Source organism: Kitasatospora sp. NPDC058218 (genome assembly GCF_042882445.1).
Lineage (GTDB): Bacteria > Actinomycetota > Actinomycetes > Streptomycetales > Streptomycetaceae > Kitasatospora.
The window spans coordinates 57,368-101,324 of the sequence record NZ_JBHVWC010000033.1 but is presented as its reverse complement, the minus strand read 5'-3'; the positions used below and the strand labels follow the sequence as shown (position 1 = coordinate 101,324).

Below are 43,957 nucleotides of genomic sequence, written 5' to 3'. Positions count from 1 at the left end.
CTCCAGTCGCTCCCCGTACCAGAACGCCAACTCCCGCTCCTCGGCCTCCTCCCGCTCCGGCGGCAGCTCCTTCTACGGCGACCGGCCCTCCGGCGGCCGGAGCCTCCGTCAGGGCTCGTCCGCTCAGGGCGAGTTCGCGATGCCGGTGAGCACCACCCCGGCACTGCCGGCCGTCGAGGCGTTCGACGAGCTGGACATGCCGAAGGCGTTGCTGTCGGTGCTGACCCGGCAGGGCGTCACCACGCCGTTCCCGATCCAGGCCGCCACGCTGCCGAACTCGCTGGCCGGCCGTGACGTCCTCGGACGTGGCCGTACCGGCTCCGGCAAGACCATCGCGTTCGGTCTGGCCGTGCTGGCCCGCACCGCCGGACAGAAGGCCGAGCCGCGCCGGCCGCTGGCCCTGGTGCTGGTTCCCACCCGTGAGCTCGCCCAGCAGGTCACCGATGCCCTCACCCCGTTCGCCCACGCGGTTCGGCTGCGGATGGCGACGGTGGTGGGCGGAATGTCGATCGGCCGCCAGGCGCAGACGCTGAACCGGGGTGCGGAGGTCGTGGTGGCCACCCCCGGCCGGCTCAAGGACCTGATCCAGCGCGGCGACTGCCAGCTGGACGGGGTCGGCATCACGGTGCTCGACGAGGCCGACCAGATGGCCGACATGGGCTTCCTGCCGCAGGTCACCGAACTCCTCGCCCAGGTCGCCGAGGGCTGCCAGACGATGCTGTTCTCCGCGACCCTGGACCGCAACGTCGACCGCCTGGTGCGGCGCTTCTTGAAGGATCCGGTCACGCACTCGGTTGACCCGTCGGCGGGTGCGGTCAGCACCATGGAGCACCACGTGCTGCACGTGCAGAACTTCGACAAGAACGCCACGATCGCGCACATCGCCTCGCGCGACGGTGGGGTGATCATGTTCATCGACACCAAGCACGGCGCCGACCGCCTCGTGGAGGACCTCCTCGCGAACGGGGTGAAGGCCGCGGCCCTGCACGGCGGCAAGTCCCAGCCCCAGCGCACCCGCACCCTGGAGCAGTTCCGCACCGGCCAGGTCACGGCGCTGATCGCGACCAACGTCGCCGCCCGCGGCATCCACGTCGACGGGCTCGACCTGGTCGTCAACCTCGACCCGCCGGCCGACCACAAGGACTACCTGCACCGCGGCGGGCGCACCGCCCGGGCGGGCGAGTCCGGCACCGTCGTCACGCTGGTGCTGCCCAACCAGCGCCGCGAGATGGCCCGCATGATGACCACGGCCGCCATCACCCCCGTCACCACCCGCGTCAGCGCCGGCGACGAGGAACTGGCCCGCATCACCGGGGCCCGGGTGCCCACCGGCATCCCCACCGTGATCGCGGCCCCCGTCGTCGAACGTCCGCGTCGCAGCGCGTCCACGAGCCGCGGCCGCCGCAGCCGCCCCACCGGCGACACCCGGGTGGCCGCCGGTCGCGACAACCAGGGCTCCTCCGGCCGCCGCCGGGCACCGAGGCGCGTCGCCCTGGCCGCCTAGCGCGTACGTGGGGGCCCGGAATGCCGCCGCAGTCCGGGCCCCACCACCCACCAAGCGCAGAGCAGTCTCGGCCCGCTCCGGCGCACCCGCCGGCCGTCCCACCGCCAGTGCCCTGACTACCGCCGGTCCCGGCGGTGGATACGCGAAGGAGTCTGCCCATGACCATCACCCTCGAACGCCCCGCGACCACCGCCACGGTCGGCGACCTCATGAAATGTCCGGAGCTGCAGGTCAGCGACGATGTCATGGTCGACATGGCGATGGACATCCTGCAGAGTTCCGGCGCCGACCACCTCCTGGTCCGCGACGACGACGGCCGCTGCGCGGGGCTGCTGACCCGCCTGCACCTGGCGCCGTTCCAGGCCCGGTCCTGGTCCACCGAGCGCACCCCAGTGCGCGACATCGTCCTCGACCGGGCCCCGTTCGCCACCGCCGACATGCCCGCCGCCGCGGCGGCCGCCGCCATGCGTTCCCGCGGCCTGGCCGTGTGGCCGGTGGTGGACCACGACGGCCACGCCATCGGCCTGGTCAGCTTCTAGGCCCGGCGCGTCGGCGCCGACGCGCCGGCCATCGCGGCATCCGCCCGCAGCGCGCTTCGCCCCTACCAGCGGATGCGCCGGGCCGGTGCGGCCTCACACGAACCCGAAATCCCCTGCGCGGAAGCGGTCTGCGTGGTCCGCGCCGGTGACGCAGGAACTCGGGCGGCCGGGTCGGTGGAGAACGGTCGGCCGGCGAACCGGAACCGAGGGGCTCGTGTCCCGGGCGGCCTGCGGTGAGCACCTGCTGCTCACCGCGGGCCGGTTTCGTCGGCCTGGATGGCTGGGTCAGGTGTCGGCGGAGGGTTCCTGGCCGTGTTGGGAGCGGCGGAGCTGCTCGTTGATGCGCAGGGCTTCCTCGAGTTGGTCTTCGAGGATGATGATGCGGCAGGCGGCGTCGATGGCGGTGCCCTGGTCGACGAGGTCGCGGGCGCGCATCGCGATCCGAAGCTGGTAACGGGAGTAGCGGCGGTGACCGCCGTCGGAGCGCAGGGGGGTGATGAGGCCCTGCTCGCCGAGGGCGCGCAGGAAGCCGGGGGTGGTGCCGGTCATCTCGGCGGCGCGGCCCATGGTGTAGGCGGGGTAGTCGTCATCGTCGAACGAGCTGACGGCGTCGGGGGTGTGGGGTCGGATGATTGCCGTGGTCACTGCACCTCTTCTTGTTGTTGTGTCCGGGGACGCGCTGAGGGGCCCCGGGGCCGTTGCGGCTCCCGGGGCCCCGAAGGGTTTTACACCATCTGTCGGCCTGTGGCCGACTTCCTCATGTCCGCCTCGCCCCGGGGGAGGGGGCGTGCGGGGATCGCGTATGCGTGACCGGAAACCACCGTCCTTGCCTTGGGGTCTTCGGAATCCGCCCGGGTGATGCCTCACGGGCCGGGCGATCCTGATGGCGCGCTGTCCCCTCCGTTCATCCTCTGTACTGACCGACTACTGCGAACCGCGGGTACTTCCACTACCGGGTACTGCGACCTGCTCGGAACTGCGGTGCTGCTGGTACTGCGAACTGCGTGGTAGTGCCGACTACCCGGTGCTGCTGTGGCGGTCCTGGTGGTCCGCCGGTTCCGGCAGCCAGCCCCGTCGCCCGTCCTGCTCAACCGCTCGGCTTGGAACCCCACTGCCGGACTCCCAGCACGCGCGCCCGCAGTCTTGGGCGCCTTCACTGGGATACCGCGTACTGCGACTGCCGGTACTGCGCAACTCAACTTCACCTGCTGGTAATGCACTTACCGAACTGCGGTACCGCTCGGTGGTGGCCCCTGATACCTGCGGGCCGCCCGGCCCGGTCGCCAGTCCCGTCGCCGTCCTGCACCTGCTGTGGCTCCGGAACTCCGCTACCGCGCCGTCTTTTGCGTCACCTTCTTCACGCCCACCTGCCCGGCGCGTCTTTTGAACTGCGGTACTGCTGGGCGGCGGCCCCTGATACCTGCGGGCCACCCGGCCCGGCCACCGGTCCTGTCGCCTTACTGCACCATCCCTGGCTTCAGGGCCCTGCAACCGTGCCGACCTGCGAACTTCTTTCCTGCTGCCCGCCAGTTCGTGTCTGGCGGGTACCGCTTGACCTCGTCTACGAGAGAAACACTAACCACGGTGTGCGGCAATGTCTACTCCGACGGGCATAGATTTTGCGGTGTCGGTCGGGGAGGTAGTCTTCGCCCCGCGCAGGGCGGGGCAGCCGGTCGCCGCAGCCGCGCCAGGACGGAGGACGCCGCGTCCGGCGGCCACGACGACGAACGAACGGGAGGCGAGCGGTGGAAGGGCAGCAGGCCGCGCGGCAGGTGCGCACCCCCGACCCCGATACCCAGGTGTCGCTGGCGGCGGCCATCGCCGAGGCCGTCCGCGACCGCGACGAGCGGGTCCTGCGCCGGCTTCTGGCCCGCTTCGCCGAGCAGGCCGCCCTCACCGACCTGCCCGCCCTGCGCGACGCCATCGACACCACCGGGCAGCACGGCGACCGCCCGCCGGGAACCCGTTACTGTAGGTGGTCAAGAGCAGTCGCGTCCACGGCGACACACCACAGCGCTCGTCCTTGACGCCGTGACCCGACCGGCGACGTCCGAATCACCATCACGACGCGAGGAGCAGCACGCCCGTCACAGGACGGGTGGATGAGCCTGCGCACGGCCCGCGCCGACGGTCTCGCCGGCGCGGGTGCTCGACCCCGCACGACGCCGTGGGGCGTCAACACGGTCACCCTGGTGCGGGAGTGAGTCCGTTCTTCGGGATGGTCGGGCACCACGTTTTCGGTCGGATCGAGCACCAGTCCAGGCAACCCAGGAGTCCGTCCTCCCGGCGTCGAAGTGACCCGCCCCGACCATCGCAGGCTGCCGCCGGGCCGGCCGGGCTACTTGCGGTCCGAGGTCGACCTCGGCGGTGGGAGTCGATTACGTTTGAGTGAACACCGACGCCCTGGTTCGGGGCACCGAGGAGCCGTCGATGCGCCACTCCGACTCTCAGCACGCCGTGCGGCTGGCCGCCTACGGGACCGTCGCTACCCGCCTGTCCCTGCTGAGCGACCGGCGACTCGGCGAGGTCGTGGCGTCCGCTCCTCCGGTCGGATCCGGCATCGGCGGCAGGTCGGCGGAGCTGGACATCGACGGGACGCGGGTCTTCGTCAAGAGGGTGCCGTTGACGGACGTCGAGACCCGGCCGGAGAACCTCCGGTCCACGGCGAACCTCTTCGGGCTGCCGATGTTCTACCAGTACGGAGTGGGCTCGGCCGGGTTCGGTGCCTGGCGGGAGCTGGCCGTCCACATCATGACCACCAACTGGGTCCTGGGGAGGGAGTACGAGGGCTTTCCCCTGATGTACCACTGGCGCATCCTGCCCGACTCCCCTCCCGAGGGCTTCGTGGACGAGTTCGGGGGCATCGACGGAGCGGTCGCCCACTGGGAGGGCTCTCAGGCCGTACGCGAGCGGCTGGAGGCCATCGGCCGGTCCTCCTGCAGCCTGGTTCTCTTCCTTGAGCACGTGCCGCAGACACTCGGTGGGTGGCTGCACGAGCATCGGGAGCACGCGGCGCCGACTGGCGCCGGCTCTCCCTACGTGTGGGTGGAGGATTCCTTGACGCGGGGTGCGGCGTTCATCAGCTCTCGCGGACTCGTGCACTTTGATGCCCACTTCCGCAACATCCTGACCGACGGCCGGCTGATCTACTTCGCGGACTTCGGACTGGCCTTGAGCTCGGGTTTCGAGCTCTCGACGGCCGAGGAGCAGTTCCTGGCTGACCATCTCGTGTACGACCGCCACTACACCGCGAGCCATCTGATCCACCACCACCTCGTCGACCGCGTTCGGGACGACAGGGAGACGGATGTTTTCCTCCAGGAGTGGATCGCAGGTCGAAGGCCCGACGGTGTTCTGCCGGAGATCGCTGCGATCATCGAGCGGCATGCCCGGGCCGCCGTCGTTCTGGACGGGTTCCACCGCCGGCTGCTTTCAGAGAGCAAGCGGACACCGTTTCCGGGCCCCGAACTCAACCGTGCCACGTGCACAGCCGAGGCGTCGCGCCGCTGACAACCTGTGCCTGTGCCCGAAGGGGCGGGCCCCGGCCACGACTTGTCAGGGAGGCAGCCTGCGCGCCCGCCGCCACGAGCCAGCGACATCCCTGGTGTCTCCAGCATCCCGGACACTCCACCCCGGTCGTGAAGGTCGCTCGATCAGTGGCTCCCGATCTCGCCGGAGAACACGAAGCGCGGTCGAGTGCATCCGCGTCACGAACGGCCTAACCCTGGTGCCGACTTTCATCGACTGGTCCTGCTGTTCAAGGCCGAGCACGCCCGCCGAAAGGACCGGGCGGACTTCGAGACGACCGTCCCGCACATGACCTCGACTCAGCGCCGGCCCCTGGCCGAGCTCCTGGCCCGCGTGCACCCGGGGCACCCCTGGATCGCGGACCTGTAGCCGGTCCTCCACCGGTCGGAGGTCCAAGCCCGGCGAAGAACCTGTTGGACGGGATGCCCGGGGCGCTGCCACAGTCTGCCTGTGACCCCGGCCAGAGGACGTTCCGCAGCAGTTTCGTTGGCCGACGGCCTCGCCCTGCGACAGGCGAGGCCCGCAGATCTTGATCAGATTGGCGCGCTCCTGTCGGAGCGTGGTGAGCCGGACGACGCCATCGATCACCGGCTGGTTGTCAGCGACCCCGACGCGGGCCTGTCCGCCTGCGCCGTGGTCGTCGACGGCGACCGGGTCGTGTCCACCGCTACGCTCCTCGACGAGGAGCTGCGCATCGGAGGCGTCCGGCTGCCCGCCGGCCAGGTGGAACTGGTCGCGACCGCGAGCGAATACGAGGGACGCGGGCTCGTGAGGGCGCTCATGCACTGGGCTCACGAGCGTTCTGCCGCCCGTGGCCACCTCGTCCAGGCGATGATCGGAATCCCGTACTTCTACCGGCTGTTCGGCTACGAGTACGCCATCGACATACCGCAGGCGCTGAACGTGAACGCCTTGCCGCCCGGTGGGGGAACGGCCACGCTCCGAGCCGCCCGGCCCTCCGACGTCCCCGCCATGGCTGCCCTGCAAGCCTCGGCCCAGAGCGGGTTCGATGTGACGATGCCGCACTCGGCGGCGTGCTGGCGATGGCTCCTGGACCACGAGGCGAGCAACCTCTGGGTTCTCGAACATGCCGACACGGTCATCGCCACCGCGCGCACCACGCCTCCCGGTGCGGAGCTGCTCCTGGCCGAGGCCACGGCGCGCGACGAGGCGGCGGCACGGGACCTCCTGAGCGGCGTTGCCGCGTTGGCCCCCGGCGGCCGGATACGGATCGTCCATCGGGCAGGCACCGTGACAGGTGACGCGTGGCAGGAGTTCATCGACCACGAACCGCACCGGAGGGCGGAGCAGTACTACGTCCGCGTCCCGGATGTCGCAGCGCTGCTCGACAGGCTGCGTCCGCTGTTCTGGCAGCGCCTCACCACGGCCGGGACCGACCGCACCGGCCGGGACATCGTCATCTCCACCTTCGGTGCCCACTACCGGATTCCGGTTCTCGCCGACGGGCTCGGTGAGGTCGTCACCGGCGGCGCGATGCAGGCGCCGGGAGCCGTGGGAGGCGTCGGGCTGGCGCCCGACCATCTGGCCGCCCTGCTGTTCGGCCCGTACGGCATCGAGGGGCTGACCCGGATCCGCCCCGACGTCTACGCCGCGGACGAGGAGTTGTTCCGGGTGCTCTTCCCCCCACTCACCGCCGACGTACTCAGCTACTACCTGCCGTACTAGATGATTGATTCCAAGGGGGTCAGTGATCGTAGGCGGTCAGTGACCGCATGACGTGTTGGCCGGTGCGCTGGTTGTGCCAGATTGCGGCGGTCAGGGCAAGGATCCGCTGGAGCACTCGGACGATCACGCCGTCGGGGGTGCGGCCGTGGTGGCGTTCGAGATCGAGTTGCCCCTTGAAGGTCTCGTTGATCGACTCGATGACCTGCCGCAGCGGTTTGAACAGCTGTGCTCCGGCCCGCTCGGCCTCGCCCTTGCGGGCCGGACGCAGCAGTTGGATGCCCAGCTCGGCCAGCTGTGTCTCGAACTCGCGGCCGAAGTAGTTCTTGTCCCCGATCAGCGTTTGCCCGGGGCGGTCGACGGTGAGGGCGGGCTCGGTGGCGAAGATGTCGATCAGGGTCTCACGCTCGTCGGCCTTCGCCCCGGTCAGCGCGAAGGCGATCGGCAGGCCGCTCAAGGTGCATACCAGGTGCAGCCGCAGTCCCCAGAAGAAGCGTGAGTGGCTGGCGCAGTAGCCGTACTGGGCCCATCCCGCCAGGTCGGAACGCTTGACGGTCTCCCGGGAGCGCCCGCACTCGACCGGTGTGGAGTCCACGACCCACACGTCGTCGGTCCACATCGTGGTGTCGGTGGCCAGCTCGCGGCTGGCGTGCCGGATGAGTTCGGCCGCCTTGCGCAGGCGCTTGTTGTAGCCGGGCTGCTTCGGCAAGTACGGGAACAGGTGACGCAGGTGGGTGTGCGCGTGCCGCAGCCACCTCGCCTCGGAAGTGAAACCAAGGAGGGCCTGCATCACCGCGAGAGCCACCAGCTCCGCGTCGGTCAGTCTGGGAGCCAGTCCCACCTTCGGGCGCCACGGTGCCAGTTGCGGCGAAATCTTCAGCAGATCGTCGAGCTGCACGTAGAGTGCAGTCGCGAGGGAGTCCAAGTCAGTCTTCACACACCGACATTGGACTCCCTTGTCCTGCTCTACCGCACAACGGACGCAGTTGGTACCGGTTCGTGTTCAGGTGCTGCGCGCGCGGATGGCGAGGAATGGTGGCAGCTCGGCCCGCTGCGGCTGCGCGGCCGCCACTTGGGCACTTGGGACCGGCTCGGCAGCGGCTTCCAAGACGAAACCGTGCCGGACCAGTGCGGTCAGGTACGTGGACAACGTCCGGTGCTGGTTGCCGGCCCGGCGGGCACCGTCGGGGTTGTCGGAGCGCCAGAAGCCTTCGGTGAGGTAGCTGCCGACGACCCGGCGGGCGGCCCCGTCGGCCGCCTGCGTCCAGGTTGCGTGCGGCGCTTCGAAGCAGGGATGGGGGATGGTGAAGACGAGTGAGCCTTGCGTTACCAGCACTCGCTTCACGGCCGTGAGCGCCGCATCGAGGTTGGGCACGTTGTTCAGGGACAGCCCGGCGGTCACCCAATCGACAGAGTCTGCGACGACTGTGCTCAGTACACATCCGTCGTCGACTGAGTAGATCACTGTGCCGGACTGGCTTGTCTCGGCGGCCCGCGCGTGTTCGATCATGCGTGGTGATGGGTCGATGCCCACGACGGAGGCTCCGCGGGCGGCCACCGCTCGGGCGACGATCCCCTCGCCGCACCCGAGGTCGAGGACGTGATGCCCGTTGAGCTCTTCCGGAAGGTGGTGGAGCAGGACGTCACGGTTGAAATCGTGCATAGCGGAACCGGCCTGCAGCAGTCCCGCATACCAATCGGCGATGGTGTCCCAGGAGTCAGTCATCAAAACCCGGACGGTACTCGCTCCGTTCTTGGCGCCGCCACTGGCTTTCAACTCGCCTCACCCCTTGGAATAGATCATCTAGCCTCCGCCGTTCAGCCGGGCTCGGCTGAACCCGGGTCGACGGCGCTCGTCGGCCGGCTGGGGGTGTGGGGCATACCGAGGGTCCGACGCCGCCCTAGCTGACCGTGTCGCAAATGGATCTCTGGACACAATTGGTTTGTCATGCAAACCTTGTTCCCATGACGACTCACCCTGTCCCGTCCCCGGGCGACCCCCGCCATCTCCTGGCAATGAAGCGGGCCCTGGTCCGGCACGTCCGTCGTGAGCAGCGCGGTGCCTGGTTCGCCCTCCTCGTCTTCGCCGCCGTGCGGATCGGCGCGGCGCCGGTGGTCCGCTACGGCCAGGGCGACCACAGTCCCGGCAGCCTGCCGCCGGCGATGTGGTACTGGCCGGTGGCGCTGGTGCTCGCCTACGGCGCGATCAGCTGGTTCTACCTGCGTCGTGCCGACCGGCTCGGCCTGGGCACCCGGGTCGGACCGTACCTGGCCCTGGGGATCGCCCTGGTCGTGCTCATCACCGTCTACTCGGTCTGGACGGTCATGCACCCCGAGTTCCTCGCCGATCTCCGCGGACCGTCGCCCTTCGCCCCGATCTTCGACAGCACGGTGCTCAGCCCGGCCGGCACGATCGGCCTGGCGCTGCTGCTGCTCGCCCGGATCGAGCGCAGCTGGCCGCTCCTCGCCATCGCCTGCGCCTACCTGGGCGCCATGCTCAGTGCCGGAGACCTTCCCGGCCCGTCGCCGTGGGGGGGCCTCCCGCACATCCTGTTCGAGGGAGGGGTGCTGCTGCTCGGCGGCGTCGGCCTCGCCCTGCTGCAGCGGGTCCAGGGGCGGTCGGCCGCATGACGGAACACCCCACCAGCAGCCTCGACGACGTGGTGCACCAGCGCGTTCGGCTGGGCATCCTCGCGGTGGCCAAGGAGGCCCGGCGGGTGGAGTTCACCTTCCTCCGCAGCACGCTCGGTCTCACCGCCGGCAATCTCTCCCAGCACCTCGCGGTCCTGGAGAAGGCGGGTCTGGTCACGATCGACAAGGGCTACGAGGGCAAACGCGCCCGCACCTGGATCCAGCTCACCAAAGCGGGCAAGAAGGCCCTGCAGGACGAGATCGCGACGCTCAAGACCCTGATCCACCAGCTCGAAGGACCCGGCCCGCACGAAGCGCGCGACGGAGAGGACGACCCCGGTTCCGAAGCCGCTCCCGCTCCGGGCTGAGCTTCTCGTTCGACCTCGTAGGACACTCGACCTGCTGATGCCGGGTCGATTCGATTCAAGCTGTCGACCGCCTGTGCCGGGTCGACGAGGTCCCCGATGTCGTCGGGCCCACTGCATATATGACGATTCGCCCTTGTAGGTACAGTTTCTGTACTTACCAGTCGTTCTGTCGCCAGTTCGTGCTGTCATAGCTCTGCCAGATCCCCCGGCACGCATCGCACTTTCGCGGGAAGGCAGGAAGATGGGCAGATCCACGTTCGCGGCCACGGTGACGGCCGTCGCACTGACGGCTTCGGGGTTGCTCGCCGCCGCAGGGAGCCCGGCCCACGCCGAGGCGGGGCAGGACAACATCGGCATGTACAAGCAGGAGAAGACCCAGTGGTGCTGGGTCGCCTCCGGACTGACGATCGCCAAGTTCCAGGGCTACGGCAGCACGCAGACGGACTTCTGCGACCGCGCCCAGCCCTACTACGGCTGCAACAACCAGCCCGCCACGCTCGACGACATGGCCAAGGGCTGGACCAGTCTCGGCATGACGCACTCCGGCTCGGGCCTGAGCAGTGCGGCCACGTTCAACCAGGTCTACACCGACGTCAAGGCAGCCCGGCCGGTCGCCGCCCGCATCGGGTGGACGTCCGGCGGTGGCCACATGAACGTCGTCTACGGCTTCGACACGTCGAACAACACCATCGGCGTCGCCGACCCGTGGCCGGACACCGCCACCTACACGTGGTGGAACTACGCCGACTACGTCAGCAACAGCTCGTTCAAGTGGACTCACTCCCGGATCGGCATCTCCCGTTAAGGCAGGCGGCATGCACGGAACACGAACGTCCAGCAAGCGGGCGGCCTCCCGCCGCGCCCGCCTGACCACCGTCCTGGTACTGAGCGCATCCGCACTCCTGTCCGTCGCCGGCCCCGCCCGTGCGACCGCGCCCATGGACCCGCTCCCGGCGGACATCCCGGACTACCAGGCCGCCCTCGACCTGGTGAAGTCGGCCGACGTCCGCAACACCGTCTGCCGCTTCCTCGGCGTTCCGGTGCCCCAGGGCGACGAGGCCGGGACGCCGCAGCCGATCCCCGACAAGGCCGACCCGTGCGAGGGCATGCCGGCCTTCACCGTCAACGACCCGCTGGCCCTGAACGAGGTCACCGCCGGCTTCGTCGCGGGGACGTCGCTGCCGATCCCCACCGAGGCGGTCAAGCTGAGTTACCTGGTCTCCGCGCTGAACGCCCCGGTCAACGGGCGGAACGCGACCGTCATGCTCGCCCCCACGCAGGGCGGCGGCTGGCACCTGGCGGCCGTGCGCGAGGGCGACAGCGATGCCACGTACGCGGGGAAGGCCACGGTGGGGACGTTGGTGTTCACCGAGCCGCAGATCTGCGGCTGGTACCAGCTGAAGCTCACCACGGTCGAACCGCTCAACGACCAGGCGCGGCAGGGCCTGGACGGCCGGTCGTCGGTCTCGCTGAGTGACTACCAGAAGCTGCTCAAGGCCCGTTACGCCGACAAGCTGCCCGGCTCGGAGTACGACACCGCGGGCATGTCCAGCGGCTACGGTGCTGCGACGAAGACGGAAGAGGGCTCCTCCTCGACACCCGTGCTCGTCGGCGGTTCGAGCGCGGCCCTGGTGCTCGCGGGCGGTGCCTTCGCCCTCCGCCGCCGGCGTGACACCAGCGGCTGATCCCGGCTCCTTCGCCCCGCCCCTGGCCGTCGGCCGGAGGCGGGGCGAAGCCGTCCCGGCCCGTGCCCGTACCGCTTTTCCGCCTCGACGGAACCGACGGGCCATCACGAACCGGGCTCGGGCGACTGCGTCGAAGCCCCTGATTCGGGGTCGGTAAACCGTTTGCCGACCCGGCGGGCGTGTGCCACTGTTCGGCCTGGATCGGCCGTCGGTCGATGGTGGCATGTCGCTCGCCTCTCAGGGAATTCGCTGAAGAGGCGCAGGAATCACGAGGATCGGTGCCATGGGGAATCAGGACGAAGACGAGTGTCGCCGGTCGTTGGCCGCGGAGCAGGCGAAGAGCCTTGCCGAGACCAATGACTGGGAGCACGTGGACCGGGGGCAGGTCCACCGGGACTGGGACGTGCTGTACAGGGAGATCGCGGCCCGCCTGGACGGCTCCCAGCCCGGGGACGGACAGATCCAGGAGCTCGTTCGCCGGCACTTCGACATAGTGTGCCGATTTTACGTCCCCAGCAGGAAGGCTTACGCCGGCATGGCGCTCTTCTATGCGGAAGACGACGCCATGAGGGGATTTCATGATTCCTACCATCCCAGGATGGTGGAATTCCTGGGCGCTGCCATGAATGTCTTTGCCGAACGGGGGGTCGGATTCGCCCCCGGGGCGGGATCAGAGGCTTCGGCGTAGTCTCCCGAGCCCGGTTCAGGGCGGCCTGTCGGCTCACTGCGATCAGTGCGCCGCGCCCTCCCAGCCCTCCCCGCAGGGGCCTCCACCGAGGGCTTCGGCCACGTTGACCTCACTGCCGTCCGGGGCGACCAGCGGCAGGTACGGGCGGGCGATCTCGATGCTCGCCTGAGGGACGTAGTGGAAGATGAGCGAACGGCGGAAGCGGTCCACGGTGGTGTTGGGCAGCGACCCGTGGACGGTGCTGCCGTGGAAGAACAGGACGTCGCCCGCCCGCATCTCGGTCTGGACGGCGGACAGGCCCTCCGGCGGGCGGACGAGTCCACGGGTGAAGGATTCCGTCAGGTCGGCCTCCTCGGGGCAGGCCACCTCCAGGGTGTGGCTGCCGGGAACCACGCCGAGTCCTCCGTTCGCCGCGTCGCAGTCGTCGATCGCCATCCACGCCGCGACGCAGGTCTCGGGATGCGCGCGGAGGAAGTAGTTGTCCTGGTGCATCGCCTGGCCACGCGCGCCGGGGGGCTTGAAGTAGAACATCGACTGAGCTCCGTACACGGGGCCGACCAGGGCCGTGACCACGTCGAGGATGCGCGGGTCGGTCATGAGCGTGCGGGCGACGCGGCCGATCTCCAGGTCCGGACGGCGATGCGGGTTCATGAAGCGCGGGTACCGGGCGAGGACGTCGTCGGCCGGCACCTCGTCCACGGCACCGACCGCTCGGTGGTCCGTCTCGACCTGGAACATGAACGCTGCCCGGACCGTCTCGACCTCGGCGTCGGACAACAGGCCGTCGACCTGGATCACACCGTCACGCTGGTAGCGTGCGTGCAGGGCGTCGGCGTCGTCGGGTGCGAGCGAGAGTGCGCTGGTAGTCATGGGTCAATCGTCGGGTTCACGAGCGGGTAAGGGCATGGCAGAACCGGTCGACGGCATGGACGATCCTGTCGCAGCCTCACCCCGAGCAGCAGTGACCATCGCGTCCGCGCATGACCGCGTCGTGTGCGGGGAGCTGGACGAGGGCAGCACGTACCGCACGGTGCGATCAGGTGGTACGACCGACTGGGTCCTGTTCGTCACCCTGGCGGGGCGCGGCAGGTTCCGACTGCCCGGGCACCCCGACCTCCTCGCCGGACCTGATCGGATCACGGCTGTCGAACCAGGGACTCCCCACGACTACGGCACCGACCACGAAGCCAGCGGGTGGTCCCTCCGGTGGGCACACCTGAACCCGCGCCCCGACTGGCTCTCCCTGCTCGACTGGCCCACCGCCGCGCCCGGCATCCGGCAGGTGGAGGTGGACGACACCGTGCGGGCCCGCGTCGTTCAGGCCCTCGATCGCGCGATCTCCGCCCGGCGCGCAGGTCTTCGCCGCAGCACGCTCTTCGCCATGAACGCCGTCGAAGAGGCGCTGCTGTGGTGCGACACGCGCAACCCGGGCGGGACGGTCCTCGATCCGCGGCTCCTGACCGTCCTGGAACACATCGGCGACACCATCGAGGAGCCGCACTCGGTCGACTCGCTGGCCCGGATCGGTGGGCTGTCGCCGTCCCGCCTCGCCCACCTCGCCTCGGCGCAGCTCGGCACCGGCCTCATGTCCTACGTGGACCGCCAGCGGATGGACCTGGCCCGTCAACTGCTCATGGTGACCGACCTGCCCGTGGCCACGATCGCCGCCCGAATCGGCTTCACCGACCCGCTGTACTTCTCCCGAAGGTTCCGCGTCGCGACCTCCTTGTCCCCCACCGCCTTCCGACTGCGTGAGCGAGGGAGGACGGAGGAGCGACAGGCCGAGGGGAGGTCTCCGTGCACCGGATCGTGAACCGCGGGACGTACGGGTGTCCGACTCGCCCGGGCCCGGCGGTCCGGCTCCCCGTTCCGGTGGTCGGGATGCGGCCCGGGCGGGCGGGGGGCAGGGTCGAGGTATGAGCGGAGTGGTCGTGCTGGTCGAGCTGGAGTCGTCCACGGAGGTGCTGGACGAGGGGGAGGTCGACGTGGGCGCCCGGATTCGCTGGGTGCACGCGGCGCCGGCCGACCCGGACGTGCCGGAGGACCCGGGGCCGGTCACGTTCTGCGGGATCGACACCGGAGACCTCGAACGGGAGGGCTACCAGCCGTCCGGGCCGGGTGAACCCTGGTACCCGCCGTCCCAGCGCACGCGACGGTGCCGGGAGTGCGAGGCCGTGCTCAGGGCGCTCTGAGCGCGGCGCGCGCCCTGGGCGCGACTGTCCCTCGGGCCTCGGGATGACCGTCCGCTCGTGGGCGGGCCTCCCCGGGCCCGCTGCACCTGGCGGGTCGGACCGGAAGGCCACGGCTCGGTGCCCCGCAGGGCCACGGCGGGTGCCCCGAAGGGCGGCCCCCCGGGGCCGAAGGGGTGGATCGGCGGGCCGACGCCCGAGGGGAAGGAATCCGCCGGGGGTTCAGGGCGTGGGGTCGACGATGTGGCCGTCGCGGAGTTCGATGACGCGATCGGCGAGTTCCATGAGGGTGGGGTCGTGGGTGGCGACGAGGGCCGTGACGCCTTCACTGCGGACGACGGCGCGCAGCAGTTCCATGATGGAGCGGCCGGTTTCGGAGTCGAGTTGGCCGGTGGGTTCGTCGGCGATGATGAGGTCGGGGCGGTTGGCGAGGGCGCGGGCGATGGCGACGCGTTGCTGCTGCCCGCCGGAGAGCTCGGCGGGGCGCTGGTTGGCGTGGTCGGTGAGGCCGACGAGGGCGAGGAGGGTGCGGGCGCGTTCTTCGCGTTCGGCGGCGGGCGTGTTGCGCAGGCGCATCGGGATGCCGACGTTCTCGGTGGCGGTGAGGACGGGGATGAGGCCGAAGGACTGGAAGACGAAGCCGATGCGGTCGCGGCGCAGGGCGAGCCGGCCGTTCTCGTCGAGGTGGTCGAGGTCGGTGCCGTCGAGGGTGATGGTGCCGCCGGTGGGGGTGTCGAGGCCGCCGACGAGGTTGAGGAGGGTGGTCTTGCCGGAGCCGGAGCGGCCCTTGAGGGCGGTGAGTTCGCCGCGGCGGGCGCTGAAGGAGACGCCGCGCAGTGCGTGCACGGTGCGGTCGCCGGTGCCGAAGCTGTGGGTGAGGTCGGTGACGGTGACCATGTCGGTGGTGACGGTGGCGGTCGATTGCTGCGTCATAAGGCGTCCCCCTGGGTGTTCCTCGACTGAAGTGAAGTACTCATGACGGGCGATGAGATTGAAGTGTTCATGGCATATTGGGCGGCCATTGAACCGACCGGCGCCGCCGAGGCGTTGATGATGCATCGGCGGTGCGGATCCGATGAGCTGCTAACGCGGAGAATTTGCTCACTAGTTACATGATTCGCGCAAGTCCCTTCCGTTTGAAGAGTGGATCTGACAGCATCGTCCGCTATCCGGTGATCAAGCGCCGGTGGTCACCGTAGCGGTGCGTGACAGGCGTCCATCCCGTGGCAGGAGTGCACGGACGGAGAAGCCGGACGCGACCGGAATGTACCGGGGGAGGAAAAGGATGCTCGGCTTTGTCGTGCGCCGTCTGCGCGGGCGACTGCCGTTGGCCACCGCCGTCCTGCTCACGGTGTTGATCACCACGGCGGTGCTCACCGCACTGGTGGCGTTCAACCGCACCGTGGGGGAGGCGGGGCTTCGGCAGTCGCTCCAGGGGCCGGGTCAAGCCCGGACCACCGTCCTGGTCAAGGCCGAACACGGCCTGGACAAGCGGGCCGCGGACGACACGGCCGTCGCCGCCTATGCCGACCGGCTCTTCGGAGACCTGCCCGCGCACAGCGAGAGCCTGGCCCGCAGCCGCTCCTACGGCCTCCCGGCCGACGCCGCCGGTGCTCTCGCCCCTGGCGCGGGAGCCCCCGCTGCCGGAGCCGCCGCCCCCGCCGCCGGAGCCGCCTCCACCCAGGCGGCCGGGAGGCCGACCGACCTCACCGTGCTCGCGGCGCTCGACCACAACCGTGTCACCCTGCTGGCCGGGTCGTGGCCCGCCGCTGCCGCCCCGGCCCCGGCCTCGGCCGGAACGGGGCCGGTGCAGGTCGCCGTTCCGCAGACCGCGCTGGTCCGGCTGGGGCTGAGTGCCGGGGCGTTGCCCGCCGAGGTTCGGTTGGACGACCGGCTGAGCGGTGCGCCGCTCACCGTCCGGGTCACGGGTGTCTACCGTGCCGCCGATCTCGCGGACCCGTACTGGCGGCTGGATTCGCTGGGTGGCCACGAGATCCAGGTCGGTGGCTTCACCACCTACGGCCCGCTGCTGGTCGACGACACGGCCTTCACCACGGCGGGCATCCCACAGAACGGCCGGAGCTGGTTGCTCCGGGCGGACTTCGCCGCGGTCCGTGCCACCGAGGCCACCGCCCTCCGGGAGCGGGCCGCCGGCCTCGCCGAGGAGCTGCGAAGGACCGCGGGCCTCCAGGTCTCGACCGAACTGCCGGTGCTCCTGCAGGAGCTGGAGTCCAGCGCCCTGGTCGCCCGGTCGACGCTGCTGATCGGAGCCCTGCAACTGGTGGTGCTCGCTGCCGCCGTGCTGCTGTTGGTGGTCCATCTGATGGCCGCCCGGCAGGTGGGCGAGAACGCCCTGTTGGCCGCGCGTGGCGCGTCCGGCGCGCGGCTGGGGGTGTTCACGGCTGCCGAGTCCTTGCTGCTGGCTCTTCCGGCGGCGGTGCTCGCGCCGCTGTTCGCGCCGCTTCTGCTGCGGGCGCTCGCGGGGTTCGGGCCGTTGTCCCGGGTGCCGTTGGACACCGGGCTGAGCTGGACGCTCTGGCCGGTCGCGGCGGCCTGTGCGCTCGCCTGTGTCGTGTTGACCACCGCGCCCGCCCTGCTGCGTGGTGCCGGTGGTGCGGTGTTGCGCCGGGCGGGGCGGCGTCAGGCGCTCGTGGCGGGGGCGGTGCGTTCGGGCGCGGATCTCGCGGTGGTCGCTCTGGCAGCTCTCGCCTACTACCAACTGTCGCAGTACAGCGGCGGGTTGTCGGCGGACTCGGCCGGGCGGCTGGGTCTGGACCCGGTGTTGATCGCCGCTCCCACCCTGGCGTTGTGTGCGGGGACGCTGTTGGTGCTGCGGCTGTTGCCGTTCGCGGCCCGGTTGGGCGGCAGGTTGGCCGCGCGAAGGCGGGGTCTGGTACCGGCGCTGGTGGGTTGGCAGTTGGCCCGTCGGCCGGGGCGGGCGACGGGGCCGGTGCTGCTGCTGGTGCTGGCGGTGTCGACGGGGGTGTTGGCGCTGGGCCAGCACTCCAGCTGGTCGGCTTCGCAGCGTGACCAGGCGGACTTCGTGACGGCGGGTGGTCTGCGGATCGTCGGTTCGACCACGGCGTCGATGGGGCAGGGCGGCCGGTACGGGGCGCTGCCGGGCGGTGATCGGCTGATACCGGTCGTCCGGCAGGAGAACTCACTGCCGAACGGCGCTGCCGGGCAGTTGCTGGCGCTGGACGCCGCGGGGTTCGCCGACCGGGTGCCGGTGCGGGCGGATCTGCTCGACGGGCAGCGCCCCCGGGAGGTGTTCGCGCCGCTGGCCGAGCCCGCGCCCACCGGGGTCCAGGCCGGGCTGCCGCTGCCGGGCCGCGCCCAGCGGATCGACGTCGACCTCACCAACACGCCGGCGGTGGTGTCCGATTCCCATCCGGATGTGTGGCTGCTGCTGCGCGACCGGTTCGGCGGCACGTTCCGGGCCCCGCTGGCCGGTGTCCCCAACCAGGGCGACGCCGTGGCCACCGCCGATCTCGCGGCGCTCACCGGCTCGCCGGTCGGCTCCGCCGCCGCCCCGCTCACCCTGGCCGGAATGGTCGTCGTGTTCGGTACGGATCGCACCCCCGCGCTCGTCGGTGATCTGACCCTCCGGGGGATCCGCGTCTCCGACACCGCGACCGGGCCGGCCACTCCCGTCACCGCACCGGCCGGCCTCGCCTGGAGCACCGTCGCCCCCGCCGGCGCGGAGACGTCGGCGTCCACGGTCGTTCCCGCCGGAGCGGGGGAGCAGCAGCTGCTCAAGCTCCGCTACCAGAAGGGGCGCGGCGGCGTCGACAGCGTTCAGGCCAATGTCGCTCCCGCCGGCGCCCCGGTCCCGAACGTCGTCTCCGGGGTCGCCACGCACGCCTACCTGACCGCCGTCGGAGCGGCGGTCGGCGACATCGTCAAGGTGCCGTTCGCCGGCGCCGTTCTGCAGGTCAAGGTCACCGGCGTGGTCCAGTCCCTGCCCGTGGCCGGGGACACGGCGATCGTCCTCGACCTCGCCACCACCGGGCGGCTGCTCGCCACCTCGGGCCGCCAGTTGCCGGCCACCTCCGAGTGGTGGCTGCCGGCCACCGGCTCGGGGGACGAGGTGCCCGCCGCGGCCGCCGCCAAGCTGCGCGCCGAACCGGGCGGCCAGCAACTGCTGCTGCGCGACGAGGTGGCGGCCGATCTGCTCGCCGACCCGCTCAGCGCCGCCCCGCAGAGTGCGCTCGCCGCGATCGCCCTGGTCAGCACCGTTCTGGCCGCGATCGGCTTCGCCGCCGCCTCGGCGGCCTCCGCCCGCGAACGCGCCGGGGAGTTCACCGTGCTGCTCGCGCTCGGCACGCCACGGCGGTGGCTGCGATGGACGGTCGCTGCCGAGCAGGGCGTCCTGGTCGGTCTCGGCAGCCTCGTCGGGCTGGCCCTGGGCGGCCTGATCGTCCACCTGATCGTGCCGCTGGTGGTGCTCACCCCGGCCGCCCGCCGGCCGGTGCCCGAGCTCCTGGTCGACCTGCCGCTCGGCCAGGCCGTGCTGCTCGCGGCCGCGATCACCGCCGTTGCCCTGCTGTCGGCCTCCCTCAGCGGAGGTCGCCGTCGAGACGTGGCCGCCCGGCTGCGGCACGTGGAGGAGATGTGACCACCCCGGCCGGCACCGGTACGCCCGGCACCCCCAGCCCCGCCGGCGCCGACCGGGGCGCCGGGTACCGGCCCGCGCCCTGGGTGCGGACCAGGCTGCGCTCGGCGCCGCTGGCCGCCGGGCTCATGGCGCTGCTCGCCTTCGGCACCGTCTTCCTGGCCGCCGCCTTCCCCCGCGCCGTTGACCGGGGGACGGACGAAGCGCTGCGCGAGTACCTGAAGGACCGCGGCCCGTCCTGGACCAGCATGCTGGCCACGTCGAGCCACCGCCTCGGCGAGGCCGACCTCGACAAGGTGGCAGAGAAGCTCACGTCGTACCCGAAGGAGACGTTCGGGATCGCGGCGAGCGGCCCGGTGTACGGAACGCGCGGCAACAAGCCGCGCAAGATGTGGAACCCCGGGTTCGCCACCCTCGGCGAGGCGAAGCCCGTGCTCGACCTGCTCTACACGCACGGCATCACCGACCGCGTCACCCTGGTGGAAGGCCGCTGGCCCGCCCCGCCGGAGCCGGGCGAGGGTGTCGCCAAGCCGGTCGCGATCGCGCTCAGCAAGAGCGGCGCCGACACCATCCGCATCCACGTGGGCGACATCATCGACGGTGGGACCTCCCCCTCCGGGGGCCGGTTCCAGGCCGAGGTGGTCGGCCTCTACACGGCCGACGACCCGAGCGACCGGTACTGGTACGACCTGCCGTGCCCCGAGCGGGCCTGTGTGGAGGGTGCCAAGGAGCTGTACTGGCACACCGCCGGCGTGGTCTCGCCCGGGGCGATGGACCTGATCGCCCCGTGGGGAGGCGGCGCGACCGACTTCTGGCGGCTGCCGATCGACACCGCCGCCCTGCGCGCCGATCAGTTGGACCGGACCGGGGAGGAGATCTCCTCCTACGTCGGCGGCCCCACCGCCACGCGCCTGTCCGTCGCCACCGGGCGCGAGGACCTGCGGATCGGCTCGGAGCTGCCGCAGCTGTTCCAGCAGGCCATCGCCCGGCACGATGCGGCCGCGCCGTTGGCGGCGATCGGTCCGGCCGGGCTGGCCGGTGTCGCCGCGGTGGTGCTCTGTCTGGCGGCGGGTCTGACCGGGGACCGGCGGGTCGGCGAGCTCCGGTTGCTCCAGGCCCGTGGCGGGTCGCGGGGCGGGGTGTTGCGCCGGCTGCTCGGCGAGGGCGCGGTGACGGTGCTGCCGGCCGGGCTGCTGGCGACGGCCTCGGCGCTGTGGCTGTTGCCGACGCCGCGCTGGTCGGGTTCGCTGCTGGCGGCCCTGGCCGTTCTGCTGCTCGCGCTGCTGGGCTTTCCGGCCCGGGCGGCGCTGCTCTGGTCCGCGCCGCGTGCCCCGGGTTCGGGCGGGCGGCGTCGGCTGGTCGGCGAACTCGTCGTCCTGGCCGTCACGGTCGCGGCGGTGCTGGAGGTCCGGCGCCGGGGGGTCGTCCCGCCGGGGGAGGGGCTGGATCCGATGCTGGTGGCGGCTCCGCTGCTGCTGGCCCTGACGGGCGGCCTGGTGCTGGCGCGGCTCCAGCCGGTGCTGGTGGGTGCGCTCGCCCGGGTGGCCGGCCGGGGTTCGGGGCTGATCGGGTTCCTCGGTCTGGCCCGGGCCGCGCGCGGGACCGGCGGCCGGCCGCGCCCGTCCGTGCTGCCGCTGCTCGCGCTGATGCTCGCGGTGACCACGGCGGGGTTCGGAGCCACCGTGCTGGACGCCGTCGACCGTGACCGCGCGCACGCCGCCCGGAGCGCGGTCGGCGCCGACGCGGCCGTCGGGATGCCGTCCGGTGCCGTCCTCCCGCCCGCCTTCCTCGCGGCGGCCGCCGCCCTGCCCGGGGTGCGGACGGCCACCGGCGTCTGGTGGGAGAGCGAGGTGTTCCTCCTCGGCGCCGACAGCGGGCTCGTCCGGGTCAGCGCGCTGGTCGTCGACCCGGTGGCGTACGCGGAGCTGTCCCGGACCGTCGGGCGCGGCGCGTTCGACCCGGCCGTCCTCGCGGGCGACGGCGGCGGGACCGACAGTCCCGTGCCGGCTCTGTTCAGCACCGAGATCGCGAAGAAGATCACCGACGGGAATTACCGCCTGCGGATGCCCAACGGGAAGGAGCTCCTCGCGAAGTCGGCCGGCACCGTCGACGGCACACCGGCGCTGGAGGAAACGACCCGACGATTCGTCGTGCTGCCGTCCGGCCCCGTGACCGCGAGCTTTCCCGAACTCGGCCAGGCCAACCTCTGGTTCGCCACCGGTGACATCGACGAGCGGCGGCTGAAGGGGCTGGTGCGCGAGCTGGAACCGATGAGGATCGGCGGCGTAGCCCCGGGCTCCACGACCGGCGCCGCGACCGCAGCCTCACCGACCGCTGCCTCACCTTCCGCCCCCGCCCCCGCCCCCGCCGCGTCCGGCCCGGCGCCGGCGGCCCAGGCCCCCGCGGACACCGATCCCGACGCGGTACCGACCGGGTACGTGGTCCGGACCAGCGCCGCCCGGGCCGCCGAGCTCGCCACCGATCCGCTTCAGCTGTCGGCCGCGCGGCTGTTCTGGGCCGCGGTGATCGGCGCCGCCGGCTTCGCCCTGCTCGCCGTCCTGCTGACGCTGCTCCGGGCCGCCCCCGAACGGGTGGCCGTGCTGGCGCGGTTGCGCACGATGGGCCTGCGGCCCCGGCAGGGTTTGGCGCTGATCGTCGCCGAGACTCTGCCGCAGACGCTCGCCGCGGCGGTCGGCGGAGGAGTGGTCGCGCTCGCCGCGGTCGCCCTGCTCGGTCCGGCGATCGACCTGTCCGCACTGGTCGGTGCCCCGGTTCCGGCCGGCCTGAAGCCCGCGGTGCTGCCCGTCCTGTTCCAGGTCCTCGGGCTGGCGGCGCTGGTCACGGCCGGTGTGCTCGCCGAGGCGCTGATCTCCGGCCGACGCCAGATCAGCACCGAGCTGCGGGCGGGGGAGCAGCGTTGACCACGGTTCGGGCGGCGCGGTCGGCCCGGCGGGACGGCCGGTCGGTCAGGCCGGCCGACCCCGACGCACCCGACCCGGCGGGCGGCGACGAAGCACGCCACCGGGTGACCGGCAAGGGAATCAACTCGCGGCTACCGCGACCAGGAGCGCACCCAGGCGCAGCGGCGACAGGAGATCAGTGGTGAACGGTGGCTTCGAGGGTCGGGCGGTTGTCCAGGCCCCGACTCTTCAGGAGTTGCAGGACCGGGCGTTGGCGGCTGCGGCGCCGAGGGCGCACGCGGCGGATGCGGCGATCGTGTGCGAGCGGTTGGTGCGGATCTTCAGTGCCGAGGGTGTGGAGGTGCAGGCGCTCCAGGGCCTTGAGTTGACGATCCGTCAGGGCGATCTGGTCGCTCTGGTGGGTGCGTCGGGCAGCGGCAAGTCGACGCTGTTGACGATCCTGGCGGGGCTGGACGTGCCGACGGCCGGGACGGCGACCGTCGCGGGCTGCGACCTGCTGGAGATGTCGACCCGGGAGCGGCTGCGCTACCGCCGTGAGGTGGTCGGGTTCATCTGGCAGCAGACCGCCCGCAACCTGCTGCCCTTCCTCACCGCCGCCGAGAACATCGCCCTGCCGATGCAGCTGCGCGGCCGCGCCGGCGGCGCCGCCCGCTCCAAGCAGCAGGCGGCCCGGGTCGCCGAACTCCTGGAGGCGATGGAGCTGGGCGACCTCGCCCACCGCCGCCCCGCCGAACTCTCCGGCGGCCAGCAGCAACGCGTGGCCATCGCCGTGGGCATGGCCAACAACCCGCCCGTCCTGCTCGCCGACGAGCCCACCGGCGAACTCGACTCCGAGACCGCCGCCGGTATCTTCGAAGCCTTCCGCACCGTCAACCGCGAACTCGGCGCGACCGTCGTCATCGTCACCCACGACCCCATGGTCGCCGCCGAGGTCCGCCGCACCGTCGCCATCCGCGACGGCCGTACCAGCAGCGAGGTGCTGCGCCGGACGGTCACGGACGAGCACGGCGAGGAGTCGGTGAACGAGCGTGAGTACGTGATGCTCGACCGCACCGGCCGGGTGCAGCTGCCGGTCAAGTTCCTGGAGGCCCTGGGCATGGAGCACCGGGTGGCCGTCGATCTGGGCGCCGACCACATCGCGGTGCGCCCGGACGACATCGCCGGCCACTGACGGACGGGTGCCCGGCCCCGCGGCACCGGGGCCGGGCGCGGTGGGATACTGAACCGAACGTTCCGGGGCGAGAGGTGCCGCATGAGCAGCCGAGTGAGGGTGCTGAGGAAGCAGAACCGGCTGAGCCTGGAGGCGCTGGCGGCGCAGGTCGGGGTGACCAAGAGCTACCTCTCCAAGGTGGAGCGGGGGCTCAGCGATCCCTCCATCTCGACCGCCCTCAAGCTGGCGCACGCACTGAAGGTCGACGTCGGCCGGCTGTTCTCGGAGGACGTGGAGCCGGAGCTGATCACGGTGGTCCGGGCCGGCGAGCGGACGCCGATGGCCGACGGGGCCGGCCCCGGCGCCCCGCACTACGAGGGCATCGCGACCGGCCTCAGCGGCAAGCAGATGGTGCCGTTCATGATGTACCCGCCGGTCGAGCTGGGCGACTCGCCCTTCAAGTCCCATGCGGGCGAGGAGTTCTTCTTCGTGCACGCCGGGACGGTCGAGCTGGAGTTCCCCGAGCGGACGGTCGAGCTCGCCCCGGGGGACAGCGTCTACTTCAACTCGGCGCTGCCGCACCGCTGCCGGAGCACCGGCCCGGCGCCGGCCGCGATCCTCGTGGTGATCCACGACGACCCGGCCGGCCCGTCGGACCGGGTGCCCAGCCTGCCCTGACGGTGGGTCAGTCCAGCGTCGCGAGCAGTTCGGCGAGGCGGAGTGTGCGCTCGTCGTCCAGCGGCAGCAGCGGGTGGCGCGGCTCCCCGACGTCCAGGCCGCGCAGGGCCAGGCCGGCCTTGACGGTGGTGGGGAGTCCGCCCCGCAGGATGAACTGCAGGAGGGGCAGCTGGCGGTAGAAGGCCTGCCGGGCGGCGTCGAGGTCGCCGACCCGCACCGCCCGGTGGAGCTCCAGGACCGCCCCGGGGATCAGGCAGGGCGCGGCCGTGCACCAGCCGGCCGCGCCGGCGGCGAACGCCTCCAGGGCCAGCGGGTTGCTGCCGTTGAAGAACGGCAGTTCGCCACCGGTGAGCTGGGTGAGCCGGTGCATCCGCTGCACGTCGCCGCTGCTCTCCTTCACCATGGTGATGTTCTCGACCCGTTCGACCAGTGAGACCATCAGCTCGGGGGAGAGGTCGACGCCGCTGGTGGCGGGATTGTTGTAGATCATCACGGGGACGGAGACGGCGCCCGCGACCTCGGTGAAGTGGCGGGTGATCTCGCGCTCGTCCAGCTTCCAGTAGGACAGCGGCAGCACCATCACGGCGTCGGCGCCCACCTGTTCGGCGAACCGGGCGCGGCGGACGGCCTTGCGGGTGGTGAGGTCGGCGATGCCCACCACGGTGGGCACCCGCCCGGCCACCGCGGCCACCGAGGCCTCGGCGGCGGTGAACCACTCCTGGTCGTCGAGGTAGGCGCTCTCCCCGGTCGAGCCCAGCGGTGCGACGGCGTGGCAGCCGGCGTCGACCAGCCGGTCGATCAGGGTGGTGAGGCGCGCGAGGTTGATACCGCCGTCGGCGGGGGCGAACGGGGTCACCGGGTACGCGATGATCCCCTCCAGGGTCGGACCGGCCATCTCAGGCACCGCCTTCCGGGGCGAAGGCGTCGAGCGCGTCGCCGTGGCCGGCCCGCAGGGCACGGCGGGCGTAGTAGCCGAAGGAGGCCTGGCCGCGCTTGGGGGTGGAGATCCAGTCGTGTGCCTCGCGGGCCAGCAGGTCGGGGATCTCCCGGATGCGGCCGGCCGCCGAGGCCAGCAACTGGAGTTCGGCGGCCCGCTCGAACAGCACGGCGAGGACGCAGGACTCCTCGACGCTGCCGGTGGCCACCAACTGCCCGTGGTGGGCGAGGAGCAGGGCGCGCTTGTCGCCGAGCGCGGCCGTGATGATCTCGCCCTCCTCGTTGCCGACCGGGATGCCGGGCCACTTCTCCAGGAACGCGCAGTCGTCGTAGAGCGGGCAGAGGTCCATGTGCGAGACGACCAGTGGTGTCTCCAGCATCGACAGCGCGGAGATGTGCAGGGGGTGGGTGTGGATGATGCAGTCGACGTCCGGGCGGGCCCGGTACACCCAACTGTGGAAGCGGTTGGCGGGGTTGGCCATGCCCTCGCCGGCCAGGACGTTCAGGTCCTCGTCCACCAGCAGCAGGTTGGACTCGGTGATCTCGTCGAAGCCGAGCCCCAGCCGCTGGGTGTAGTAGGTGCCGGGTTGTTCGGCGCGGGCGGTGATCTGGCCGGCCAGGCCGGAGTCGTGCCCGGCGTCGAACAGGATCCGGCAGGTGAGCGCGAGCTTCTGCCGGGTGGTCCAGCCGTTGTCGGGGATGGCGGTCTGCATTCTGCGGTGGGCGAGTTCCACCAGCTCCGCCTTGGCGGCGGTGAGGGTCTCTGCCATGGCCGTGCTTTCTCCTTCGTGCGGGAACGCCCGGGTGCGGCACGGCCGTTGGGCAGGCGGCGGCGCCGTGCCACCCGCCGGGGAGGCGGGCGAGGACACGTTGTTCACCTTAGGACACGATGTGTCCTACCGTCGACACCGCACACGTGATCGGACCGCCGGCCCGCACCTGCCGTCACCGGCCCGCCCGGCCCGGCCCGCCGCCCGGCCCGGCCGCCGCTGGGCGCTCCCGGGGTCAGACGCCGCCCCCGCAGCCGCCGCAGCCCCCGCACCCGCTTCCGCAGCCTGACCCGCCGCCGCAACCGGAGGACCCGCCGCACCCCGAGGAGCCACCACAGGCGGACGCCCCGCACCCGTGACCCGAACCCGAGTCGCCGCCGGAGGCGCCGCACCAGCCGCCGACACCGGCGCCGCCGTCGCCGGACTGCCACCCGGCGCCCGACGCCGCCTGGACCTTCAGGGCCTCCTCCTGGGTCGAGGCGGTCAGCAGCGCCGTCTGGAGCGCCGGATCCGCCACCGCCACCGCGCCGTTGACCGCCACCGCGCCGAGGACCGTCAGGCCCGTCACCAGCACGACCTCCGGTGCGACGTGCGCCCGCACCGTCTCCGTCGAGCGGTCGGTCGAGGCGCCGAGTCGGTGGAGTTCGCGGCGCACCCAGCCCGGTACCCGGTCGCGCCCGGGGCCGACCAGCCGGACGATCAGCGTCATGAGCGCACCGGCCGCGACCACGATCAGCAGCGCCCACCAGCTCGGCCGGGGTGCGGAGCCGTCGACCAGGGCGACCGCACCGGCGACGGCCGCCACCAGGACGGGGGCGAGCGGCGCGGCCAGCAGGACCTGCCGGCTCCGGGTGTAGCGGCGTCGCAGCGAGCGGCTGATCAGCAGTCGGTCCGCCTCCAGTCGGTCGCCGATGCCCTGCACGGCGGCGCTCCGCGCGACCTCCGGCCGCAGCCTGGCCAGTTCCGCGCGCCGCAGTGGACCGGTGGCGTCGATCACTGCCTGTTCGACCGGGGTGGCCGCCGCGGTGCCGGCGTCGAGGTCGGCTCTCGGGTCGGCGGCGGTGAGGGTGACCTCGCCCGCACGGGAGATCACCAGCCGCCCCTCGCGCTCCATCCCGACCAGGACGGTGTCCACCACCCGGCCCGGTCCGCCGGCCAGGAAGGCCACCTCGACCAGCGACAGCTCCCGGCCGATCACACCCGCCCGCTCGACGGCGTTGTCCCTCGCCATCGCGCCCCCGACGCCGATGAGCCAGGCCGCCAGCGTCAGCCCGGCCGCAGTCCAGAAGTACGTGTCAAGCCACATTCGCCGGCCCCCCTGCCGCGGCGCCTTGCGCGCCCGTCAGGTGAGGGTCCCGCCACCAGCCTTTCACCGCAAGGGCTTTGGGCCTCCGAGGGTGTGCTCAGCGGTCGCCGCCCATGCGCCGGATCAGCCCACTGCGCTCGGCCTCCTCGCGCAGATCCCGTTGCGGGTCGTCGCGGTTGCCGCGGTCGCCCCGGGCGGCGGCGGTACAGAGGGCGAAGACCAGCAGGGCGCTGGCGGCCACGGCGAGGATGCCGAGTGCGGTCAGGACGCGGAGCCAGGTCACGGCAGGTGCCTCCGGAGGGCGGTGCGAGGGGAGTTGTGCCGGGAGTATCGGCAGGACGCCCCACATGGTCGAGCGTCTACGGGCGGTTCCGCCGGGCGCCCGCCGCCGGTGTGGGAGCACGCGCGGGCGGTCGAGGCGTCGGCGGCGCGCACCACGTTTTGGCCTGCGCCCCCGGCGCTCCCGTGCGCCTCCCCGGCGGGGGTTCCCCTCCGGCCGGTCCGGGCCGGTCGTCACGGGCCGGCCTGCCCTTCCGCACCCCGGAGCGGTGCCCTCCCGGCCCTGGCCCCGGGGCGTCCGCCGGCGGGAGAATCGCGATCTGTGCATGACATCAGTGCCCGAGACGCGCAGGCCCAATGCTTGAGAGTGCATCAGCCCTAATTCCCTGAAGGGGAGTTGGCACTGCGCAGGATGACAACAATCAGCTCGGCGATGCAGGACCTGCCCGTCTCCTTCCATCTCGGACAGGGAGTACCATGCCTCATTCCTCTCCTCGTGGCGTCCGCAGCGGGCCAGGGCGATGGCGTCGCCGGCTGACGCACCTCGTGGCACTCGGCGTCGCCGTGAGCGCGACACTGCTCATGCCGGGCCCCGCCACCGCGGCCGGATCGGTGTACACCGACGCCGTCGAGCTCGGGTCGACGACGCGGGCGGACTGGATGAACACCATCGCCGGCGGGACGCCGCTCTCGGCGCTCTCACTGCCGGGGACCCATGAGACGCTCGCCATCCACGGCATCGAACTGACGAAGACCCAGCAGGACTTCGGCGACAGTGCCGACACGCTCGCCGCACAGTTGGAGCGGGGGATCCGTGCCGTCGACATCAGGGTGCGCGTCACCGAGGGCAGGTACTTCACGGTTCATCATGCGGTGCAGTACCAGAACGCCAACTTCGACGACGTCCTGACCAAGGCGCAGGCCTTCCTCAGGCAGCACCCGAGCGAAACCGTCGTGATGCGCCTGAGGGCCGAATGCCCTCGCCCGAAGGGTGGCAGCACCGACTGCACCAACGATCCGTCGACGGTGGACAGCAGAGCGGTCGAGGACATCTTCCGTGGCTATGCCACCTCCTCCGCATATCCCAACCTCTTCTACGCCCCGTCGATCGTCCCGGGAGCGCCCACGGAGATCCCCACCCTCGCGGACGTGCGCGGCAAGATCACGTTGAGCAACTTCGACAACGTCGACCGCCCGTACGGCATCAAGGCCTTCAACGCCCACACCGAGGACACCTACGCGGACCCGGGAGTCAATAACAAGTGGGACAAGGTCCAGGCCAACATCAAGCAGGCGGTCACCGCCGGCAGTGACCAGATGTTCGTGACCTACACGTCCGCAAGCGGCGTCGGCGCCTCCCCGTTCGCCTACGCGGGCGGCAGTGGATGGGACCCGATCAGGAAGGAACCCGCCGTCCTGGGCATCAACCCCCGGTTGATGCGCTACCTCAACGGCGGTGGGGGGAACGGGCGCATCGGCATCATCATGATGGACTACCCCGGCTGGGCCCTGGTGGAGAACATCATCGCCCGCAACGCCGGGTACGTCGTCAAGGGGGCCCATCAGGCGATCTGGCAGGTCAACGCCGACAAGACCTACGTCGACACCAGGTACGGCCGGTGCATGGTGCGGGGGCCCGAGTTCGACAGTTCCAAGTCCGGCGGGCTGGTCACCCAGCGCGCGTGCCAGTCGACGGCGCCCAGCAGCCACCAGTGGGGCGCCGAGCGCCCCTCGACGTACGACGGCCAGGGCTACTACTGGATCAAGGCCAACAACGGCAAGTGCCTGACGGCCCCCTACAACAACGGCACGCCGCCGCCGGCCGGGACCCAGCTGTACTGGTGGGGCTGCGAGACCCGCTGGTTCTCCGGCAACCAGCTGTGGAACGTCATCCCGACGCCGATCAAGGTCGGGGGCAAGGACACGGGGGCGTACAAGTTCATCAACCAGTGGACGGGCCTGTGCCTGTCGGTGGATCCGGCCACCGCCTCCACGGCCGGCGGCAAGGTGACGCTCGACACCTGCCCGAAGTGACGGCCGCACGCGGGCGCTGAGCTCCACCTCCGCGCTCCGGCCTTCGCGCGAAGCGCCCGAGGGTCGAATCGCCGCGTGGGGAGGAGGGCCCCGGTGCTGCCGGGGACCTCCTCCGACACCGCGACGAAAGGACTCCAGGGTCTCGGGCTCCGAAATGGTCGGCACTCCGGGTTTCCCCGGGTGAGACGGGACAGCGGTCGATGTTGTTATCGTTCCAGGTCGAGTACCGACGGGGATGAGTGAGCACCATGGACAGGCCGACCACGCCGGGCGGGCGGACCGCAGTACGGCAGGGAGCGCAGACGGGGATGGAACCGCGAGGCCTGGTCGACCTCAGGGGCGCGGCCGGGGCGGCGTTCACCGTCCGCTACCCGCCGGGCGCCGTCGTGGTGGTCTCCGGACTCCCCGGCAGCGGCAAGAGCACCCTGCTGCGCCGCTGGTCGGCCCGGTCCCGGGAGGCCGCCACCGTCGACCCCCGGGCCGTCCACGAGGCCTGTGCGGCGGTGATGCCGGCCGCTCTGCCGTACGCGGTCTACCGCCCGTGGGCCCGTCTGGAGCACTTCCGCCTGCTGCGCGCCTCCGTCCGCCGGGGCGGTCCGCTGCTGGTGCACGACTGCGGCAGCCGGGCCTGGATGCGCCGCTGGCTGTCCGGCGCGGCCGCCCGGCAGGGCCGTGAACTGCACCTCGTCCTGTTGGACGTGGGCGCCGAGACCGCGCTCGCCGGTCAGCAGGAGCGCGGTCGCTGGGCTCCGCGCCGTGCCTTCGTCCGCCACCGCCGGGGCCTCGACCGCCTGCTCGTGGCGGTCACCCGGCACGCCCGGGGCGAGGCCCCGGCGCCCACCCCGGAGGCCGCCTCGGTGCTGCTGCTCGACCGGGTCTCCCGGGAGCGCGCCGCCGCCGTTCGCTTCGGTCCGGCAGGGCCCGGCAGCTAGGGACCGGCCGAGGGTCCGCGGTGGGCGGTGGCTCCAGGTTGGGCGTGGTGTCCGGTGGTGCGGCAGGGGAGACTGGGGAGGAAGTGCAAGCAGCAACTGACCCGTTTTCAGGGAGGTCGTCCCGCATGGCCAGCAGTACCGCCACCGAGAGCCCGTGGTTCCGCCGTTTCCACCCCGTCGACACGGCGCCCGCCCGGGTCGTCTGCTTTCCGCATGCGGGCGGGGCGGCGAGTTACTTCCTCGACTACGGCGAGGCCCTCGCGCCGTACGCCGATGTGCTCGCCGTCCAGTACCCCGGCCGGCAGAACCGCTTCGGCGAGCCCGGGATCGACTCGGTCGACACCCTCGCCGACCGCGTGTACGAGGCCCTGCTGCCCTGGGCCGACCGGCCGCTGACCTTCTTCGGTCACAGCATGGGCGCGGCCGTCGCCTTCGAGGTGGCCCGCCGCTTCGACCGCGACGGTGAGGCCGGGCCGGAGCACCTGTTCGTCTCCGGAAGCCGCGCACCCTCCTGGCCCCGGGACTCGGCCATGCACCGGCTCTCCGACGACGGACTGCTCGCCGAGCTGTCCGGGCTCGGAGGCACCGACGAACGGGTCCTGGCCGACCCGGAGTTGCGTGCCGTCATCCTGCCGGCGCTGCGCAGCGACTACACCGCGATCGAGACGTACCGGTGCGCGCCGGACGCCGTCGTGCCCCAGTCGATCACCGCGCTGACCGGGGACGCGGACCCGCGCGCCACCCTGGAGGAGGTCGGCGACTGGGCCCGTCACACCACCGCCGCCTTCGAGTTGAAGGTCTTCCCCGGTGGCCACTTCTACCTGGCCGAGCAGCGGGACGCGGTACTGGGCGTGGTGGCCGCGCACCTCCGGGGGTGAGCCGGCCGGCGGGCGGGCGGTGTCCCGCCCGCCCCGGGGCCGGGCCCGTGCGGCGGTCAGCCGGCCTTGGCGAGGTTCTTCTCGAACGCGGCGAGGTAGTTCGGCAGGTGGTGGTCCTTGATGCCGTCGGTCTCGGGTGCGAACAGGTCCGCGCGCACTCCCTTGGCGCGGTCCTTCAGCCCCGCGAGGAGCGGCATGGCCTCGTGGAGCCTTCCGTCCGCGTCGAAGTGGCGCAGCGCCTCGACGTGGGTGAAGACCGGCTCGGGCGGGAGTTGGGGGACGATGTCGTTGTTGTTGACGAAGCGGTAGCAGCGGTCCCTGAAGGCCGCGTTGTGGGCGCCGGCGAGCAGCCGTTCGCAGGTGCGGGGCTGCCCGAAGGTGTAGACGCCGTCGGGCAGCAGGCGCGGCTCCTCGAAGTACCAGCGGGCGCCGGCCAGCATCGCGAGGGCGCCGCCGAGGCTGTGGCCGGTGAACCAGACGCTCTGGCCGTCGGTGCGCAGTTCCTGGACGGTGTCGCGGATGTCCGGGTAGACGGACTGCAGGGCCTGGTGGAAGCCGTAGTGGATGAAGCCCTTGTCGGCCGGTCCGGGGACGGGCGGGGTGTTGACGTCGGTCAGCCAGTCGTAGATCTTCAGGACCTCGGTGCCCCGGAAGCCGGTGACGATCATGCGGTCGCTGGCCATGACGTAGGCCTGGGTGTCCTCGATCGGGAACGGCATCCGGTGCGTCGACTCGAAGTGCCGGACCTCGTCGAAGCCCCAGGCGCGGGCCTGCGCCTCGATGCCGTCCGGGTCGAGCACGGCCAGCCCGGCGGCCCGGGCCATCCAGTAGGCGTGCGGGAGGGAGTAACGGGTCGTCGAGTGGTCCAGGGCGGGGATGGCCATCGGGGTCCTCCGGGGTACGGGCCAGTGGGTCGCCCAGCAACCTAGCCCCGTGCACGAACGAGCGGGTGCCGGCAGCACCGGCGGTCACCCGGACGGACGCGGGGGCGCGCGATCGGGAGCCCTGCGGCACGCCTTCGGGGGCCTGCGGTGGGCCGGCCGACGTGGGTGCGCGGTCGGTGCGACATCAAAAGTTGACACGGTTGTGACAAGCAGTCACGCGTAAAGCCTTCCCCAAGTGCTCACTGATCTGGCGTGTTGCGTTCAAACTCCGTGCGAACCCCTCACGCACGGGCCGATCGGAGGACACACGTGTCACCCCTGATATCCCGGCGGCTCGGTCGCCCGGCCGCCGCGCTCGCCGTTCTCGCGGCCATGGCGCTGGCCGCTCCCGCCGTGACGGCCACCGCCGCCCCCACCACGGCCGGCGCCCCCACCACGGCCGAGGCGCCCGCTGCCGCGGGCGTGCCGGTCGGCGCGGTGGCACCCGCCGCCGCCACCGCCCCCCAGGCCGCCGCCGGTTGGGCGGCCAGGACCCGCTCCTACCTGGTGATCAGCGCGCCCGCCGACACCGCAGCCGCCAAGAGCGCCGTCACCGCCAACGGCGGCACGGTCTTCGCGAGCTACGACGCGATCGGCGTGATCGTCGCTCACTCCACCTCGGCCGGCTTCGCGGCGGCGCTGCGCGGGGTCGCCGGAATCCAGCTGGTCGGCGCGACCCGCACCTCCGACGTGCCGGCCGACGCGTACAACCCCGCACTGCCCGCCAATCCCACCCAGGCGGCCACCACCCTCGCCGAGTCGAACCGCTGGGACATGACCCAGATCAAGGCCGACCAGGCCTGGGCCGTCACCACCGGCTCGCCCACCGTCAAGGTCGGCGTCCTCGACACCGGCGTCGACGACCAGCACCAGGACCTCGCACCGAACTTCGACGCCGCCGACTCCGTCTCCTGCGCCTACGGCAAGCCCGACACCCGCACCGGCGCCTGGCGCGACGTCGACACCCACGGCACCCACGTGGCGGGCGCCATCGCGGCCGCCACGAACGGCAAGGGCGTCATCGGCGTCGCACCCGGCGTCAAGATCGCCTCGGTCCGGATGGCCGAACCGACCAGCACCCTCTTCTACGCCGAGAACACCGTCTGCGGCTTCGTCTGGGCCGGCGGAACACTCTGTCAGCCGCCATAGCGTTCCATCATGGCCCGCCCCGAACGGAAGCCAAGTGATGTCCGACCTCCCTTCGTCGACCTGTACCTCCGTAAGTCCCGCGTCGTGCGGCACGAAGACCCACGCGATCTGACCTCCATCCAGGCCCAAGAGGACCACGGGCGCGCATGGGCGACCCCCGCGAGGGCTACCGGGTCAGGAAGATCTGGGTGGACAACCTCTCCGCCTGGAGCGACATCGAGCGACCCGAATTCGACAGGGCGCTGGCCGCGACCTGGCCGGCGAGGTCCCGGCGCTCTGGTGCGCCTTCATGGACCGGTTCTCCCGCAAGGGCATCGACGACATCGGCCCCATCCTCGGCAAGGCCCGAGTGATCTTCGACTACGAGGGCCTCGACAGTTCGATCGAGCGCGACCGGCGATGGATCATCGACCGCGCCGAGCAGGCACGTGAGTTCTCCGTGCGGCTCTCCCACAACGTCAAGACGACGAAGGCCGCCATGCGGGCGCGGGGCCAGTGGCCCCAGAAGGCGCCGTACGGCCTTCGGGCCGACGCGGACAGGAAACTCCACCACATCCCGGACGAATGGCCCATCGTGCTGCACATCGTCAGCTGCGTTGCGGACGGCTTCTCGGAACGGGCTGTCGCCAAGGGTCTGAACTCCGGTCCGAACCCGATTCCCGGCCCGGGCGGTGGGCGCTGGCAGGCGAACGCGGTCTCGCGCATCCTGCACAACCCGGTCTACGAGGGCTGGCAGGTTGCCCCACGACGGGGGAAGAGTACGAAGAGCCGGTTCGAGGTCTACCGGGATGCGAATGGCGACCGGGTGAGCGTGCTGGCGAACGGAGTCGAGCCCGTCCCGCACGAACTCATGGCGCAAGCGCGACAGGTGGCCGCGGGCTTCAACTTCCCCAGTCCGGAGCAGACAGCGCGTGAGGGAACGGCGCGCCATGTGCTGACCGGTCTGCCGAAATGCCAGGGCTGCCGGGGCGGCGCGTCCCTGGACTCGGACGGCTACCGCTGTTGGCGCCGGATGCAGGGTGACTTCTGCCCGGAACCGTTGTACGTCACCCGCGCACTTCTGGAGGAGTACGTCTCCGAGGCATGGTTCTCCCGGATGAACGCGGCACAGCCCGACGACCCCCTGCTTCTCATCGCAGCCGAGCGATGGACAGGACTGCAGCAGCCGGAGAACTCGGCCCAACTGGCGGAGTCGATAGCCGCGCTGAAGGCGGCGGAGGAGACCGTCGAACGATTGGTGGCACAACAGGCGGTGGGTCTCTTCGATCCCCCCTTCGACACGCACCTGCCGAGGCTCCAGGCGGAGGCGCGAGCAGCACTGGAGAACGCGAAGCAGCGTGTTGCCGCGGCGACTCCCAAGCGCCTGGACGTCACCTTCCTCCTGGAGGACACGAGGATCCGGAAGGCCTGGGCCGAGGCCGATCTCCCCCTTCGCCGGGAGCTGTTGCGCCTGGTGATCCGTCGAGTCGTGGTCCGCAAGGGCAAGCGGGGCCGGGGCCCGTTCGACGGGTCGGGGCGGGTCGAAATCCACTGGCTCGACCAGGCCGACCCGTGGGTGGCGGCCCTTGGCCAAAGTGCGCTGGAGCAAGCTGCCTGATACCCCTGTGGAGCGTGGCCCCGTCATCGGCGGGGCCACGCCCGTTCGTCGGCGCGGATGCGGCGGAGGAGCGGCTACACGAGTTCGACGGCCGGACCAAACCGGCAGCGCCTCGGAAACTTGTGGCCTTCCCCCGCTCCGAGCCGCTGGAGGTCCTCGTGGTCGCTTGCTCACCGTCCGTCGTTCAGGCGGCTCCCGCTCGAACCGCGGTGTCGGGTCGAAGGAGCCCGGACCGGCACGAGTGCGATCGGCGCATCGAGTTCGGCTGCTCAGCAGGCGGGCATTCGGTCCCCCGAGTGACATGGTGTCTCGCCACCCCAGAGCGGCGTGATGCCGAAGTGCTCTCGTCGTACTTCGGCAGCGTTCCGGAGAGTCGTGTCGTCGGACATCGCTCCGAACTCCACGTGGCCACAGGGCGGGCAGGCCTTCGAGTCCTGCTGGAAGGGCCGGATTCCATCTCCCAGCGGCTGGTTTGGCCGCGACGGCTCGGAAGCACCCACGTCTGCGACGGTGAAGGTCCCGCCGAGCCTCGTGATCCGGAGACGTCGATCTGCCGTTGCGCTCCAACCTCGGAGACACGCCGGTTGGTTGCGCGGTCAGGATTGGGGCCGAAACCGGAGATCTCCGTGACGGTTTTGCTCGCCGATGTGCCTGAGGCCGGCCGGTTCTGCCTGACCACATCGTCCTGGGAGGTCGCCGAGGACCTTCCTCCGCTGATGGAGACTCTGCGTCGGCTTGAGCGGCCGACTCTCTGCGATCTGCGGATTTCCTTGGTTGAGCTCACGACACCGACTGGGGTTGAGGTGGCCTACCGAAGGCCGGTCCTTGCGCTACACCACAGCGTGGATCCGCCGGTGCCAGTTGAGTGAGGAAGCCGGCTCGGCCGTCAGGTGCAGGATCACACGCGAGTTGTGGTGGATCACCGCGACATTGGGGTGCTGGAGCGGGCGAGTGCCCGGGCCTCCCGCAGGACGCGTTCGCGCAGCTCGTGGGCGCCCTCGGGGTCGGCGTCGGCCATCGCAGGGTCGGACGGGCGGACCTCCTTGAGCGCGACGTCCCGGTGCAGCGCGTTGTCCCGCGCGCGCCAGACCAGGCCCATGCCCCCACCGCCGAGGCGTGCGAGCAGTTCGAAGCGGCCGTCAATGAGCCGCGCCTGCGGCCCCCCAGTGTTCATGGCGCACATCGTAGAGGTCCCCACCGAGCCTCCCCCGGGCCACCGGGGTGGACGGCGACGGCCGGGCCGTTCCGCTCGATCAACGACGCGGACCGCGGGGGCCGGCCTGATCCACGCCGCGTTCCGTTCCGGGCCGGGCCGGGAAGCGCCGCTCCTGCGGCGACGGCGCAAACGGCCCCAGGGTCTACGACTGGGCGCGCGTCGAGGTCCGGCCCTGGCACCGCCCGGACCGGCGGCACTGGGTCCTGGCCCGCCGCGGCATCGCCGATCCCACACGGATCGCCTACCACATCGCCTACGCGCCCTCCGATGCCACGCTGAACGAGCTGATCGCCGTCGCGGGCGCCCGCTGGGCGATCGAGGAGTGCTTCCAGAGCGCGAAGGGCCAGTGCGGCCTGGACGACTACCAGGTCCGCCGCCACCAGGGGTGGTACCGCCACATCACCCTCATGGCCGCTCACGCCTACCTCACCGTTCTGCGGGCCCAACACCTCGAAAAGGGGACGGACCCGATCGAACGCCAGAGCTGATACCGCTCACCGTCCCCGAGGTCCGCCGGCTGATCACCCACCTGACCCGACCCGTCCGCCGCACCGCCGACCACGTCCTGCACTGGTCCCGCTGGCGCCGCCGACGCCAACACCAGGCCCGGACCAGCCACTACAAGAGACGAGGCCACAGCCCAAGAGCTGAGGCCTCGTCACGGCAAGCACCGTTGCAGTACTAGAAGGTGAGGTTCCAGGCGTCGATGGTGCCGACGTCGCCCGCGGCGCCGTCCTTGACGCGGAGCTTCCAGGTGCCGTTCGCCGCGCTCGCGGCGGCGTTGACGGTGTAGGTCTTGGCGACGTCGTCGGCGCTGTCGCCGTTGGGGAAGTCCTCCAGGAGGTAGACCGTGCCGTCGGGGGCGACCAGGGAGATGACCAGGTCACCGCGGTAGGTGTGCTTGACGTCCACACCGACCTTGAGGGTGGCGGGGGCGGTGCCGCTCACGCCCGTCACGGTGATCGGGCTCTCCACGGTGGTGTTGTCGGTGATCGCCACGTCGGCGAGGTTCTCGAAGTACTTGCCGGCCGGCGGGGTGGAGCCGACGGCCTTCAACGCGTCGACCTGGCCCTCGCCGAAGAAGGCGTTGTTGGCGGTGGTGCCGGTGCAGCGGCTGTCCGAGGCCGGGCAGGCCAGGTCGTTGGCCTGGGTGGCGAGGCGGGCCCGGATGTCGGCCGGGGTCAGCGACGGGTTGGTGCTCGCGATCAGCGCGGCCACGCCGGTGACGTGCGGGGAGGCCATCGAGGTGCCGCTCTTGGTGCCGTACTTGCCGCCGGGCAGGGTGGAGTAGACGCCGGTGGCGCCGTCCCCGCCTGGTGCCGCGACGTCGATGACGCCCCGGCCGAAGTTGGAGTAGGAGGCCTTGCCGCTGCCGCTGCCCGTGGCAGCGACGGTCACCACGCCCGGAAGTTCGGTGGGGATGTCGAGGCAGGCGTTGCTGATGGTCCGGGTGACCGGGGTGGAGTCGTTGGGGCTCTCCGAGTCGGTCGTCTTGTTGGCCAGGTCGTAGTTCGAGTTGCCGGCCGCGGCGACCTGCAGCGAGCCCTTGCCCTCGGCGTACTCCTGGGCGCGCTTGACGCCCTCGATGATGGCCGCCTGGTCGAGGTCGTTCGGGCAGTTGAACTGCCACGGGTCGGTGTAGTAGCTGTTGTTGGTCACCTTGAAGCCGCGCTCACCGGCCCAGACGAAGCCGCAGACGGTGTTCTCGGCGTAGAAGAGGGTGCTGGTCGGTTCGGCTATCCGGACCGAGGCGATCTTGACGCCGGGTGCGACGCCGATGACGCCCTTGCCGTTCTTGGCGGCCGCGATGGTGCCGGCGACGTGGGTGCCGTGGGTGTCGACGTCGCGCCAGGCGCCGGTGCGGGTGTCGGGCTTGCCGTAGGCGCAGGAGACGGAGTCGGCGGCGTCGAAGTTCGGTGCGAGGTCCTGGTGTTGGTCGTCGACGCCGGTGTCGAGGACGCCGACCTTGACGGTGGGCGAGCCGGTGGTGACGGCCCAGGCCTGGTCGGCCTTGATCTGGGTCATGTCCCAGCGGTTGGACTCGGTGAGGGTGGTGGCCGCCTGGGCCGGGTTGGCGGGCAGTGCGGGGTTGTACGCGTCGGCCGGCACGTCGGAGGTGCGGGTCGCGCCGACCTGCTGGATGCCGGTGACGCCGCGCAGGGCGGCGGCGAAGCCGGTCGTGGTCGAGTGGGCGACGATGACGCCGATCGCGTCGTAGCTGGAGAAGACCGTGCCGCCCTTCGCGGCGACGGCGGTCTTGGCCGCGGCGACGTCGGCGGGCGCGCTGATCACCAGGTAGGAGCGGGTCCCGGCGGCCCAGCCGGCGGCCGCGGCGCGCGGGGCGGCGGCGGGGGCGCCGGCCGCGGGGGCTTCGGCCGCGACCGGGGCGGTGGGGGTGGTGGGGGTGATGGTCGCCGGGGCGGCGGTCGCGAGTGCCGTTGGGGTGGCGAGCGCCGTGGCCGCGAGCACGGCGAGAGCGGCAGCCGGGCGGCCCAGCCGCCGGGATATCAGGGGTGACACATGTCCTCCGATCGGCCCGTGTGTGAGGGGATCACACGGGGGTTGAACGCAACATGCCAGAACAGTGAGCACTTGGGGAAGGCTTTACGCATGACGACTTGTCACAGCAGTGTCAACATTTGATGTCGCGCCCGGGGCCGGCTGATGCTCCGGTCCGTGTCCAAGTCACGAACCGATATCTGGCCGTTATCTTTGGCCGGCGCCGCCCAGCTCGACACGCTGTCGCAGAGCATCGAGGACGGTCGACTGCACGGCCGCCGGTGAGCACCGTCGGCCCAGGGCGGGCACACAGGAGCCGTAGTGCTCGGCATCGACGAGCGCCGTGCGGTCAACGTTCCTGCCAACTCGTCCTTTCCAGCTTGGCATTCAGGCGCTGCAGTGCCTCGGTGGTGTGCTCGGTGCTCTCCGACAGGTTGACGCGCAGGTGCTGGTCCGGAAACAGTGCCTGCCACGCGGTGGCCGTGCCGCCCTGGAGCATGGTGGGGTTGAGGCGGAGCCCGTTCATCCCGCACTGGCGGACCCAGGCCAGGAAGTCCGGACGTGGCCACCGGAGACTGGGGAAGGCCGAGTACCCGGCGGCCGGTGCGAGGCCGCTGGGGTAGGTGAGCGGGCTGTCGGGGCCGGCGATCTGTGCGGCGTCGGTGCGGAAGCGGTCGGCCATGGTGGCGAGGTGGGCGTGCACCAGGTTCAGGTCTGCCGTGCTGGGCAGGTCCGGCAGACCATGTTCATCGACGATCTGGCGCGCCATGTGGTGGCGCTTGTCGAGGAGTTCGTCGGGACCGTGAGAGGCGTGGAGGAGGGTCGCGTAGAGGACCATCAGGAGGCTGGCGAGCGGCGAGCCGGTGGGGGAACGGTCGAAGGCGTCTGCGGTGAGGTGGCCCGAAGGGGCAGGTTTCGGGTGATGATCGCGGCTGCGCGCAGGCCGGGGAGGGAGAGGTCCTTGGAGGCGGTCATGATCACCGCGCTGCGGGTCAGGTCGAGTTGCTGCATCCGGTGGTGGATGGCGTGTTCGAGCTCGCGCAGGTCGTGCAGGGCGCCGTACTGGAAGACGATGTCGAGGAGGGTGCAGTCCGCGTCGATGCCGGGGCGGGCGTAGAGCGTGTGCCGGTGACCCCGTTGGGTAGGACGTCCACGAGTGCGCTCGGGTGGCCGGGAGTTGTGCCGCAGTGGTACATGAGCCCGTCGTGGCGGTAGTACCGCTCGACGGGTGCTCCCCAGCGGGCGGTCGACTGCTCGAAGCCGTAGTAGTTCGGCAGGGGCAGTGTGAGGCTGTGGCCGGTGGTGGCGAGGTGGTTGGTGATCAGGCTGATGGCCTCGGTGCCTCCTTGGACGAAGCTGATGTCCTCCGCGGTCAGCGTCAGGCCGAGGCGTGTGGCGAGCAGGTCGGCGAAGGCTGCCCTGGCGCCGCCGCGGAAGGGGTCGGCGTACCGGGAGAGGCTTCCTCGGGCGGCGAGGCCGTGCAGGAGGTTGGCGAGGTGTCGCCCGACCGAGGGTGCGGGCGGGTAGACGTTGCAGCCCTCGCCGATCTCGAATGCGTCGCGGGGGGTACCCGCGCGAAGCGCAGCGAAGGCCGCGAGGCACTCGGCCTGGGGGGAGAGGGGACGGTGTGGTGCATACCTGGCTCCGTGCGCCTTGTCCGGGGCGCTGGCCGGGTGCCCACCGTGCCGTGCGGACAGACGGAGGTTAGCCGATGCGCACTGTGCGTCGTGCGGCATCGGCCGTGACAGGTGGGGTATCCCATACACCTGCTGCCGCTTCGCGGGCTGGCGTTGGCTGATCGAGGATCAGGCGCACGACGGCTCGCAGGTCGGGCGTGTCGGCAGGGTACGGGCGTTGGACCCATATGGCATCGATTCCGGCTGCGCGGGCGCCGGCGATGTCCGCGTGCGGGTTGTCGCCGACCATCCACATCCGACCAGTGTCCGCGGCGGCCTGCTGCGCGAGGCGAAATGCCTCTGGGCGCGGCTTCTCGTAGCCGGTGTCGGCCGAGTTGACGACCGCTGCCAGGCGCGGAGCGAGCTCGGTGGCGGCAAGGATCGCCGGCAGCTCGGGGACGTGGTTGGAGACGACCACGTGCTGCCAGCCTGCCGCACTGAGGGCGTCCAGGACGTGCAGGGCGTGCGGGTACAGGCTCCAGCGCTGGTGTCGGTGTAGGCGTCCCGGGTGGCGTTCGCGGCGGCCGCAGCGGTGTCGTGGTCCATGCCGAGACCGGTCAGGGCGCGATGGACGACGGCGGTGATGTGGGCCCACCTCTGGTCCGGGGCGGTCAGGTGGAGGTGGGGTTGGTCGGCGTGGTGCCAGGGGAAGCCCGTGGCGAGCGTGTCGTAGAGGTCGCTGAACTGCCACGCGTGGTCGGGGTGGTGCCGGTCGAGGATCTCCAGCAGGCATTCGGCCCAGGTGCCGTGACGACGGTGGCCGAGGGTGCCGTCGAAGTCCCACAGCACCGTGCCGGCTACCGGGCGGCTCACCACAGCCCCAGCATCTCGAGGATCAGAGCGGCTGGCGGCAGCGGGCCGGTGCTGGTGGCGGTGAGCAGCTCGTCGGGCAGGTCGGTCTTGCGGTCCAGGCGGATCATCTCCCGCCAGAGCAGGGCCTTGTCCCATTGGTCGGCCCAGCGGGACCTGATGTCCTCGGCCGGGATCTGGTCGAGGTAACGGCCGTCGGTGAGCAGGCGAGCGGCGGTCTTGGGCCCGATGCCGCGCACGCCGGCGATGTGGTCGGACGGGTCGCCGGTCAGGGCCCGGTAGTCCGGCCATTGGGCGGCGGTGACGCCGTAGCGGGTCAGGACGTCGGGGCCGGCGGTGTAGCGGCGGTGCTCGGCCAGCATCGTGTTCAGCACGCGTACCTGTGGGTCGTCGAGAAGCTGCAGGAAGTCCTTGTCCGCGCTCATCACGTCCACCCGCCGCTCGTCCTGGCGGGCGAGGGTGGTCAGCGAGGCGAACCCGAAGACGCCGGTCCGGTCCTCGCTCTTGTCGTGACTGAGGATGCGGGCGGGGAACCCGTACCAGGACCGGTAGAGGAGGTTGTGGCCGTCGATGAGAAGCAGCGGTGGGGGCGTCATCGCAGGGCCTCCAGGGAGTCGTGCTGGCTGGGGGTGGCCTGTGACCGCGGCGGACGGGTACCCGTGACCGGATGGGCACCGAGTCTACCGGCCGAGCCCTCCCCGTTCGTGAGGTAGCGGCGGGCCAGCAGCGCCGCGATCCTGCGTTATGTTGCGCTCGGCCACCACCCTTCCTTCGGCGGTCTGGTGAGAGCACAGTGGCCGAGGGCAGGAGTGAACTCCCGCCGGCGGCGTGTGTTGGGTGTTCAGGTAGAGGCAGCAATGGTCAGAGCGACTTTACGGGTGGCCGGAGGCGGTGCCGAGCTGCTGCGGATCGCCTTGCCTTGCCAGTCGATCATCGAGAGCAGCATCCGGGTAGGCGCCTCCGCGATTACGCCGTGCGCATGGCCGGGGCAGTGCCGACGGGTCCGGTGTTGCGGGAGTGCTACGACGCCCGCCGCCGGTCTGGCAGGCCGGACTGGGGGCCGACGCGTTGTGCGGGGCCTACCGGCAGGTCTTCGAGACGGCGCTGGCCGCGTCGGGGTCGATGACGGTGCAGGAGCTGACCCGGGCGCTGGGACGGGACGCCTCGCGGTTGAACGAGGTGGAGAAGGTGCGCCATCGTGCCTACGCGCTCCAGGCGCGTGGCTGGCTCCCTCGTGAGCGGGGCCTGTTCAGGCCGGCCGCGGGTCCAGGCGGTCGGGGCGAAACTCCGACCGGTGCAGACGCTCTTTCGCCAGTTTCCGCCTCGGCGTGATCAGGCCGGCCCACCACACCATCTGCGCGTGATGCTCGAGACAGCGCTCGTGGTCGCGGTTCAGGCGCCGGGCCCGTGAGAGCCCTCGTCCTCAACCGAATCTGGAAATGATCACCGCTGAGAAAACGCCACGGCTTCGCTGTTCTTCCTCGGCGTGTTCTTCGCCGAGCAACTCCTGAGGTGTTTGACTCGTGGGCATGACTAAGCTCAATGACGCGGCCCTGTTCGGCAACCGGTTCTTGACCGCGCCGGCTCCCTCGGAGACCTTTCCCGAGGAGGGCATGACCGCGACGGACGCTATGCGGCTGGTGGGCGAAGACCTCGCGATGGAGGGTGACCCGCAGCGCAACCTCGCCACGTTTGTCACCACGTGGATGGAGCCGGAGGCGCAACGGATCATCGCCGAGAATCTCCACCGCAACTTCATCGACCACGCGGAGTACCCCATTTCCGCCGAGATCGAGCAGCGTTGCGTGCGCATGCTCGCCGACCTCTTCCACGCGCCGGGCGACACGACCGGATGTCGGACGCAGGGTTCGTCCGAGGCGATCATGCTCGGAGCGTTGTCACTGAAGTGGAAGTGGCGGGAGCGCCGGCAGGCGGCCGGCCTGTCGGTCGACCGGCCCAACCTGGTCTTCGGCGGGGACGTCCACGTCGTGTGGGAGAAGTTCTGCCGCTACTTCGACGTCGAACCACGGATCGTGCCGCTCGCCGAGGGCAAGTACACCATCGGCCCGGAGGACGTGGAGCCCCACCTCGACGAGAACACGATCGGTGTCGTCGCGGTCCTCGGCACCACGTTCACCGGCCACAAGGACGATGTCGTCGGGATCGACAAGCTCCTGCGGGACATCCGCACGAAGCGGGACCTCGACATCCCGATCCACGTCGACGGAGCCAGCGGCGCGTTCGTGTGGCCCTTCCTCTACCCGGACTCGAAATGGGACTTCCGCCTGGAGCAGGTCCGCTCCATCAATGTCTCGGGACACAAATACGGCCTGGTCTACCCCGGCATCGGCTGGCTGATCTTCCGCGAGAAGTCCGACCTCGCCGAGCACCTCGTGTTCCAGGAGAACTACCTGGGCAAGACCGACGCAACGTTCACGCTGAACTTCTCCACCGGCGCGTCGATGGTGCTCGCGCAGTACTACAACTTCGTCCGGCTCGGACGCCAGGGCTACACCTACGTCATGAAGATGATGCAGGAGAACGCCCGCGCACTGGCGGAGAACCTGCGAAGCAGCGGCCGCTTCGAAGTGATCGGCAGCGACCTCGAACAACTGCCGCTGGTCGCTTTCCGCCTCGCCGGGAAGCACGCCTACGACGAGACTGACGTGGCCTGGCAGCTCTCGGCCGAGCGCGGCTGGATGGTGCCGGCGTACACACTCCCGCCCAACGCGGAGAAGGTGAAGATCATGCGTGCCCTGGTCAAGGAAACCCT

37 protein-coding genes and 3 pseudogenes (1 of these 40 only partly in view) are annotated in these 43,957 nt (G+C 71.2%); 23 read left to right on the top strand and 17 right to left on the bottom strand.

Annotated elements, in window-relative coordinates:
* Together ACFVYI_RS21620 and ACFVYI_RS21615 are read left to right on the top strand one after the other, a co-directional pair.
* Nucleotides 1–1,504, top strand: a 1,504-nt coding sequence (locus ACFVYI_RS21620; RefSeq protein WP_387887940.1) for a DEAD/DEAH box helicase, incomplete at its 5' end; no start/stop codon positions are given.
* Nucleotides 1,505–1,662: 158 nt separating this feature from the next.
* Nucleotides 1,663–2,043 (top strand): CBS domain-containing protein, encoded by a 381-nt coding sequence (locus ACFVYI_RS21615; protein WP_387887937.1) that lies wholly within the window; start codon nucleotides 1,663–1,665, stop codon nucleotides 2,041–2,043.
* Nucleotides 2,044–2,328: 285 nt separating this feature from the next.
* On the opposite strand, the gene ACFVYI_RS21610 is transcribed toward ACFVYI_RS21615, so the two are convergent.
* Entirely contained in the window at nucleotides 2,329–2,610 is a 282-nt protein-coding gene (locus ACFVYI_RS21610; RefSeq protein WP_387887953.1) for a MerR family transcriptional regulator, read from the bottom strand.
* Nucleotides 2,611–3,788: 1,178 nt separating this feature from the next.
* Between ACFVYI_RS21610 and ACFVYI_RS21605 the strand changes: the two genes are divergently transcribed.
* From ACFVYI_RS21605 to ACFVYI_RS21595, 3 genes are all read left to right on the top strand, one after another.
* The gene (locus ACFVYI_RS21605; protein ID WP_387887934.1) at nucleotides 3,789–4,070 is read left to right on the top strand and encodes a hypothetical protein; all 282 of its coding nucleotides are present in this window, start codon (nucleotides 3,789–3,791) and stop codon (nucleotides 4,068–4,070) included.
* Nucleotides 4,071–4,473: 403 nt separating this feature from the next.
* Nucleotides 4,474–5,553 carry a protein kinase family protein gene (locus ACFVYI_RS21600; protein WP_387887951.1) on the top strand — a complete coding sequence of 360 codons (1,080 nt, stop codon included), beginning with the start codon at nucleotides 4,474–4,476 and terminating at the stop codon, nucleotides 5,551–5,553.
* Between the two features lie 504 nt (nucleotides 5,554–6,057).
* Nucleotides 6,058–7,257 carry a GNAT family N-acetyltransferase gene (locus ACFVYI_RS21595; protein ID WP_387887932.1) on the top strand — a complete coding sequence of 400 codons (1,200 nt, stop codon included), beginning with the start codon at nucleotides 6,058–6,060 and terminating at the stop codon, nucleotides 7,255–7,257.
* Between the two features lie 19 nt (nucleotides 7,258–7,276).
* Here the strand turns inward: ACFVYI_RS21595 and ACFVYI_RS21590 are convergent, their stop codons facing one another.
* Nucleotides 7,277–8,191, bottom strand: a complete 915-nt coding sequence (locus ACFVYI_RS21590) for an IS982 family transposase (RefSeq protein WP_387887929.1) — start codon at nucleotides 8,189–8,191, stop codon at nucleotides 7,277–7,279.
* A gap of 66 nt (nucleotides 8,192–8,257) precedes the next feature.
* A complete protein-coding gene (locus tag ACFVYI_RS21585) occupies nucleotides 8,258–8,980 on the bottom strand; it encodes a class I SAM-dependent methyltransferase (RefSeq protein WP_387887927.1) in 723 nt (240 codons plus the stop codon).
* A gap of 239 nt (nucleotides 8,981–9,219) precedes the next feature.
* Between ACFVYI_RS21585 and ACFVYI_RS21580 the strand changes: the two genes are divergently transcribed.
* The 5 genes from ACFVYI_RS21580 (at nucleotide 9,220) to ACFVYI_RS21560 (ending at nucleotide 12,626) form a co-directional block, all read left to right on the top strand.
* The gene (locus ACFVYI_RS21580) at nucleotides 9,220–9,885 is read left to right on the top strand and encodes a hypothetical protein (RefSeq protein ID WP_387887925.1); all 666 of its coding nucleotides are present in this window, start codon (nucleotides 9,220–9,222) and stop codon (nucleotides 9,883–9,885) included.
* Nucleotides 9,882–10,253: a winged helix-turn-helix domain-containing protein gene (locus ACFVYI_RS21575; protein WP_387887923.1), complete on the top strand. Its 372-nt coding sequence runs from the start codon at nucleotides 9,882–9,884 to the stop codon at nucleotides 10,251–10,253. Before ACFVYI_RS21580 ends, ACFVYI_RS21575 begins: the two co-directional genes overlap by 4 nt.
* 241 nt (nucleotides 10,254–10,494) lie before the next feature.
* Nucleotides 10,495–11,058, top strand: coding sequence for a papain-like cysteine protease family protein (locus ACFVYI_RS21570; protein ID WP_387887921.1), 564 nt, complete (start codon nucleotides 10,495–10,497; stop codon nucleotides 11,056–11,058).
* Nucleotides 11,059–11,068: 10 nt separating this feature from the next.
* The gene (locus ACFVYI_RS21565) at nucleotides 11,069–11,938 is read left to right on the top strand and encodes a hypothetical protein (RefSeq protein WP_387887919.1); all 870 of its coding nucleotides are present in this window, start codon (nucleotides 11,069–11,071) and stop codon (nucleotides 11,936–11,938) included.
* Nucleotides 11,939–12,221: 283 nt separating this feature from the next.
* Nucleotides 12,222–12,626, top strand: a complete 405-nt coding sequence (locus tag ACFVYI_RS21560; protein WP_387887916.1) for a TipAS antibiotic-recognition domain-containing protein — start codon at nucleotides 12,222–12,224, stop codon at nucleotides 12,624–12,626.
* Nucleotides 12,627–12,668: 42 nt separating this feature from the next.
* On the opposite strand, the gene ACFVYI_RS21555 is transcribed toward ACFVYI_RS21560, so the two are convergent.
* Nucleotides 12,669–13,496 carry a phytanoyl-CoA dioxygenase family protein gene (locus ACFVYI_RS21555; protein WP_387887915.1) on the bottom strand — a complete coding sequence of 276 codons (828 nt, stop codon included), beginning with the start codon at nucleotides 13,494–13,496 and terminating at the stop codon, nucleotides 12,669–12,671.
* 91 nt (nucleotides 13,497–13,587) lie between these two features.
* On the opposite strand from ACFVYI_RS21555, the gene ACFVYI_RS21550 reads away from it, so the two are divergent.
* Nucleotides 13,588–14,439, top strand: a complete 852-nt coding sequence (locus ACFVYI_RS21550) for a helix-turn-helix domain-containing protein (protein WP_387887912.1) — start codon at nucleotides 13,588–13,590, stop codon at nucleotides 14,437–14,439.
* A gap of 103 nt (nucleotides 14,440–14,542) precedes the next feature.
* On the top strand, nucleotides 14,543–14,818 hold the full coding sequence (locus ACFVYI_RS21545) for a hypothetical protein (protein ID WP_387887910.1): 276 nt from the start codon (nucleotides 14,543–14,545) through the stop codon (nucleotides 14,816–14,818).
* 219 nt (nucleotides 14,819–15,037) lie between these two features.
* On the opposite strand, the gene ACFVYI_RS21540 is transcribed toward ACFVYI_RS21545, so the two are convergent.
* Entirely contained in the window at nucleotides 15,038–15,748 is a 711-nt protein-coding gene (locus ACFVYI_RS21540; RefSeq protein ID WP_387887907.1) for an ABC transporter ATP-binding protein, read from the bottom strand.
* A 352-nt stretch (nucleotides 15,749–16,100) separates the two neighbouring features.
* Here ACFVYI_RS21540 and ACFVYI_RS21535 point away from each other — a divergent pair, with 352 nt between their 5' ends.
* The 4 genes from ACFVYI_RS21535 (at nucleotide 16,101) to ACFVYI_RS21520 (ending at nucleotide 24,179) form a co-directional block, all read left to right on the top strand.
* On the top strand, nucleotides 16,101–19,433 hold the full coding sequence (locus tag ACFVYI_RS21535) for an FtsX-like permease family protein (protein ID WP_387887905.1): 3,333 nt from the start codon (nucleotides 16,101–16,103) through the stop codon (nucleotides 19,431–19,433).
* The gene (locus ACFVYI_RS21530; protein ID WP_387887902.1) at nucleotides 19,430–22,351 is read left to right on the top strand and encodes a hypothetical protein; all 2,922 of its coding nucleotides are present in this window, start codon (nucleotides 19,430–19,432) and stop codon (nucleotides 22,349–22,351) included. Before ACFVYI_RS21535 ends, ACFVYI_RS21530 begins: the two co-directional genes overlap by 4 nt.
* Nucleotides 22,352–22,532: 181 nt before the next feature.
* The gene (locus tag ACFVYI_RS21525) at nucleotides 22,533–23,522 is read left to right on the top strand and encodes an ABC transporter ATP-binding protein (RefSeq protein WP_387887900.1); all 990 of its coding nucleotides are present in this window, start codon (nucleotides 22,533–22,535) and stop codon (nucleotides 23,520–23,522) included.
* Between the two features lie 81 nt (nucleotides 23,523–23,603).
* Nucleotides 23,604–24,179, top strand: coding sequence for a helix-turn-helix domain-containing protein (locus ACFVYI_RS21520; RefSeq protein ID WP_387887897.1), 576 nt, complete (start codon nucleotides 23,604–23,606; stop codon nucleotides 24,177–24,179).
* Between the two features lie 7 nt (nucleotides 24,180–24,186).
* Here the strand turns inward: ACFVYI_RS21520 and ACFVYI_RS21515 are convergent, their stop codons facing one another.
* The 4 genes from ACFVYI_RS21515 to ACFVYI_RS21500 form a co-directional block, all read right to left on the bottom strand.
* Nucleotides 24,187–25,074, bottom strand: a complete 888-nt coding sequence (locus ACFVYI_RS21515; RefSeq protein ID WP_387887895.1) for a dihydrodipicolinate synthase family protein — start codon at nucleotides 25,072–25,074, stop codon at nucleotides 24,187–24,189.
* 1 nt (nucleotide 25,075) lies between these two features.
* Nucleotides 25,076–25,885 carry an aldolase gene (locus ACFVYI_RS21510; RefSeq protein ID WP_387887893.1) on the bottom strand — a complete coding sequence of 270 codons (810 nt, stop codon included), beginning with the start codon at nucleotides 25,883–25,885 and terminating at the stop codon, nucleotides 25,076–25,078.
* Nucleotides 25,886–26,120: 235 nt separating this feature from the next.
* Entirely contained in the window at nucleotides 26,121–27,191 is a 1,071-nt protein-coding gene (locus ACFVYI_RS21505; protein ID WP_387887891.1) for a TIGR04222 domain-containing membrane protein, read from the bottom strand.
* A 97-nt stretch (nucleotides 27,192–27,288) separates the two neighbouring features.
* On the bottom strand, nucleotides 27,289–27,474 hold the full coding sequence (locus ACFVYI_RS21500; protein ID WP_387887889.1) for a hypothetical protein: 186 nt from the start codon (nucleotides 27,472–27,474) through the stop codon (nucleotides 27,289–27,291).
* A gap of 560 nt (nucleotides 27,475–28,034) precedes the next feature.
* Here ACFVYI_RS21500 and ACFVYI_RS21495 point away from each other — a divergent pair.
* The 3 genes from ACFVYI_RS21495 to ACFVYI_RS21485 all read left to right on the top strand — a co-directional run bounded on the left by ACFVYI_RS21495 (nucleotide 28,035) and on the right by ACFVYI_RS21485 (nucleotide 31,314).
* Nucleotides 28,035–29,504, top strand: coding sequence for a phosphatidylinositol-specific phospholipase C domain-containing protein (locus ACFVYI_RS21495; protein WP_387887886.1), 1,470 nt, complete (start codon nucleotides 28,035–28,037; stop codon nucleotides 29,502–29,504).
* 308 nt (nucleotides 29,505–29,812) lie between these two features.
* Nucleotides 29,813–30,436, top strand: a complete 624-nt coding sequence (locus ACFVYI_RS21490) for an AAA family ATPase (RefSeq protein ID WP_387887885.1) — start codon at nucleotides 29,813–29,815, stop codon at nucleotides 30,434–30,436.
* A 125-nt stretch (nucleotides 30,437–30,561) separates the two neighbouring features.
* Nucleotides 30,562–31,314, top strand: a complete 753-nt coding sequence (locus tag ACFVYI_RS21485) for a thioesterase II family protein (protein WP_387887883.1) — start codon at nucleotides 30,562–30,564, stop codon at nucleotides 31,312–31,314.
* A gap of 56 nt (nucleotides 31,315–31,370) precedes the next feature.
* Here ACFVYI_RS21485 and ACFVYI_RS21480 read toward each other — a convergent pair whose 3' ends face one another.
* Entirely contained in the window at nucleotides 31,371–32,198 is an 828-nt protein-coding gene (locus tag ACFVYI_RS21480; RefSeq protein ID WP_387887881.1) for a lipase family protein, read from the bottom strand.
* A 372-nt stretch (nucleotides 32,199–32,570) separates the two neighbouring features.
* On the opposite strand from ACFVYI_RS21480, the pseudogene ACFVYI_RS21475 reads away from it, so the two are divergent.
* Both ACFVYI_RS21475 and ACFVYI_RS21470 read left to right on the top strand, forming a co-directional pair.
* Nucleotides 32,571–33,362, top strand: a pseudogene (locus ACFVYI_RS21475) (S8 family serine peptidase); the annotation flags it as partial.
* Between the two features lie 313 nt (nucleotides 33,363–33,675).
* The gene (locus tag ACFVYI_RS21470) at nucleotides 33,676–34,983 is read left to right on the top strand and encodes a recombinase family protein (RefSeq protein WP_387887880.1); all 1,308 of its coding nucleotides are present in this window, start codon (nucleotides 33,676–33,678) and stop codon (nucleotides 34,981–34,983) included.
* A 911-nt stretch (nucleotides 34,984–35,894) separates the two neighbouring features.
* Here ACFVYI_RS21470 and ACFVYI_RS21465 read toward each other — a convergent pair.
* Nucleotides 35,895–36,157: pseudogene (locus ACFVYI_RS21465) on the bottom strand (serine/threonine protein kinase); the annotation flags it as partial.
* Between the two features lie 125 nt (nucleotides 36,158–36,282).
* Here ACFVYI_RS21465 and ACFVYI_RS21460 point away from each other — a divergent pair.
* A pseudogene (locus ACFVYI_RS21460) lies at nucleotides 36,283–36,687 on the top strand (IS701 family transposase); the annotation flags it as partial.
* Nucleotides 36,688–36,880: 193 nt separating this feature from the next.
* Here ACFVYI_RS21460 and ACFVYI_RS21455 read toward each other — a convergent pair.
* The 6 genes from ACFVYI_RS21455 to ACFVYI_RS21430 form a co-directional block, all read right to left on the bottom strand.
* Nucleotides 36,881–38,668: a S8 family serine peptidase gene (locus ACFVYI_RS21455; protein WP_387887948.1), complete on the bottom strand. Its 1,788-nt coding sequence runs from the start codon at nucleotides 38,666–38,668 to the stop codon at nucleotides 36,881–36,883.
* A 379-nt stretch (nucleotides 38,669–39,047) separates the two neighbouring features.
* Complete coding sequence (locus tag ACFVYI_RS21450; RefSeq protein ID WP_387887877.1) at nucleotides 39,048–39,536, bottom strand: hypothetical protein; 489 nt, start codon at nucleotides 39,534–39,536, stop codon at nucleotides 39,048–39,050.
* A complete protein-coding gene (locus tag ACFVYI_RS21445) occupies nucleotides 39,536–39,709 on the bottom strand; it encodes a hypothetical protein (RefSeq protein ID WP_387887876.1) in 174 nt (57 codons plus the stop codon). The genes ACFVYI_RS21450 and ACFVYI_RS21445 overlap by 1 nt, the downstream gene beginning before the upstream one ends.
* Entirely contained in the window at nucleotides 39,691–40,434 is a 744-nt protein-coding gene (locus tag ACFVYI_RS21440; protein WP_387887874.1) for a hypothetical protein, read from the bottom strand. The genes ACFVYI_RS21445 and ACFVYI_RS21440 overlap by 19 nt, the downstream gene beginning before the upstream one ends.
* Nucleotides 40,403–41,107, bottom strand: a complete 705-nt coding sequence (locus ACFVYI_RS21435; RefSeq protein WP_387887872.1) for an HAD family hydrolase — start codon at nucleotides 41,105–41,107, stop codon at nucleotides 40,403–40,405. Before ACFVYI_RS21435 ends, ACFVYI_RS21440 begins: the two co-directional genes overlap by 32 nt.
* 76 nt (nucleotides 41,108–41,183) lie before the next feature.
* Complete coding sequence (locus tag ACFVYI_RS21430) at nucleotides 41,184–41,780, bottom strand: 5'-3' exonuclease H3TH domain-containing protein (protein WP_387887870.1); 597 nt, start codon at nucleotides 41,778–41,780, stop codon at nucleotides 41,184–41,186.
* Nucleotides 41,781–42,713: 933 nt separating this feature from the next.
* Here ACFVYI_RS21430 and ACFVYI_RS21425 point away from each other — a divergent pair.
* On the top strand, nucleotides 42,714–43,957 hold the 5' portion of the coding sequence (locus tag ACFVYI_RS21425) for a glutamate decarboxylase (RefSeq protein WP_387887868.1). It continues 121 nt past the right edge of the window; 1,244 of the gene's 1,365 nt are visible here — the first part of the coding sequence; the start codon lies at nucleotides 42,714–42,716; its stop codon lies off the right edge, out of view.

Coding starts and splice junctions, on each gene's coding strand:
- ACFVYI_RS21615 (WP_387887937.1), top strand. CDS start 1,663: ATGACCATCACCCTCGAACGCCCCGCGACCACCGCCACGGTCGGCGAC.
- ACFVYI_RS21610 (WP_387887953.1), bottom strand. CDS start 2,610: ATGGGCCGCGCCGCCGAGATGACCGGCACCACCCCCGGCTTCCTGCGC.
- ACFVYI_RS21600 (WP_387887951.1), top strand. CDS start 4,474: ATGCGCCACTCCGACTCTCAGCACGCCGTGCGGCTGGCCGCCTACGGG.
- ACFVYI_RS21585 (WP_387887927.1), bottom strand. CDS start 8,980: ATGACTGACTCCTGGGACACCATCGCCGATTGGTATGCGGGACTGCTG.
- ACFVYI_RS21580 (WP_387887925.1), top strand. CDS start 9,220: ATGACGACTCACCCTGTCCCGTCCCCGGGCGACCCCCGCCATCTCCTG.
- ACFVYI_RS21575 (WP_387887923.1), top strand. CDS start 9,882: ATGACGGAACACCCCACCAGCAGCCTCGACGACGTGGTGCACCAGCGC.
- ACFVYI_RS21570 (WP_387887921.1), top strand. CDS start 10,495: ATGGGCAGATCCACGTTCGCGGCCACGGTGACGGCCGTCGCACTGACG.
- ACFVYI_RS21565 (WP_387887919.1), top strand. CDS start 11,069: ATGCACGGAACACGAACGTCCAGCAAGCGGGCGGCCTCCCGCCGCGCC.
- ACFVYI_RS21560 (WP_387887916.1), top strand. CDS start 12,222: ATGGGGAATCAGGACGAAGACGAGTGTCGCCGGTCGTTGGCCGCGGAG.
- ACFVYI_RS21555 (WP_387887915.1), bottom strand. CDS start 13,496: ATGACTACCAGCGCACTCTCGCTCGCACCCGACGACGCCGACGCCCTG.
- ACFVYI_RS21545 (WP_387887910.1), top strand. CDS start 14,543: ATGAGCGGAGTGGTCGTGCTGGTCGAGCTGGAGTCGTCCACGGAGGTG.
- ACFVYI_RS21540 (WP_387887907.1), bottom strand. CDS start 15,748: ATGACGCAGCAATCGACCGCCACCGTCACCACCGACATGGTCACCGTC.
- ACFVYI_RS21535 (WP_387887905.1), top strand. CDS start 16,101: ATGCTCGGCTTTGTCGTGCGCCGTCTGCGCGGGCGACTGCCGTTGGCC.
- ACFVYI_RS21520 (WP_387887897.1), top strand. CDS start 23,604: ATGAGCAGCCGAGTGAGGGTGCTGAGGAAGCAGAACCGGCTGAGCCTG.
- ACFVYI_RS21515 (WP_387887895.1), bottom strand. CDS start 25,074: ATGGCCGGTCCGACCCTGGAGGGGATCATCGCGTACCCGGTGACCCCG.
- ACFVYI_RS21510 (WP_387887893.1), bottom strand. CDS start 25,885: ATGGCAGAGACCCTCACCGCCGCCAAGGCGGAGCTGGTGGAACTCGCC.
- ACFVYI_RS21505 (WP_387887891.1), bottom strand. CDS start 27,191: ATGTGGCTTGACACGTACTTCTGGACTGCGGCCGGGCTGACGCTGGCG.
- ACFVYI_RS21490 (WP_387887885.1), top strand. CDS start 29,813: ATGGAACCGCGAGGCCTGGTCGACCTCAGGGGCGCGGCCGGGGCGGCG.
- ACFVYI_RS21485 (WP_387887883.1), top strand. CDS start 30,562: ATGGCCAGCAGTACCGCCACCGAGAGCCCGTGGTTCCGCCGTTTCCAC.
- ACFVYI_RS21480 (WP_387887881.1), bottom strand. CDS start 32,198: ATGGCCATCCCCGCCCTGGACCACTCGACGACCCGTTACTCCCTCCCG.
- ACFVYI_RS21470 (WP_387887880.1), top strand. CDS start 33,676: ATGGACCGGTTCTCCCGCAAGGGCATCGACGACATCGGCCCCATCCTC.
- ACFVYI_RS21450 (WP_387887877.1), bottom strand. CDS start 39,536: ATGGTCCTCTACGCGACCCTCCTCCACGCCTCTCACGGTCCCGACGAA.
- ACFVYI_RS21445 (WP_387887876.1), bottom strand. CDS start 39,709: ATGCAGCAACTCGACCTGACCCGCAGCGCGGTGATCATGACCGCCTCC.
- ACFVYI_RS21440 (WP_387887874.1), bottom strand. CDS start 40,434: ATGCCGCACGACGCACAGTGCGCATCGGCTAACCTCCGTCTGTCCGCA.
- ACFVYI_RS21435 (WP_387887872.1), bottom strand. CDS start 41,107: ATGCCTGCTGGAGATCCTCGACCGGCACCACCCCGACCACGCGTGGCA.
- ACFVYI_RS21430 (WP_387887870.1), bottom strand. CDS start 41,780: ATGACGCCCCCACCGCTGCTTCTCATCGACGGCCACAACCTCCTCTAC.